The following is a 57,671-nucleotide window of genomic DNA, read 5'->3' on the forward strand; positions in this document are numbered from 1 at the left end:
GATTTAAGGCACTCCTCTGTTTGCATATCGAATTTAAGGACTTTTTCCTCATTGGGCAGCCATTTTAAAAAGTCAGGGTAATCATTAGGGGCAATAACTTTTGTATGATGTTGAAAAATGTCTAAGAATTGATAAAGTCCCAGCGACGATCCCATGGCGTCACCATCGGGATTTTTATGCGGAATAATAACGATATTCTTTGGTGATGAGAGAAGTCTTTTTATTTCTGGAATCTGTGCTTTAATCATAGGTGACGAAGATACAATTTTTTAATATTTAGCAAACTTGATAAATTAAAGAAATACATTACTTTTGCACCACATTAAAAAAAAATACATGGCAACTAACAGAACGTTTACAATGTTAAAGCCAGATGCTGTTGAAAAAGGACACATTGGCGCAATTTTAGAAAAAATCACATCATCGGGCTTTAGAATAGTGGCGATGAAGCTTACTCAAATGACCAAGGCAGACGCTGAAGAATTCTACGCAATTCATAAGGAGCGTCCTTTCTTTCCGGAATTGGTGGAATATATGACACGTGGTCCTATAGTTGCGGCTATTTTAGAAAAGGATAATGCTGTTGAAGATTTTAGAACCTTGATTGGTGCCACCAATCCTGCTGATGCTGCCGAAGGTACCATTAGGAAATTATATGCTGCTTCCATAGGTGAAAATGCAGTTCACGGTAGTGATAGCGATGTTAATGCCGCCATTGAAGGTGCATTCCACTTCTCAGGAAGAGAGATGTTCTAAGTTAACACATCTCAAAACACATAAACAAAAAGACCGTCAGATATGATGGTCTTTTTTTGTAAGGAAGTTATCTCTAACCTTTATAATCTAACAAGTTTATTTTATATTTTCTTTTGTTTTTTGAGGCAATGTTTGTGCATAATTAGCAGTAATGGCTTTATTGTTTTAATGAAAATTTCATATAACTTACAGTTCATCCATAAAAAAACACAATTCGGTAAACCATCTTTTAAATATCTTTATAAACATTGAATATTTGTGCAAAACAAAATGAACGACGTATGAACGTATTAACAAGGATTATAGTAATACTAGTTATTAGCTTATTACCGATACTTAGTAATAGTCAAAGTGGCTATTCCATTACGGTTAAAGTTGAAGATGTAGATAATAACGAAGGTAAAATGTTTATTGCTTTGTATAAATCTGAAGCAGATTTTTTAGAGACCACTTATAAAGGAGCAAAAACTAATATTGAGAACAATACTAGCGAGTTCACATTTAAGGATATACCTGAGGGCATTTATGCGGTGTCTATCTTTCACGATGAAAATGACAATGGTAAAATGGATACCAACTTTGTAGGTATCCCAAAAGAGGCTTATGGTTGCTCTAATAATGCTTCTGGATTTATGGGCCCACCAAAATGGAAGGACGCAAAATTTGAACTAAACGAGAATAAATCAATTACAATAACCCTTAAATAAATTTTTAAAATGAAGAATGTATTTATCACCGTCTTGATTTTAGTGTCAGGCTTTGGTTGGTCGCAGACCAATTATGAAAAAGGAATGACCAAAGCCTTTGATCTTTGGGAAAATGGAAAAACGGATGAAGCCGAAAACTTATTTGAGCGAATTGCAAAGGCAGAAAAGGATAATTGGCTGCCGCATTATTACATTGCTCAAATAAACAGTTTAAAAAGTTGGGGCGTTACCGACGAAGCCGTAATCAAATCTCAACTGGATAAAGCACAAGAGCATATAGATATTGCTATGGGTTTAAGTGAAAACAATCCAGAACTTATGGTAATTCAGGCGCAGGTACTTACTAACTGGATAGCCTATGATGGTATGACCTATGGCATGAAATATTCTACACGAATTACTGAATTATACAAAAAGGCACAAGCGATTGCACCAGATAATCCGAGAGTAGCATTTGGTAAAGTAGAATGGGAAATGGGCAGCGCCAAATATTTTGGCCAGGATACGGCTCCGTTTTGTAAAAAAATGGAGGGTACGTTAGCCCTTTTTGAAGATTTTAAAACCGATAGTGAATTTCATCCAAATTGGGGAGAGAAGCGTGCCAAGCAGGCTGTTGCTGAATGTAAATGATACAGATAATAAGAGTATAATTATAATGAAACGATTTTTTAAAACCATTTTCTCAGGTATTATTGTAGGTATTGCCATTATGATTGTAGATCAAGCTATACGCTATTTTACAGGAGTTAAAATTGCACTTGATGAAGACTTCGTTTTAGCCTTATTGTATTACATTATTTTTTCAATCCCCTTAACACTTGTAAACAGTTACTTTTTTTCATACGTCTACGATAAGATTCGATGGAATCGATATAAGAAATATAAGCTCATAATAGGATTTCTAGGTTCGGTTGTTGTTACAATTATTACTATCTTTTTTGTTAGGGCCTTCATAGGAATTATTATAGAAGGAAATAGCATTAAAGGTTTTATAAATTCAGAACGTACAGAATACTATTTGTTGGCTCTCGGAATGACTATAATTGTCTCGATAGTTTTCCACCTTATTTACTACTTTAAAGAACGTGAGAAAACCAAAGTTAAAGAGCAGAAGGTTATTGCTGGTACGGCAAGTGCAAAATTTGATGCTTTAAAAAACCAACTAGATCCACACTTTTTATTCAATAGCCTTAATGTATTAACCAGTCTAATTGAGGAAAATCCAGGCAGCGCACAGAAGTTTACCACTTCATTATCCAAGGTTTATCGCTATGTATTAGAACAGAAGAATAAGGAACTGGTAACGGTCGATGAGGAGTTAAATTTTGCTAGGACTTATATGTCTTTGTTAAAAATGCGATTTGAGGACAGTATCATTTTTGAAATACCAGAAAAATCCTCTAATCCGGAAAGTAAGGTGGTGCCATTATCATTGCAGTTATTGTTAGAAAATGCGGTTAAACACAATATGGTTACCTCAACCAAACCTTTGCATATTAAAATATATGAAGATGGGAATTACCTCGTAGTAATGAATAATCTTCAGCCCAAGCAAATCGTGAAAAAGAGTAGTGGTGTAGGTTTAGAAAATATAAAACAGCGTTACAATTTACTCTCAGATAAAAAGGTAGTCATCAATCAACGAGATAAGGATTTTGCCGTTGGCATACCAATGCTCACAAAACAAGTATCAATAATGAGAAGAACATCACCAACCCCAGAACGATTAAATGACGATTACGTACGTGCACGCAAAAAGGTCGAAGAACTCAAAGGGTTTTATTACAGTTTACTGTCTTATGTTGTGGTTATACCATTTCTCATTTTTATATGGTATAAATTTTCTCAGCATACTATTCAGTGGTTTTGGTTTCCAATGATTGGCTGGGGACTCAGCCTAGTATTCCAGGCCTACCGTGTTTTTGTAGATAACGGAGCCTTTGGAGCACGATGGGAACAGCGTAAAATTGAAGAGTATATGCGAGAAGAGGATGAAAATCGTTGGAATTAAAGTTATGAATTATGAGAACAAAAAGAGATTTAAAATATATCAAAGCAAAAAACCGTGTACAGCGAGAAAAAGGATTTTATAATCATGTTATCGTCTATTTTGTTGTAAACATAATTATTACCGGGTTTAAGGTTCACAATCATTTCGAGAGCTGGGATGCCTTTACCGCCAAATTTTTTGGATTAGATAACTTGAGTACTTGGTTAGTTTGGGGTGCTATTTTGTTGTTTCATTTTCTCGTGTTTAAATATGCAGGACCATGGGAAGACCGCAAAATAGAGGAGTATATGGAAAAAGAATTAAACAAGAAAAGTTAAGAATTATGGAAAAGTATAGCATAGAACCTTATAAAGAAAACGATGAAACCTCCGATTTTAGAACAGAGGAGGCTTATATGAGAGCCAAAAAGAAAGTAGATTCCCTCATTGGATTTTATTGGCACCTAGCAGTTTATATAGTAGTGAATACCTTTTTAATCCTGTTAATAGGCTTGAATTCTGATGGAGGTTTCGGAGGATTTGGGCCTTACGCCACAGCTTTATTTTGGGGTATTGGATTGCTCTTTCATTTTCTAGGTGTTTTTGGGCCAGACTTTATTTTTGGTAAGGACTGGGAGCAGCGAAAAATTAAAGAGTTCATGGATAAAGAACAGCAAGATAACTGGAAGTAAAATCAAAAAATCTCGTTTCATGAAGAAAATAACCCTTCTTTTCCTTACATGTTTGGTATTACAGCTTTATGCACAAGACCATTTCATTATCGCTAACGTCAAAGTTTTTGACGGAGAAGCTATAATTGAGAAGACTTCAGTTCGTATTGATAGCGGTGTAATTTCAGAAATAGGAGCTTCAATCGATACAATTGGAACTGATAGCATTATAGATGGTTCAGGTAAAACCTTGATGCCTGCGTTATCTAATGCCCATGTCCATGCTTGGACGCCACAATCCTTGCAGCAAGCAGCGACGGCAGGCGTGTTAAATGTTATGGATATGCACGGTGTAGAACCTTTTCAGTTAGGCATGCGCCAGTTAAAGGATTCTACCAATTATGCCAGATTTTATGTGGCAGGGTATGCGGCTACTGCACCAGAAGGTCATGGTACGCAATTTGGGTTTCCAGTACCTACATTGTCTGGACCAGAAGATGCTAAGACTTTTATAGAAGCACGTGTGAAGGCTAATGTTGACCATATTAAGATTATTGTAGAACCTTGGAAAAAGACCCTGAGTTCAGAAACTGTTGCAGCTGTTATAAAAGAAGCTCATAAAGTAAAAAAAATAGCCGTAGTCCACGTGAGCCGTTTAGAAGACGCCATCGACGTTCTTACTAATAATGCTGATGGCTTGGTACATATATGGTGGGACAACCCTATTGAAGAAGAACAGCTTAAAAGCTTGAGCAAGGAAAAGACCTTTTTTGTAATTCCAACCCTATTGACAACACTCAAGGCTTTTGAAAGCATGGGAGAAGCAGCTCAAAAATTTATGAAAAAAGAGCAGTTATTGGCTGAAGTTAAAAAGCTTCATCAAGCAGGCGTTCCCATACTAGCGGGTACAGACCCACCAAATTTGAGTATCAATTATGGTACGGATTTGTATAAGGAATTACAACTTCTGCGAGATGCTGGTTTATCACCAATTGAGGTGCTAAAGGCTGGAACAAGTAATATTACAAGAGCATTTAGCTTAGAAAATACAGGCTATGTTAAAGTTGGTTATAATGCAGATCTCTTACTAATAGAAGGTGATGTTACAGAAGAAATTTCTGCTATAGAAAATGTAAATACCGTCTGGAAAAAGGGCGCCAAAGTTAACTAAAAATCAATCAGAATATGAGTACAACAATGAAAGATCAAGAACGTCAAAATGCTGCAATAACGCACCTAAGACGGTTAAAACTCTTTTATATTCACTTATTTGGATATATTATTTTGGTCTGCCTAATCCTTTACAATCTTTATATTGTTCAAGGTGAGTATAAAAATAACATTATAGCCCTTAATATTATCACCTTGGTGCTTTGGTCACTATTTGTAGGTATTCACGGTTGGCGTGCTTTTAAGGGCAGAATATTGTTTAGTAAACGTTGGGAAGAGCAAAAGTTAAAGGAGTATTTAAACCATGAAAAAGGTATTTAATTAGCCATAAAAATTAATCTTAAAAGCATGAACGTAATAATCATTGAAGACGAAAAACCTTCAGCACGCCGCCTTCAGCGCATGCTGAAAGCTATAGATATAACTGCTGAAACTATGCTGCATTCTGTTGAGGAATCTCTAGAATGGTTTCAGAAAAACCCACACCCCGATGTCATATTTTTAGATATTCAGCTTAGTGACGGATTGTCCTTTGAGATTTTTGAAGCTATAGATATTAAATCGGCTGTAATTTTTACAACGGCTTACGATGAATACGCCTTACAAGCGTTTAAGCTTAATAGTATTGATTATTTATTGAAGCCAATAGATGAAGATGATTTAAAAAAGGCGGTAAATCAATATACCACTCAGAAGAGCTATAATCAAGCGGTTACTCTAGATTTTAATGACATTAAAAAGCTATTGGTCAATCCTATTGAAAGGGAGTACAAGAAGCGCTTTTCAGTTAAAGTAGGACAACATATAAAGCTTATCAATGTGGAAGATATTGAATGTATTTACAGTGAAAATAAAGGTACCTATGCGCATACTGTTGAGGGGCGAGATTACCTTTTAGATATGACCTTAGACCAACTGGAAGATGAGTTAGAACCACATCTATTTTTTAGAGTCAGTCGTAAATTTTACGTCAATATCAATGCTATTAAGGATATTATAAGTTACACCAATTCACGGCTTCAGATTAAGCTAAACCATTATAAGGAGCAAGAGGTTATTGTGGCTAGAGAGCGTGTTAAGGATTTTAAAGGCTGGCTAGAATAATTTAGATAGAGGATGCAGTATATATAGCTTTATCTTTTTCAATGTGATTGAAGAGTTGCCAATCAATCGGGGTCAATCCTATTTTCATCAAATGCCGACGGTAATAACTTTGGAATAAACTTAACAAATAAGGGGAGTAGAAGCATACCTCCCGGCAACATAAAAATTGCTAAACTCGGAATCGACTTAAAAATATCCATGAGTTGGGACTGTATTTTTTTTTGCTCTTCTTCCGTGAGGTTTCTTTGGGTAGATTTCGCCAACAAACCCATAGCTTCCTTACTTTCCGTTAATTCCTTAATGAGGCGTTTGCTATTGCGCTTTATCAATTTTATAACAACTTTACTACTGTTGTCATATAAACTCTGGGCCAAGTTTTTAGAACTTAGAAAGGCCACATCTTCCTTGTGAGTATCGTAAAATTGATTAATGTTATCAACCGATTGGGTAATAACGGCCTCGTCTAAATTTAAATCGATTTTTAAACGATTTAGGAACTCACGCTCATCTTGGTCAATAACTTTATCGCTCCACGATGCCATGCAGACCAAATCAATTACGTATAATTTTTCCAGCGGCACCTTTATAAAGTCAATAGCATCGGCATAGCAAGAAAGTGAGGATTCCTTATGTCGTATCGAGCTTTGAAAAAGTCGAATTAAATTAGTGTCATACTCAGATTTCACTGCCTTTGCATCAATCACGGAAAATACAATGGTTTCAAGGCCAGATTCCAGATTGTTGACATAATCTTTAATGTTTTCCTTTTGATTTAAATAACGCTTATAACCAAGTACATCAACAAATAAAAGGGCATTAATTAAAAAGTAATTGAAGCTTTTTGCCAAAAAATTGTCATCAATATGAATGCGCTTATGAATCATTTTTTCCAATAGACTATAGGATGATTTGTCACCAAATAGCTCATCGAAAAATGATCGTTTTTGCTCGCCAATTACTTTATAATATCCTATAAGACTTTCTACGAAGCTTTCTTTGCTGCCCTCCTTGGTGTAAATGAAAAATAAGGAAATGAGAAAATTTATTTTGCAGCGCTCCTCCTCTGTAAATTCAAGGGGTTCAACAATATCAAAAACAACCTTGATGTTAGTACCATAGATGAACCCTGTTTGTTTCAATCTATGATAAAACTCAGCAGGCTCAGTTTTAACATACTGTGCTTTAGAAACTTCGTTAAGTAATTTTTTTATCCAACCGCTAGCTGATGGATTCATAATGAATTTATTAAAACCATAAAGATAAATTTTTCTACTAAATGGCTTGGGATTTTGAATTTTAGTTATTGATTAATCGAACTCTAGGTAACGTCACGATTAGAATGTAGCAAGGCTAAATACATTAGTTAGCGCCAGGTGGTCAGCCCGATAAGGCCGTTGTACGTGAGATAAGCACCTGTTATAAAAAAAGCCAAACCTAACACAACCATATATATTTTAAGCAATTTTGAATTTACCGTTTTACGTTCTACGAGACTAAAAATAAAGGTAATTAAAGCGGCAAAACCAAACAAAATGCTTAAGCTAAAAATCAAAAGTGAGACTGTGGTTAATCTAAATAATTTGAATACACTATCCCAAAACTCATCCAAAGTCATAGTTTCTTCAGGCACGAATAGCATAAATAGTACAACAGCACCGGCTAAACATAAAACGCTGAAAACTGCTGAACGAAACGAAACGAACCTTCTGTAAGACTTATTCTTTATAGAATAATATATAGATCTGATAACTGAAATGATGGGAAATGTAATAATTAAAAATACACAGACTAAAAAAAGAACAATTTGTGACCAAAGTTTTAGGGCTGATACTTTTTGATATTTACCACTGTAACTAGAAATTTGGACAGCTTCGTTATTTTCAATATCGCGATGTAGTGCCAAATACCTTGGTAAACCGTAAGCATCTTTGAAATAGGGTAGACCATTTTTATTTTTATACAAGGCATACTTACTTCCTAACAAGCCATCCTCAAAATAAACTTCACCATTTATATCCTTTTTTAAGGCAGATATATCAAAGATAGACGTGACGAAATCAAAAAAGGGATAGTTCGCATTAATTCTATTGTAATACCCAATATACCGGTCATTTATAGTTACTGAGGTATTTGAAACTTGATTTTCACTTAAAGTGTTAAGAAGCGCGTCAAGTATCAAGTTTGAAATTTCCCGAATGGCAGATTTATCTACACTGTTAAGAGCGAAAAAGAACCCTATTTTTTTATCTGGAAGTATGGCTAAAAAGGATGAAAAACTGGGCGTAGTTCCTTCATTAAACAAATAATATATCCCTTTTCGTTTAGATTGAAAAAAACCTTTCGCATATCCAATATCAGTGTGGTTTTTGGATATGTTACTACTAACGCTGGTATACAAAGGTTTAAGTTTTTGTTGGGAAATAAGTCGTAATGAGTCTTTTTTTCCATTATTTAGATGAAGCCTAATATACTTGGCCATGTCTGCAGCATTAGAAATAAGGCCTCCCGCAGGGTCAGTTGTTAGGGCATAGTATTTTGGATAGGAAGAAATTTGAGCTGCAAGGTCATTTTTAAGAGTTCTGTCGAAAGTATTATACGTGCTCGATGACATTTCAAGAGGCTCTAAAACCCTCGAATACATAAAGTCTTCAAAGGACATGCCCGATATTTTTTCTATCACATAGCCAGCCGTGGTATAATCTATGTTGGAATTAGCAAAATATTGTCCCGGTGGATAGCGACAAATCTTATTAGACTTGACTTTCTCTAAAAAGTTGAGGGGCGATTCTATATCAATTGTTAATCCAAATTCGTGTAAATATTCTTGAGTCCAGCCTGTGGTGTGTTCTAAGAGATGAATAATTTTTAACGGGTGCGCTTTTTCCCATGGATTTTTAAAATTAATTTCTGGTGCAACGGACATGAGGTGGTCGTCCAAAGAAATTTTACCTTCCTCAACGAGTAGCATTAAACCAAGCGCTGTAAGACTTTGACTAAGTGAACCTACAGGAAATAGCGATTGTTCCGTTATCAATGTATCATCTCCACGTCTCTTACCAAAATTTTTAAGGATTAGAACGGAATCTGCATTAACAATGCTCATTTGCATACCATCAATTTTCTTAGCCTTTAGGATGTCATCTATTCTATTGGCTAATACATTTAAGTCGTTTGGTTGACTAAAGCAGAGACAAAAGGAGAAAACAAAAACCGAGAGGGATAGACGTCTCATAATTATATAGTTGCGGGGCTAAAATACAATAAATAATAAAAGTTTAAGAAGCGTTATGGTGAAATAAATTAGTTTAAATTATAGGGATTTGTACACCTCTAATAGAAACTAGATTTGGCCATTTCAATTTCTTTTGATTAAACTAAATTGATTTAATCTTTCTGTTTAAAAACAACTTTGCCATCAAAGATGGTCATGGCTATTCTAGTGTTTAAAATATCATTCTCTGGAACGGTCATTAAATCTTGATCATAAATTGTAAAGTCTGCCAGTTTACCTTTTTCAATAGAGCCTTTTATGTCTTCTTCAAAAGCACCAAACGCTGCATCTAAGGTGTAAGACTTTAAGGCTTGTTCTCGTGTCATTTTTTGTTCAGGCTCATAACCGCCTTCTGGGGTACCTTTTAAGGTTTTACGACTCACACTGGCAAAAAAACTGGCAATAGGATTAATGGGTTCTACGGGGACATCGGTGCCATTAACAATAGGTACACCACTCTGTAGTAAGGATTGCCACATGTAAGCACCTTCCTTAATTCGTTTTTCACCCAAGCGGTCAATAGCCCATGGTCTATCTGACGACATGTGCACGGCTTGCATAGCTGGTATCACTTTTAATTCAGCGAAACGTGGAATATCTTCAGGATGTAAGTGCTGTGCATGCTCAATTCTGAATCTATGATCCGAAGCTTTTTCAGGAAGTTGGTTAATAGCCAACTCATAGCGGTCTAATATTTCTCTATTAGCTCTATCCCCAATGGCGTGCGAACATACTTGAAATCCATGTTCCAATCCTTTAATGGAAGTTTCCTTTACAAACGCCATGGGCAAGGTCTCATGACCAAAATGATCTTGTCTATCCGTGTAGGGTTCTAACAACCACGCCCCACGAGAACCTAAAGCACCATCGCAATTCAACTTAATGGAGCGAATGGTAAAACGATGGTCTTGATCAACCATAATACCTTTGTCATACCATGCATTTAACAGGTCTTTATCCCATCCTGTGAGCATGGCATATATCCTTACATCCAACTTATTTTGGGTTTTCATTTGCTCATAAAGTGCAATAGTCTCTTTCGGGATTCCAGCATCATGAAAACTTGTTATCCCATTCTTGTGACAGGCTTTAACAGCAAGTTCAAAAGCTTGTAAATCCGTCTCTGGTGTACGTTCTGGAATATGTTTTGTTATTAAGGTTTGTGCTCTTTCGTTGAAAACGCCTGTAGGACGACCAGAGGCATCCACGATAACTTCACCACCGCCTACTTCAAACTTTTTAATTCCGTCGTCGGCTAATTTAACGAGACCTGCAATTTCCATAGCCTTTTCATTGGCAAATCCTGCATGGCCACTAGCATGACTCAGGTATACAGGGTTATCTGGAGATACTTCACTTAGTCTGTAATGGGTTTGAAACCCATTCACCATATCCTTTGGTAAAGAATCCCATTTACTTTGGTGCCAACCTCGGCCTGTTATCCACTCTCCAGGTTTTGCTGTTTTTACGCGTTCGGCAACAGCATCAATAATGTCTTGATAGCTGGTTGTCCCCAAAAGGTCTAGTCTTAGTTCGTTGTAGCCAAGTCCCATAAAGTGACCATGGCCTTCAATTAGACCAGGTGTCATGGTTTTACCTTCTAAATCGATAAGTTGGGTATTTTCATTTTTAAACATTTCGGCCTCAGCTAAGCTTCCGGTAAATAAAATTTTATTGTCTTTTACGGCCACCGCTTCTACAATTGGTTGAGCTTCTTCAACCGTATAGATAGTCCCACCAAAAATGAGCATTGTAGCATAATCCTGCTTTGGTTGAGAACAACCAAAACACAAAAGAATAAGAGATAGACTAATTATTTGAGCGGTTACATTAAATTTCATATTTGATTATTTTAAGGAGGGGAAGTTACAATAAATTCTAAAAAAGCAGAGTAAATGGGACCATAAGATTCACTACTATTGCTTTATGTTAAAATAGTTCTATTATTATGGTTGAATGTACTCGCAAAGACTATTGGACCATGTTTGAGACCTACCGATTTCATATCTAAAGCGCATAGGCACTGGTTATGCCCGTTCTGAGCTTTCGGTAAGCATTAAGTCGTTTTGAAGATGTCTATTTAGTCTTTTAAATCCTTAATTTTACTATCCTCCAAAGACACTCTTGTTCTTGGAAGACTTTCCGGATAATTTTTTTGGATAAATTCAATCATTTTTTCTCTTATAAATACTCTTAAATCCCATGTTGTGGGGGAATCCTTTGCACTTACCAAAAGTCTGATTTCTACATTGGACTCTTTTGAATCGGTAACTTGGAGTACGTTTACTTTTTTATCCCATAAATCAGTACTATTCAATAACCTTGTCAACTCCTTACGAAGTGCTTCAAAAGAAATGGTATAGTCCGTATAAATAAAAACTGTACCCAATATATCTGCACTGGTTCTTGTCCAATTCTGAAACGGCTTTTCTATAAAGTAGGAGGTGGGCAATACCAAACGTCTCTTGTCCCATATTCTAACAACAATATAGGTAAGGTTTATCTCCTCTATCCAGCCCCACTCATTTTCAACAACCACAGCATCATCAACTCTAAATGGTTGTGTAATAGCTATTTGAATACCGGCCAGTAGTGTTCCCACAATTTTTTGTGCTGAAAGACCAATGATAATCCCCGCAACACCAGCTGAAGCAAATATTCCTATCCCAATTTCCCTAATGCCTTCAATAGACATTAATATTAAGCCAACGGCAATAATGACAATAACAAACACAATTACTTTTTCAAGTAAATTAATCTGAGTGTGAAGTTTTCTGGATTTAAGATTGTCTTCTTTTGAAATATCATAACGTTTAAGTAATCGTTTTTTTAGGATTCGCACTATTTCAATAATTATTAACGAAATAAATACGATAACCAGGCTTTTTCGAAGTGTTGTCAAAACATCATCAGCGATATATTCAGATAAATCAAGAAAAGGGAATAAATGATTAAACAGTATTAAAACGATTAGAATAGCAATACCTATTAATAGACGTAAATATTTTTTCATGTAGTAATTATTAAATTTTATAGTGTGCGTCTAGTGAAGCACATTGAAATGTCTTTAGCTCTATTTTATCAGTTTCACTGCTGTTGACATGAACTTTAAAATCTGTGTCTTAGGGCTTTTTAAGTTGCTCCAATGGTTGTTTCGAATCCTCGTAACCTTTTTTAATCAGAGCATCAACGTGATTGGTGTCGGAACGATTGAATTCCGATAAATCAGGTTCAATTAATAAATCGGCTTCCTTAGATTGTAATTTATCAGACTTTTGAATTAAAAAGTGAAAACTATTCATAATCACATCGAGAATATTATCCGGTTTTTGATACTTGTGATTTGAATTTAAATCGACACCGATAATAAAATCAACACCCTTTTCCTTCATAGTCTTTACGGGTACGTTTTCGACAATGCCACCATCAACGAGCATTGTTCCATTGATTTCTACGGGATTGAAGATGCCTGGTATACATGTGCTTGCCATTACTGCGGTAGCTAAAGGACCTTTGTCTAAAACTATTTTCTTCCCACTGGTTATATCAGTTGCAATAATGGCTAGAGGAATATCGGAGTCTTCAATATTTTTTTCTCCGATATGCTCAATAATGAGTTCTCCCAACTTCTCATTTGAAAGTAAGCCATAACGCGTTAAGGAAATCGCGCTTATATCAACCCACTTTAATTGTGAAGCGATACGGCTTATTTCATCACAACTTTTTCCAAAGGCAAAAAATGCTCCCACAAAAGCTCCTATGCTGGTACCTGCAATATGTTGAACCTCAATATTGTATTCTTCTAACCGTCTCAAAACGCCAACATGAGCTGCACCCAATACGGCACCACCACCCAATGCTAAACCTATTTCTTTCATATCGTTTAAGATTTCTTTTTAATTATGATGTAAATGACCCACTGTGTTTAGTTATGTGCTCTTGTTTATTAATGATCATAATGTAACTATTTGTAGTGATTTTAGGTCAGCTATTTATGAAAAAATACGAATGTTAAACCTTAAAGATAGCTAATGCAAGTAAAATTCATCAATCCAATTCGGTCACCACAAAATAATACCTTGGAGAGCTGCTGGGTTAATCGCTTTCTCGATTTCCTATAATTAATACGAAGTGGGAATAACATATTAAAATTTTACGAAACACAAGGCAAATGATACTTAAAGTAATTTTTATTTTCTTTTTTATGCAATGTTGACATTAAATAAATACCCAACCAATGCTGTTAAGCCCATGGCTACAGTACCCCAAAATACAATTCTGACAACCGCTTTTCTGATACTTGAACCACCTGCTTTAGCCGCCAATGCACCTAAAAGGATTAAAAAAAACAGCGCGAAACCATAGAGCGCATATTCTATGCTGTTTAGGGGAAGAAACATTGCAACTATAAAAGGCAGTAACCCTCCGACGGTAAAGGCAGAGCCAGAAGCAAAAGCAGCTTGCATAGGTTTGGCTTGACTAATTTCATTAATACCCAATTCTTCCCTAATATGAGTTCCTAAAGCATCGTGTTCCGTTAATTCCTTTGCTACAGTTAATGCAGTTTCTTTTTTTAAGCCCCGTAGTTCAAATATCTCTGTAAGTCTCTGTAGTTCTAACTCAGGCATTTCATTAAGCTCTTGCTTTTCGCGTTCTATGTCGGCCTTTTCTACATCTGTTTGAGAACTTACCGAAACATACTCGCCTGCGGCCATGGACAAAGCACCAGCAACAAGTCCTGCTAGAGTTGCTAATATAATGGGTTCGCGCGTATCACTTGCAGCAGCGACACCAATTGCGATACTTGCGGTAGATAAAATGCCGTCATTTGCACCAAGGACAGCAGCCCTTAACCAATTACTTCTATGAATGTAATGGCTTTCCAAATAATTGTCTAACCCTTTTGTTTTATCTGTCATTGCATTAAAGCCAATCCGGTCTCAAGGAATCTTGTTTTTTGAGGTATTCTAGTTTATATAAATATAGGAAAAATGTAGTAGTTTTACTTCAAAGGTTAGCTTTTATTAATTCAAAATAGTGTTGATTTGAAGAAGGGTTTTTGACTAATAGAGGGTATGTCGTTTTATCACTGTTTGCTGCTATCTCAATAGATTTAAAGCCTAATATCTCCAGTTTTATAATAGGAAATAGTCCATAAATGGATATATTTGCGCCTTTCAAAAAACAGAAATCTTATAGCGCGATAAAATGAAAACCATTCTATATTGTTTCTTATTTTTTCCAATATGGCTTTCGGCGCAAATAAACGAAAGCGACACGCTAAGTTTCAAAGCCAATCTCTCGTTAACTGGATTTTATCAAGGAGGAAATGTAGAGACCTTAATCTTTAGGGCAAAATCGGATATGAGCTTTAAACCATTAAAGAATTGGGTTTACAAAACCAAAAACTCCTACATATACCAAGAGTTCGGCAAAGAAAAGGCCGATGAGGACATTTTGAGTCTTAACTTTTTATATCTAAATCCTGACCGAAAAATTTATCCTCTAGTATTGGGCTTTATCAGTACAAATTTTCGAAGAGAGATTGATTTGCGTTATCTAGTAGGAGGTGGGGTTACTTTTGAAATCTTTAAAAAGGATGATAACTGGCTAAAACTCGCCGTTTCAAGTGAATATGAACAAACCTACTTTGACGAGACCGATTTTAATATTTCGGAGTATGATGGACAAGAGTCCCTAAATACAATTCGCGGAACGGTATGGTTGAATGGGAAGTACCATTTGTTTAAAAAAAAGCTCATCCTAAGTCATGAAAGTTATTTTCAGCCGTCTCTTGAACAAAGTAATAATTTTCGTTGGCAGGCAGATATAGGTTTAGAATTACCCATTTGGAAGTATCTGAACTTTAAAATAAACTACATCCATACCTTTGAGAGTATCGTAATACAAAGTCAAAAGCGCGTTGATAGGTTTTTAACTTTTGGGTTTACTATAAAAAGCTACGAATAACCCAAGTTTACCCAAAAAAAGTAGTTGGCGAAAGATTTCCTGTTTGAATACAACTATAAACTGGCAGAGTAGAAGGTTAAAATGAACTTTTCTTATTATTCCTGAGACATAGTATTTGGGAGTAAGGCAGTGTCCTTTACAAAACAAATAGATGTCTTAACATAATAACTGCACCAACACACAATCCCTATCCATTTAATTCCATCTTCAATAAAATATTCCCAATCACCGAGCTGGTTTGTCAAGAATTGTTCTGCAATGGTATCTACAAAAACAGAAGATGAAAGCAATGAAAGTGCTAACAAAAAAAGGAGAATATCTGTTTGCATTATAATATGTCTAAACTGTACCATATAAATCAATACAGCAATACCCAATAGTGTGATTGTTATAGTATCACTTAATCCAATTTGAAAACTAAAGTATTCGTGAATTTGAAATAAATCGTCAATCATCAAATAAGCGGATAAAAACGCAGAAGAAAGAAGAAATAAGTATTTTTCTCTTAGTTCTAAATGTTTAAGTATATACGCTACAATAGCACATGTTGTACCAGCAATACACCATAATAAAATCCCCAAATTTGAAAGGAACCCAGATATTGGGTGAATACCTGCTACAGTTGTTGTATCGCGCGTAAATGTTGGTATAGGGATGTCAAATAAAATGCTAATTACCGCAATCGCCAAAAGAATCATTATTGCAGGGAAGAAAATTATTAATAAAAGTTTCGTAGATGCCATTTTCAAAATTGGCACCTGCCTAGGTTTTAAGTGTAACATACATGTTAATCGCTTGGTCAATTTTTTATATGTATCAGTAACCTAGGTTAATCTTAACCGGTCTTGACACTAAGGACAAAAACAACTTTCAATTCAATTGTCTTTATTTATTAATTACAAATGCCTCAACCCATTAAGGATGAGCATATAAACTGCTAATTTAAAAAATAAAAGCAAATAAAAATTCCATCCATCAAGTAATTGCAAAATATTTTAAAGAGCTAAATATTACTTGTAAAAAGAAAAATTATGTCTAAACAGATTGTAATATCCTATTTTCTGGTTGCTCTATGAAAAAATAAGGATTCATTTTTCAATAAATCTAAATCGGGTTTAAATGTCATGGATAGTTCTGCTCTATCGTAGGCCTTCTTTGAATATAGGGTAGCTAATTTTTTGATATCCTCATGACTTATCGTTTCTATTGATTTAAATACCTTTTGTAATCGTAACATAACTTCAATATTACCGCCACCATCTCTAGCAATAGGCCGAAAAGCATCATCAAAAAAATCTATCATGGAAATTTTGGGAACGGTTATGCGGTCGTAGCGGACATTATTTTCTTTGGTATCTGCAATACTTTCATTCCATAAAAAAAACAATCGTTCATGACTACCAATGATTTGAATGGCGGTACCTGGATCATTAATACCAGGGGATAAGGCTTTACTTGCAATTTCCGATAATGCAATAAATCCAAATCGAGGGTCTTCTTCAAACCATCTCGTATCTCCGACATGAATAGCATTATTAATCTTTTGTTTTATCTCATCTAAGTCTAAATCCTTATGTTTCAGAAAGGCTATTACCTCAAAATTTTCATGGATAAAATCACCTGGAAGACAATTAAGTTGAATTTTTAAATTGCTCTCTTCAGCTAATTCTTGTAGAGCTGCCATATCTATGTGTTGCACATAGCCAACAGAATTACTAAGAACTGATTGTGCGTCTGAAAGTGGGTTCACAATTGGAAGAGCATTTGAGAACGGTGACTTAATATGTGAGGCTAATGACTTAGCCGCGACCGATTCCACCTGCGATATGGTGTGTTCTAATCGTCCTAATCTTGAAACACTGTTAACCCATCTTAAGAAGGTGAGAATAACCAGTGCAAATAAGATTAACGTGAATAAAAAAAGAATAAATACGCCAGACTTACCGTAAAACCCATTGTCCAATGCTACGGTAGCCACGATACTAAATATGAAGGACCCTATAAAAACCGATAGTGCATTTTGTGACATATCATCTGTTACTACTATCTTGAAAGACCTCGGGGTAGCTGTATTGCTCGCTGAAGCAAATGCCGATAACATCGATCCAACTGCAAATATTGAGATCACCAACATACTAGAGGAGATGGTATCTAGTAAACCTTTAATCGATTCTGTTTTTATGTCAGGAACTAGTGTGTCCAATTTGGTCCCATCCGCTTGGTGGGCAAATAAGGCCGCAGCAATAGAGACCAAACAGAAAAGTAAAGGTCTAAACCACAATTGTTCACGCAACTTGTGAAAATAAATAAATAACTTTTTTTTCATGACCTCAAAATTTGGTTTTAATAAAGATTCACAACTCTAAGCTTAATTATAACGCTATTTGGACTAGTATAAGGTACTAAATTATATAGCAATAAATTAGCCTAGTTGAATCTAACATTTAAACTATGTGTTATTAATTGGATTTATATAATACAAGATCAGAACTCCTATAAATTGCACTAGGGTTCTAGGTCGTATTTCTTGTACAAATTAAAGGGCAAGTTTATGAAATGACTAAGAATAACTCAATCTTGTGTTTTCTGTTTAATTCCATTTTTTGCTTGAAACTGATTTAGTCAGGCTCGTTTATTTCTTAATTGTACTAGCTATCGATTACTTGTCTTAGGGTCTTAATTGTTGCACAAAACACCTGTATATGTTTGGTTTCATAGTTCAGCCTTTGTGCTGCCTCACGTGCTTTAAATACCTAATTTGACTGACTGTAGGTAGAACATTTAGCAGTGTTAAAAAACAGTAATTGGTAAGGATAAAGCTCGGTAAGATATTTGTAATTAAGCGATTACTAGAAATAAATTAATATCAATATTAATATTAATAGGTGTTTTATAACTCAGTTTCTCCGCTTCCTTTTTCCTTTGACAATATCATAATAATCTCTTGCATTGTTCCTTCAAATCCCGACAGTTGTTTAATCATGGGTAAATGGGCTCCTGATGTTCTACCTTTATAGATGTAACCATCTTTAACCCAAAAGATATAAGTTTCAGTAAATGAAATTTTCTTAGCCTTTGATTCTGGATTCGCCATTTTGGGTAAATCTGAGGTAATAGAAATTAAAAACATTGCTTTTTCGTTATCAGCTACGGCTTCAGTTATTTCTAATTTTAAATTCGGAAATATCGACTTTATGCTTTTAACAAGTGATTTGACCTTATCTGTTCCCGTAAAAGTATCTCCCGCCGTGGTAATATGATTGTAGTCCTCAACAAAAAGCTCATCAATTAAATCAATCTTGTCTTGATTATAAACTTCAGTAAAAAATCTCTTAGTAAATTCAATATTATCTTGAGCTTGATCTGCTGGTTCATGGCTTGAGCAGGAACTTAGAAACGTAATTAAGAAGATAGTGACTATTATTCTCATGTTTTTCGGTATTTGAACTGATGTTAAGGTTTTGCTATGGCTTATTATGTGACCTGTTTGGCGTTATTATTTTTTCCGTCAAGTACCAGGCAAAAGACGTGGGCTTTCGTAAAAATAGCAAAAAAGAAGACCATGTGTAGTATAAATCCTATTTTACTTCTTATGAACTTAGAAAGCACCTATTATTCCTTTCATTATATCCTACAATATAACCCATATTATTTCCTTAGTTATTTAAAATAAGCCCTTCGTGTTTAGGCTCTGTTCATTTTTAGAGGTTTATTAAAATAGATATTGCAGAAATACTCAGAATTAGATCTAAAGCTATTTTATTATAGTTACCTTAAGAAAAGCGCAAAATATAATACTTAGATGCGTTTGTATATATTTCCAATGGAAACATTCAATCAAATTTTAGAATCTGAAATCTTTACCTTTAGGTCTTATTCACTTAAAGTTTCTCAACTGGTTAGTATTTTAATAATCGTAGTTATAACCAAATTAATACTATGGGGACTTAAAAAAGTTTTTTTTCGTAAAAACAAGTCTAGTAAAATAGATACAGGTAGCACTTATGCGTTATTGAAAATCATTAAATATGTGGTTTGGATTATAGCCATTGCACTAGTATTGGAATCCATTGGTATTAAGGTCACCTTGTTAATAGCAGGTTCAGCCGCACTATTAGTGGGTATAGGTTTGGGGCTCCAGCAAACCTTTAACGATGTGGTCTCTGGTATAATATTGCTTTCAGAACGATCTATAGAAGTAGGGGATGTTTTGGAAATTGACAATGATGTCGTCATAATTGAAAGTATAGGTTTAAGAACGTCAAAGGCAATGAACAGGGATGATATTTCTATTATCATCCCAAATTCTTTGATTACTACGAGTAAGGTAATTAATTGGAGTCATCAGTCACATCAAACCCGTTTTAAAATCCATGTTGGTGTAGCCTATGGAAGCGATGTTGATTTTGTGATTACAACTTTAGAAAAAAGTGCTTTTGAACATCCTGACATTCACAATAAGAGATTGATAGAAGCACGTTTGTTAAATTTCGGTAGCTCTTCATTAGATTTTCAGCTTTTATTTTTTACTTCAAACATTTTTAGAATTGGAAAAATGAAAAGTGACATACGAAGATCTATTAATAAGAATTTTACGGATAATAACATAATAATTGCATTTCCTCAAATGGATGTGCATCTGAGGTCTAATAATAGTGCCACCTGAAATATATGTACACCGAACGTTATTTTAGAGAGGTAATGTTAAAAGTTAGACTATTTGTGCAATGAACAATGTCTCAATAGCAAATATCAGATAATAGTGATAAGTAGCTTTGGAGAGAATGCATAATTACAACGCAAAGCACCTACTAGTAAAGCAACTCTGTTTAAATTTGGGTAACTTGTTTAATAAATTTATCATATTTCTAGTTTTATAACAAACGCGGCAAGTTGGCCCTATCACTAAAACAGTCCACTGAACTCTTTCTAAACGTTCGTTCCTCTGTTAGCAACAAAGCTCTGTAAGAGCGATGATTTAACAAAGGCAAAATTGAGTTCGAATGGTCTAAAAAATTTAATCATTATTTTTAATCCCTAACCTTTTCAAGTTTATCTAAAAGCTCATAGATGACCTCTAGTATATCATTATATCTATCAGTGCTTCTTTTGTGTGCTATGAGAAAATAATTATAGGCCTTGTGTATACCTTATAATTTTGAAATAATTGATTTAAATCTCTTTTAAAAGGTATCTTTTCAATTCTATTTGGTACAGGAAGATAGTCGTCGGTTCGTGTTGTCTCGGAGGTTGCAAAATCGTCGAATTCTAAACGCTTTTTAACATCTTCATCCGACAGTAGATTCCCAAATTCTTCAATTTCAGATAATAATAGTTGTGCGTTTCTGTAATATGTTTCTTCATAACGACTTAAATCCTTCAGCAAATCGTCAACGTCTTTAACATAAGCGATTATGTTGTTTTTAATATGTTCGACTTTAGTAAGGTAATATTTCCTGAATTCACAAGAGATCTTGAGGTTCCAAATGTAGGGCTAGCCACAGTGTTACCGCGTGGTCTACGTAAATATTTGTATATGCTGTCATGTGGTGTCCCTTCTTTCCAGAATGCATGGCATACGATGGCGCTTGCTCTGGCACTTTCATTAGAGAACACCTTAACCTCTTCTAATTCAGTTATTGATTTTTTAAGATCAGCTTTAAGTTGCTCTATTATAATTTTTTCAGTTTTTTTTCTATTGCGTTCATTGTTCCATTCATTGATTTGTAAGGCAATTAAAATCCCAATAACAACTAGTACAATTTCGCCAATGGCATATTTCAATTACCTTCCTGTCTGGTAGGCAGGCTTTCCAGTTATGTTTTTTTTTCCATAAGTTCGTATCTAAACTTTCTAAAGAACTTTGTCATTCCTTCTATAGATGGTTCGGTTATGCCCGAAAGAGGCTATATCAACTAAATATCCTCGAGATATTTGACTTTATTTCAAAAAATTAAGTCTCGATATTCTTAAGATTTTAATCATTCTCTAATTTAAATATTTAGTTGGTTCGGAAGCGGGTATCCCGTCTAAATGTCTATCCGCTGTCGCAGTTTATTCTTGGTCTGACAAGTAGGACAATTGATTTACTTTGAAAATTTTAGCTCACATAATATTGGCATTGGTTAGCTGTTGGTAATTATAAAGCAAAGCAACGATCGTGATAAACCGTCGTTTTAGTGTTGTTTATCTTATCTTTGATAATTTGCTATACACAAGTTCAGGAAAATCAGTTCTCCAAAGGCGATTTTTAGGTCTTATATTGGCGCATGCTATAATAACGATGCCTTTCTCTGGATACAAACAAAATAGTGCCTCAAATCCTGGTGCGCCACCAGTATGAAATATCATATTAATTGAGTCATTTTTAACAATATCCAAACCATAGCCGTACTTAACGTGATTACCTATATCTAAATCCGTCGTGTAAGGCGTAATCATTTTATTTAATGTTTTCTCTGTTAATAGAACATTAGTAGAAAACGCTTTCTCAAATTTTAGAAGATCTCCTACTGTTGAAATCATATCACCAGCACCTCTTTTAGCTGGCATGTAATTAAAATCTGCATTCTCAACTACTCCTTCAGAATTTATCTTATAGCCATCTGCTCTGTTAAGTACTAATTTATTTGGGTCATCTCCCTCAGAATTAATCATTTGCAATTTTTTAAAAATCTCTTCCTGTACAAAAATGTCATAGGGCGTGTTACTTACTTTTTCTATAAGAATTGTAAGCACAACATAACCAATGCCACTATAGTGGAAGTTGTTTCCAGAACTATTTACTAAAGGCAATTTCTTAAATATCTTAAATGCATCTTCCATTGAAGTCGGCATCAATAAAAGTTCTTTAGTCTCATTAAAATCAGTGAGATGCCCTAAGCCCGATGTATGGGTTAGTAATTGGTGAACCGTAATAGTTTCCCAAGCTGAAGGCAATCCTGAAATATAAGCGGAAAGTTTGTCTTCAGTTTTGAGCAAACCCTGCTCTTCAAGAATCATAACAGCAAGTGCTGTAATGGGCTTAGAAATGGACCCTATTCTAAACTTTGTGTCTAAGGTGTTTTTTACTGATAATTCTCTATTGGCATACCCAATGCTTTTAGAATAAATAGTTTCTCCTTCAACAGCAACTAAAATATTGCCACTAAAATTTTCGATATTTTGGAAAAACTGATCGAATTCTTGGTGCTCTGTATTTATAGTTTCCTGCTTATCAGTATCCTTAACATTACAAGACCAAGCTAATGTGACAACTAGAGCAAAGCAAAAGAGTTTAAATAATTTCATAAATTGATTATATGGTGGTTTTAGTTATCGGATAATAAATTCTTGTAATATTTCTTTAAACCTTTTGGCATCTTCGAGCGTTTCTTTATACTTTAAATTACGACCAACAGCGCTATTTGTTTCCAAGGCATTAATAAACCGTCTATTAGTTGTAAATTGAGCTATAAGTTTATCAGGATCTCTAATATTACCAGAACCTATTTTTGATAAAGATGCAGTTTCAAAGTCCTCAATCCTAATTAATTGCAGTACTTCTCTTGAATCTTTATATACGTCATCAATATCTTCAAGGCCCTTGTAATTGTTATATAGCTTCGCAATCTCGCGTCTTAGCATACTACTTCGTATTACTTTAAAACCATCAGAATTTTTCATCTCGTCATAGGTAATGGTTGTGGGAATAAAATTATCAGAAGGGTTTATAAGTGATGTATAATAAAAAACACTATCTCTAGCTATTTCTTCCCCATTAATAAAACTCATAAGCCTAAGTTTTGACAGAGCAGCCAACGACGTAATACTGTCGAGTTTTTCTAAATTATAGATATCAATGTTAACATCACTGAGTAGGTTGTTAAGCAATTCTTGTTCTAGCCTGGCATTTGATCGATTTTGATTCCATGTATTAATGCTTAAAGCAATGAGAATTCCAATGACAACGAGCACTATTTCTCCAATTGCATATTTGAGGTAATGTCCTATTTTATTTTTCTCCATAAGGTCATATCTTATTTTTCTAAAGATTTTAATCATGGTTTAATTTAGTCATTTGGTTGTTCTACAGTTGGCTATCTCGCCTAAATGCCCACTGACATTTAATTAACTGTGTGAGTTTTGGCTCGATAATAGCTTTGATTATAAGTTGGTTGTAATAAAGGCTGACTGTCCTGAGGCGAAACTGGTGCAGTAATTTTCCTGAGCCTTTTTAAAGTTTGTCGTAGGGTTGGTAGTGATCAAACCATTTATTATCCCCGTTACAGTTAACAATGCTTTATTCTTCATAAGTTCTTTCCAAAATCAAGGATGAAAAAGTTTTTACGGCAATTCTAATACATTCTTCGTCAATTCTAAAGTTAGGTGCATGATTCATGGCAACTATTCCTTTTTCTGGATTTGACCCACCTAAAAAAAAATATACACCAGGAATTTTTTGTTGAAAGTAGCAAAAGTCATCATTAAAATATGGAACTTGACCATATCCCATAGTAACTGTTTCATCACCACAACTATTGTTAAGTAATTGTATCGCTTTATCCGTTAATTTTTCATTGTTCAATACAGTTGGATTTTCTTGGATGTATGCTGTTGAGATGTATTTATCTTTATAGTCTGAATTACTAATTATTTGCTCAATCTTGGGTAAAATATAGGGTAAGTTAGACTTATTTGTTTCATAAAGATAGGCTTTCAGATGAATTTGATTATTTTCTTCCTCCATAATGAAACTTTCCTCCATAAACAGATAATCTTTGAAAACAGTATTTGGATTGGATATACCAATCATGGAGTCAAAAGATTTTGGAATTTCCCAAGGATTTACACCTTCCTTTTTTCGCAGAACTGCACTCCTTATTTTATCATAGAGCGTTTTTGCATCATCTTTTAGTAAATCATTACTGAATGTAATCTTAATTCGTTTTTGATAGGCATACAGTTCGTTAGGTTTGACCATTATTTGACCAACTGGTAGGGGAGTAACGTGCAAAGAATAAATTTCATCTAGATGCATTTTCGAAAATAAACTACTGTTCACTATATTTTTTGCACCAACGAACGTTTCTTCTTCCGATTGAAATATGAAATATATCGAGCCTTCAATTGAATCTTTGATTTTAGCTAATACCTCAGCTATTCCAAGTCCAATTGCCATATGGACATCGTGACCGCAACCGTGTTGAACTCCGTTAATTTTAGATTTAAATCTTACATCGTCCGTAAAATTATTCGGTAGGGCATCCATATCAGCGCGCCAAGCTATATTTTTTCCCTTTTTACCACCTTTTAAAATTCCAACGACGCTGTAACCTGCGAAGCCTGTTTTAACCTCTAATCCTAAATTTGATAAATATTCTGTGATTATTTTGGAAGTTCTTTTTTCATTTCCGGCCAGTTCGGGATATTCGTGAAAGTCCCTTCTAATTTCAACTAAACTATCAAATATTTTATCACTGTTCTTTTCTATGTTTTGGTTAATGGTTTTTTTGTCTAAAGGTTCGCAACCGATTAACAATAATGAAAGTAAAAGGTATTTTGTTAATTTCATTTATGTAGTCTTTGTGGTATAGTACGGCACTTATTTTTAGTTACTGTCGCATTTATGGATTTTAATTCTTTATTTTTTTAAGGTTTTAATCAAGTTTACACCGGTTACAGCACCAAAACCGGTAACAAGCCCACCAACTAAGGCACTAGAAATCACTAATAATGAGGTATTGGGTAAACCAAAAAGTTGTGCCAAGCGCTCAGGCAGATCACTGTTGCTAGCATTGGTCATTAACCACACCTGTACTACCCAAAGGAAAAACCCTGCTAAAAAACCAATTAAAAAACCAATCCATTGGTTTTTTAACGCCAAACCGCCCAAAAAGCCAGCAAGGGCAATTAAATACCATGGTCCTAGGATTGTCAAAAAGTAACCTAAAGTGATGATTAAAACAAAGGTTAAGAACTTTTTCATTTTTTAGCGGGTTTAAAATGACTTACAGATAGGCAATTGGGTTTATCCTTAGTATATTCTAGGTCGAGATTAAAGTACTCACCTTTAGCCCAAAATTCGGTAAAATTAGTATACCACATACTACCAGGATTTCCACTTTGCCCCCCGGGAAGCATTCCCCAAGCTTTTGCTCCATTGGGGTCAAGCTCAACAACAATACGGAAAGCCGGACCAAAATCTCTTCCAATGGCATTCACAATACCTGCATCTCCACCTACGAAAACATTTGCCTGGCTAAGCGCTGGTATTTGTGTTAAATGAGTAAATTGGGTGCCTTTTACATTTGCCCAATTCAATTCCAAATCTTGGTTCTCAGATTGCCATTGGTTTATTTCTTGAGTCATTTGCTTGAAAGCTGCCCGAATGAGAAGTGGAGCATTTTCGGTTATGGCAGTACTGTCTATATCCCACCATTTTAAATCTGGGTATTCCTTTAACAGTTTATGGGTTCGGTAAAGACTAGGCTTAGTCATTATGGTGGAGTCTCTGTTTAACTCATCCCATGCTAAATCCTGAATGGCGTCTCGCCACACGTGATAATAAGCAGGAGCTTTAAGCTCGGGGTTTGACATATAATTCCATATACTTAAATCATCGTATGCTGATTGCTCTTCACTGTTTAGATCATTGTAATTCAATGCTTTTAAAAAATATTCTAAATTCTCAGAAGCTTCTGTATTATAATTATCGAGTTGAAGTTGCATCATATCCTTTACTGTAATTGAAGAATCCGCACCTAAAATTTGGTTAATCCGCCTGTTTCGTTTACTCTCAAATCCAAAGGCTCTTACGATATAGGGATAAGTGGAATCTGCAGGGTATTGGTTGGCACTGCTCACAAAACCACGTTTGGGATTAATTTGCTGAATGGTATGTTCCAGCGGAATGTATTTTTTCCACACATTTGCACTTTTTGTGCCGTCTCTTAAGAACAATCCCTCATTTTCTTGGCGCGCTAAGTAGGTTCCCGCCACGCGCATACCAATGTTTCCCTGAGCATCGGCGTAGGCCCAGTTAAGGTGTGGGTTATTGAATTTATCATTGGCTGATACAAAATCTCGCCAATTTTTGGCCTGGGCCATCTCAAGAATAGCAACTGCAACCCTACTAGTATCTTGCCCTATCCACCTGTAGGCCCAGTGTTCATTATTGTGTGCACTTATTTTACTATGGTTTGCAATTACACCAAAAGGAGAGTAGTAGATGGTGTCAAAAATGGATTTTCTTCCCTTAATTTTAATCTCTTCTATTTTTTCGGTCACAGCTATAGCCTTGCCATCAACCAAGATTTTGGTTTTGGTATTATCCGTGAACTTAACCTTGTACCAGTCCACTAGATCACGCATTGAATTCGTTCCACCATAAGCAATACTATCATTAAAACCACCAATTGGTCCTGGTACGCCAGGTATGAAGGAACCAATAAAATTCAATTTCGGAGATTTTAAATGCGTAATAAAATATAAAGGAGGAAGACTTAGACTTAAATGTGGATCACTCGCTAGAATTGCATGTCTTGTAGCTGACCTCCCTGGAGCCACCGCCCAGTTGTTCGATCCATTTTTGGGGTGTTCTTTATAAACCTCTTCAAGATCAGATGGTGCACTCATGATATCCGAGTCGACACTTTGAGGTACTACAGGTTTGAAATCCCAGCTTCCTGGAGCGTTAACGATTGGATCTTCACCAGTATCATAACCCCCAAATAGCAATTTCCAATCATTATAGCTGAAAACGTTTACAAAATTGCTATATTCAATATCATAATTGCGAGAATTCAGCCGATTTGCCATAAAATTGGCAATACGCAACGTACGAAATACCGACCAAGGCTCTGGTTGCATGCCCAGAAGACGATACTCCAAGGGCCAGTCTTTTTCTTTCAGGGTATTCAAATAGCTATTTACTCCTTTGGCGTATTGTTCGTAGGAGATTTTGGCCTGTGGTACTTGCATGGTAGCAGCCATTATTTTTTTCGTACCTAATTCCATACCCTTACGTCTCATTTGTAGGTCATATTCAAGAGCAGCTTCACCGACTAACTCAGATAACCTCCCCTCTGCAGCACGAGTTTGAAAGTCCATTTGCCAAAGTCTTAAACTGGCCGTTATGTAGCCCTGTACAAAATAGAGGTCTTCATCGTTTTGGGCATAGATATGCGGTATCAGGTGTTCATCCCACACCACGGTAACTTCATCTTTTAAATGTTCATTTATGACCTCATCAGGCAATTGAGGAAGGTCACCTTCCAATAGCCTCCAGAAACCATGCGATGGACTGATAATTTTCCCAATAGCTGGCAGTTTTCCTATGGGTTTATTCAAGATGTAGCAAAAGCCTATCGTGAATAAGGACCAAATGATAAGGTATATATAGCGCATTATTCAATGAATATTGGTTTACTAATAATTTCTAGCAAACAACACCTTTTCAATCTTAATACTTGACCATTCAATGAGTACATAAGATTAATAATTTAAAGACAAAGGTTTTGTGTATGGTTTCGCTTAACTGATTATTTTCATTCCTTCGTTTTTTGTTGACCGTATTTTTTTAAAATACCTAACAAAAATCTACTGATTTAAATGGTTGTCTTGGACAGTTCAACGCCTTCGGCGTCACATATCTTCTTTGTTTAAATCTCTAATTTAGCAAATAAATCACAGATAAAAAATTCAAGCACGATACGAATGCAGTAATTTTAGTAAGCCTGTCCCGAGCTTATTGTAGGGTAGATGAGGCTAAATGATTACATATAACCATTGTTGGCATTTTGTTTATTTTATTTTAATACACTTACTAATCGTCAACATTAAGTGACATTAAATACGTCATCATAATTTCATCACCTTTTTTAAATTTCTCCATAAAATTCGCACCCTCAATATCATCAATATTTTGTAAGGTTAAATTTGTTCCAAACGCGCGTTTTAAAGCATCTATCACATTTTGCGTTGGATCGTTTGTTATATAATAGTCTATAATCCTCTTTTGTAGGTCTTTGTCCCCATAAAGGTTATTGAAATATTTCTTAGCCTTATCATTAGGAATAAACGAATTGTCAGGTTGTAAGTAATTCAATAACTGCAAATTCATCTTTATGATATTCATTTGTTCAGAGTAGGGCCAGTAAAGTGGAATATCAATTTTTTTTGTTTTATCTGTGTAAAACTCTGGTTCGTAATCGTAGCTAGGCATGACAATATCGGGAGCGCGATCACCTAAATCTAGTGCAGCATATGAGCAATAGTACATGAAATCTCTTATCTCTTCATTGGCTATAGGCATAGCCTTGTACATACTATTGTCACTCACAACCATGGCATCAACTCTATTTGGATAATTTTCAGCAATATGAAACATCACTTGTGGAGAATTGGTTCTACCAATAAAAACAGCACTTTCAATATTCAATTTATCCATAAATGCCAATATATCCTGGGCAATATTCTCTACTTTGTAAATATCATCACCATCCATATCAGAGTTACCATAGCCTCTGTAAATAGGAGCATAGACACGATAATATTTTGATGCCTCAGTAAGAATCTCCCGCCATGCCAAAAAATTCTGGTGGTACATTGGGTTATTTTCCATACCAGAGGCATTATGAATCCCTTGTATATGGATTAGCGCATTTCCTTTTCCTCCAAAATCCATGTATTCCATGTTCATTCTTGAGGTTTGGACCATTTTAGCTTGATAGGCAGCCTCAACTTTATTCTTTACTGAATCGGTTTGTTTAAGATTTTGTCCATACATTATTATGAGACATAAGTACAAAACTGTAGTTGCTAATAATTTCATATTCAATAATTTAATTAAATAATTGCAATGATTAGTTTAAATCTTTATATTGTGCTATATAGTGTTTGTATTAGTATATTTTTGGTTCTTGCATCGTTACGCAATGAATTCCACCACCACCATAAACGCTATTTAATGGCAAGACATCAATCATTACGATTTTTCTATTAGGAAAAACCTTCTGAAAGATTGTTTTTGCCTCCTCATCTTTATCCATCGAGCCGTATTCACCATAGGTTGCAGTGAGTACCAATCCATTAGTGACTAAAAAATTAAGATATCCCGCAGCAGCAATCCCTTGTATGGTATCTCCAACGGATAAGGCATGACCTTCCGGCAAATCCCCAATATCAAATTTGTTATTCATTTTATTAGATCTGTCCGATTGTTCAATAATTGAAATCGGAGTCTCTACAGGTCTTGGTATGGGCATTTTTATAATATTGAATGATTTACCATTTATATCTGTTGCATTTTTAAGGATTTCATAATTTATGGACATTCGGTCATAATTTAATTGGTTCAAGGGATGTTCATCAATTTCATCCTCATCAACCCAGGCCAATAGAATGGTATTTTCATCAGTAAACCGCACAAACTCGTCTGTATGTCCACCCGTACCACCGACCATATATTTATTATCTATTAGCATTTCAAAATGCTCATCTTCAATAACTCCCTGAGGTAGCCAAATCACTTTCTTAATTCCAAATCGGCTGAACTCCTTTTCTAGTTCTTCTTTTGTCTTATCGGGATTTCTTTGAAGGGTTACCGCTTCAGATTGAATCAACACCCCATTTCCATTATACTCAAAAGAGCCACCCTCAAGAAAAACGTCTATCTTATTGTGTTTTGCTTGTGTTGTTATCCCCATAAGACTATCAATTCTTGCTCTGTCCGATTTCTCAACCGCCGTTTTGATAGAATCATACTTATCTCCAAACCATTCTGGCCAGCGCGCATAACTCCAATCTACTCGGCCATATTGGTTCCACCCAAAATCAACCATTGCCAGATGATTGGTACCGTCAAGTGCAAATACCGCCCCGTAATCCCGAATCCATGAATTAGCCTCTGGGTAAATATGCGCTTCAAAGGATAAGGTATCTACATTTAAACTATCTAAAATTTGAAACGAGGCTTTCCTGGTAGAATCACTTGGAAAAGCGACCTTTACCTTTACATTGCCGTGTAATTGATTAATTATATTAGCAATAACGCGGTTGTTGTCTTGCCTGTAGTCATCCCAACTCAACCAAATGGCTTCGTGTTCTTCCCACTCAGCTGGAATTCTGAATTTCTGTACAGATTTATTCTTACACCCTATAAGGGATACTATAATCAAAACCAAAAAGAGAATTCTCATAGTCGATGTCTTTGTTACGTGTTCTCACTATGTAGGTCTGTGGTTTAGTTGTCAATACAACACGTACGGGCTAAACTAAAAAGAGAAAAGGGGACTGGAGGTAGGACTTTACCTTAGACTTTAAAAATATTGGCTTTTAATTTTGTTCAAAATTTTTCATATTGGGATTGTAAGAGTATAATTATGAGGATATTTCCATCAAAAATAATTTTCAAATCATCTCCAATTTTAAATTCCTTTCGTTCCTGGTAGATGGCTTTTGCTAGTTCAAATTCTAGGGATACATGTCCCATCCCTCGGCCTAGGATGGCTTCTGGGGTGCTTTCTACAAACTTCGTATTAATAAGGGTTCCATTGGTGTCAGTCGCTATAAATGAATCTGGATATTCTTCAATTCTTATTCTGAAAAAGCTATAATCATCTTTTATGGACGTTTTTGTTTTGGGGGTCAACGTGCGCGTTTCTTTAAGCCGTACGACTTCTACAGAGTCATTAGGATTTGACATTCCTATTTGACCATATGAAACAAAGAAATTTCCTCCATAGGGGTGACCAGAAGCGAATTCGGTACCAACAGTCAGTAATTCACCGTATGCTGTGCCTTTATGGCCGTAGTAACGTTGAGCCTTAGGAATGGCTTCTTTTTCTTTACTTCCCAAAGCAATTTGGCTACCTGTGTAAAGGCTCGTTGAGGAGTTCCAAAATTCCACGTAGGGAATTGATTTGGATGGAATAAGAAATGCCTTAGAATTATCTGGCATAATTGCCAAAGAACGTGGAATATTAGACTTTAATGTTTTCATTAAAGAGTCAAAATGAACTCCGGGAATAGTCACTACAATGTGGTCACAATATCCATCGATCCTTTCTTCAGAAGAATTAGATTGTGAATGGCCTAAATAAGTTGTCATAAGTAGACCAATCCAAATGACTGCACTATAAAATTTTTGTGTCATAATTTATCGTTGTTTTGATCAATTTCTACTAATGGTTTTGGCTTTGATTTAGCGTTTCTGATTTTGTTTATTAGATTGTTTTTGTTAATGCCATTTTTTAAAAACCTGAGTCATAAACTCCTAATTTTAATGGTTGTCTTTGTAAGTTCAACGCATAATGCGACTCTTGGTGTTGGATTTAAAGACTAAATTTAACAAATACAAACTAAATAGGCACTAACAAAGCGGACTTTGCGCAGTAAACATCCGCGAATATTTTCGTAAGTAGATAAGAAGGGCTCCATAAATTATATGCGGCTTGGTACTTTTGTTATTTATTTTGAGGCTTCAGCCTTGTATCAATTAATTGAAGTAGTTTTTCTTCTTCTTCTATTGTAACATTTAAAACTAATAAGTAATACTTATAGATATAGGTGTAGTATTGCGCCACTCGATTTTTATAAATTGGATCATTCAATACATAATCATAAAAATCATCATCATATTTACCTTTATACCAATTCTTAAACCAAGGCTTTGATTCTCTAAATAATTGCGTATATTCTTGTAGTAGGGCTGTCGTAGATGTCACAGCATTATCCAAGCTTGGTACAACTTGTGAATAAAATGTTTGTATTTTAAAATTGAGGGAATCCTTTTCGCTTTCATCTTTGTTATTATATACTTGAATTCTGTTAATCCCATTTGTTTGTAGGAATACCGGCGAAAAACTTGATAAAATCATAGGACATTTTTTACATTCCAAATATTCCTCTTTAGTAATTGTATCTTTCATACTTAATAGAAAACTACTTTCATTTTGCTTGTAACGACGAATAATCAAGCCCATATTCATTGTATCTATCATCATATCGTTTTTAACGGTCTTTAGGATACTTTGATACTCGTTGTTTTGTTTTCTTTGCTCGTTCAAATTATTAATCCATAGAGCAATTAAAATTCCAATAACTACAAGGATAATTTCTCCAATTACATATTTTAAATACTTACCGGTTTTATTTTTTTCCATAAGATTGTAGCGTATTTTTCGAAAGAATTTTATCATATGTTTAGTTTTAATAGCTAACGCGTAAAGCTGACCCTGTCATTAAAACAGTTCACTGGAATGTTTCTAGACGTTCTGTCCTGTATCCTCATCAAAGTCTTCAAGACCTCGGGTTTTTCTGTAGAATACGAGCACTGAGTACGCAATAACTCAAGCAATTTAAGCTGTAATGAACCGACGCCGTTGCTGATAATTGTATTTAATATTTATTTACTTAATTTCAATATTCTGAATGCACCTTGAATTACCAAAGCAAAAACAATTGTTCCGATAATCAAATCAGGTTTGCTTGAACTCAACCAATTTACCAAAAGTCCAGCGACTATAACACCTAAATTGATAATCACATCATTTGAGGTAAAAATCATACTTGCTTTCATATGAGCCTCTTCTTTGCTCTTTGATTTTTGTAAAATGTAAAGACAAATTCCGTTTGCGATAAGCGCAAGAATCGAAACGACAATCATCGTTGAAAAATCGGGCAGTTTTTCATCTCCAAAAAATCGTCTTAAAACCTCTACAAATCCAATAATAGCTAGTGTTATTTGAAAATATCCAGCAAGTTTTGCAATCTGCTTTTTCTTTGTTATCGTACCGCCAACAGCAAGCAAGCTAATCCCGTAAACAAACGAGTCGGCAAGCATATCCAAACTGTCAGCAACTAATCCCATAGATTTTGAAATTATTCCAGTTGCCATTTCTATTAGAAAAAAGGCGAAATTTATGCCGAGAACAGTCCAAAGTAGTTTTTTCTGGTTTGCTGTTTCTTTAAATTCTGCTTGGTCGGTTTGTTCAGTCGAGATTTTCTTTGCGCCTAAATTCAGTTCAAGAACGGACTTTTCTATCTGGTCAATTTCTCCGCTGTGAAAAACGGTCAATGTTCGGTTGGGTATGTCAAAGTCTAAATTGGCAATACTTGAAATTCTATCCAATTTTATTCGGATTAGGTTTTCCTCCGACGGACAATCCATTTTAGAAATTTCAAATAGTGTTTTGTTCATTCAATTTCGTGTGTTTTGGCATTAACCATGTGTTGTTTGATGTATGGTTTAGCTAAGCTGATTATTTTCCTTAGTTCGTTTTTGTTACCGTCATTTTTTCAAAATAACGAACAAAAATCTCCTAGTTTTAATAGTCGGCTCAATCAGTTCAACGTTTAATGCGTCTTGTGTCGTTGCGTGTTTCAGCAAACAATTTAGAAAATAAAAGCCAGATATAGACGAACGTAGCGAATTTGCGCCAGCAACTTTCTTAAGACTGTTCTGTGATTTTAACGAAGGGTAGGCTAGAACTTGCCATAAATTAGATACAATGCTGAACTCTAGTTATTCTTTATTATTTATTTCAGCCTCTATTTCTTTCAACAATCGGTCTATTTCAACAGCCGTATTTTTAGAAATAGCCTCATAATCTCCAGAAGCATATGCCAATTGGGATATTAGATTAGTAAACTCTGAAGTGTTTAATAATTTGTCATAATCATTGGGCACGAGTCCTTTTGATAAAGTTGTTCTAAAATATTTAATTGTTAAGGGAACACTAGTCGTTGTAAATATATTAGACATTTTAATCTCCTGATCTTTAATTAGTCCAAATTTTTCATCATATAAGCGAATTATGCTTAATCTTAGTTTATCATTGGTAATGTTATCAAACCCTTGACTTTTGAGATTTTCGTATGCGGAATATGCTAGAAGAAAAGAAAAATTATCTAAGGGTATTGAAAAATACCTCTGTAAAGAGTCATTATAGGCAAGTCTATTAGTGAGATGATTTTCAACTAGCTTGCCGTTACGCTTTGTCTTATTAAAAAATTCTGCTTTATCATATAATCTGTATTTATTTGAAATCAATTCACTTTTTAATTCCTTTAAAATTTTTAATTCTTTTGATTTATTTTTTTGATTTTCATTCCAATTATTAATCGATAACGCAATTAAAATTCCAATAACCACAAGTACAATTTCACCAATAGCATATTTCAAATATTTGCCGGTTTTGTTTTTTTCCATAAGTTCAAGTCGAATGTGTCTAAAAAATTTTATCATAGTTTCAATTGGTGGGTTGGATATGCCCGCAAGCGACTATCTCAACCAAAAGCCTAATAGAGCTTTGATTTTGAAAAGGCATAATTGAGTTTCGATTATATAAGAATTGAATCATTAATTTTCGGTGGATTATAATAAAGCACAACACTTTTGTTTATAATGTCGTGGGGTATTTCAGCACCTAATTTAGCACATAAACAGTAAAGAGACACGAAGGACTCATAGGCATCAAAAATTTCGGGTCACGAGTGAGGAGAACTACCATACCCAATGAGGTTATACGTTGCTGATAATAATCATTTCTTATACACAGTTCTACCTTCTTTAATGGTTTCCAAGACCTGTATATTTTTGATGGCAGACTCTTCAACTTTTAAGGGATTCTTATCCAAGATTACCAAATCTGCAAATTTTCCATCTTCCAAAGAACCCTTTATATCTTCTTCAAAATGCTGAAAAGCAGACCATATGGTAATGGCCTGTAGTGCTTCATAAGGCGATAATTTTTCCTCTGCCCCTATAACCTTTCCTGAGCGTGACTTTCGTTCAACAGTAATACCAACCATTCTCATCAAATTTGGTAGTGCAACCGGGGCATCTGTATGGATTGTAATTTTCACACCTTTATTTAGTGCTGTTCTAACCGGACTGATTTTATTGCCTAATTCCTCACCGATAATTTGAGTGTGCCAATCACCCCAATAAAATGTGTGTAATGGGAACAATGAGGCAATGACATCTAAAGTTTTTAATGAATCCAATTGATCTTCCCTAATATATTGCCCGTGAATTAATACCGTCCGTCGGTCATCATTTCCAAATTCGTCTGCAGCAGCTCTGGTCGCTTTTATAAATTGATCTATAGCTGCGTCACCATTTCCATGTGTCAGGACTTGCCAGTTGTTTTTAAATCCTTTCTTGAACAGATCGATGACATCATTCTCATTTGGGAATGCTGGATAACCTTTATAACCTTCTTCTGTCCCCTCAGGTCTTAACAAATAAGGTTCCGTTCTCCAGGCCGTTCTCCCTTGTGGAGAGCCATCCAAGGTGATTTTCATTCCCCCAATCCTATAATGATTGTTATAACTTTTGCTATTCCACTTCGTTGCCATTAAATCATCCACTACCATATAATCGATGTAGGAAACAACATCCAATTTTAGTGCATTTGCCTCGGCGGCCTTAACGTACATGGTTTGATCGACCAATCTTCCATCCTGAGCGGTTGTATAACCATAAGACAAGGCCATTTCCTGACCTGATTCGAAAAACTTGTTTGCCGCTTCTTCAGATACTGGGGTCAAAGCCTTGGCGAAATAGGGTATTGCCGCCAGCTCTTCTAAAACGCCATTAGGCTCATTGTTTTCAGTTCTTCGAATAATGCCACCTTCTGGATCTTTAGTTTCGGAGGTGATATTTAAGAGTTCTAGTCCTTTAGAGTTAACCACTGCGAAATGACCAGAGATATGGACAATCATTACTGGGTGTTCAGTGGAGACTCGATCCAAATCGAATTTTGTGGGGAAACGCTTTTCTTCTAGAACTGAATCATCAAAACCTAGCCCAAAGATCCAACCCGTAAGGGCTCTGTTTTCTGGTGTATTCCAGGCCTTTAATATTTCGATTATTTTTGGAATATTACGGGCTCCGGCATCAGGGGGTGGTAATATCTGTGCTCCGATGGCCTGAGAGGAAAACGCCCCAAAATGCGCATGACCGTCTATAAACCCTGGTAATAAGGTTTTACCCTCTAAGTCGATCATTTTATGGCCAGGACCTGCTAGGCCCATAGCTTTATCAGATTTACCTGCGAATGTTATTTTTCCATCTTTAACAACTAAGGCTTCTACATATTCTGGTGAGTCTCCTTCCATTGTTAGGATATCACCACCGTAGTAAACTAAAGCATTATTTTCACCCTCAATATCGGATTTTGACTCTGTCTTACAAGAGGAAATTAATACTAGTAGAGCAAAAAAGTAGAGTAATTTAGTTTTCATTTTAGTGGTGTTATATAACCAATGGTACCGGACAAGATGTCGGCACGATTGGCAGTTAATTGTACTTATCAATTTCTCATTTACATCGTCAGTTCAACGCTTGAAGCATCTCTTGTCATCGCCATTGGCAGTTGCGAAGCATTGCTCGTTGTTCAACACCTGAAAGGCAAATTACGTAACATAATAATTCCGAAGATGTTCTTTGAATAAATGTAAGAAAAATTGTTTTCTTAACTAGTAGTAGCAATTAATTATAGTCTTTGAAGACTGAAGTTTATTTTTCAACGATGAAGTTTTCCAAATACCTAAGTGCAGTAGCTACTAGATTCTTTCGATGCTTTCCATTTTCATTAAAAGAATCTAACGTCTCTCTATTTAATTTCCGGCCCTTAACAAAAACGTAGGTTGGATTTTCAAGTGTCTCTAAGGTTAAAAGAGGGTTTTCCTTAACTAATAGTAAATTTGCAATTTTACCTGGCTCAATAGTTCCCATAGAATTCATAATAGAATGCGTTTTGGAAGCATTTACAGTAGCCGTTTTCAATACGTCATAATTAGAAAGACCTGCTTCTTTGTAAAACTTAAGCTCTTTATGTATTGAAAATCCTGGCAGGGTAACACCAATGCCTGCATCAGTTCCACAAATTATAGGTACTCCCGCTTCATGTAGCTTTCTAACAATGGTAATATGAAAATCATGTTGGTTTTTTATTCTATTAACTGTAGTTGAATCTTCTTGTTTGGCATTGAACCAACGGTTAAATTGATTTTCACTATCTACTTTTTTGATGAGCGGGTTCATAAACTCCAACGCTTCCGAATCTAAAATTGAATCGTGCATCATCATTTGATAGATATTATTAAATACCGTAAGTGTGGGGCAATAGCTGGTGTGGTTGGATTGCGAAATTGTATTGATAATAGGTTGTAGTTTAATGGTGTCTAAATCAAACTCTAAAGGTTGTTGCACAATTTCTTCGGCATGTTCGATAGATTTGATTTGGGGATTTAAATGGTATGAAAATGGCACTTTTTGAGAAGGATGAGCCACGATATCAATTTCAGAGATTTTGGCTTGTTCGATGACGGCATCAAAAATTTCTCCATCCAATCCGTAATATGTTTTGATAAAATCGTAACCTCTGTCTTTATATGAAATCACCTTTTCTTTAGCCTCACTAGGATTAGTTAGGTTCAAATTGTCGTCACCAATGAATTCTCTACCAGTAAGCTTTGGCCCTGTCGTAAAAAAGGCTGGTGAAAAAATATTCTCCTCATTTACCTCTTCCTTAATTTTTAAATGCATAGGCATGCCCCAAAGATTTCTAATAGCCGTAACGCCATTAGACAGGTATAAACCGAGTTCATATCTATCCCATACATGCACGTGCATATCTATAAGTCCTGGTGTTAGATACTTATCCTCTCCGTCAAAAATTTGAATTCCATCGACCTCAATAGTATCAGCAATCGTTTCAATAATCCCCTCTTTTACAAACACCATTTTATCTAACAAAACAGTGTCTTGATTCATTGGTACTACATTGACATTTGTAATTATATAAGAATTATTAAAATGAGATTCATTTTTATTAATCTTGAGATAATTTGTTCCTAATGAATCAACCCAAAGTGTAATAATTACAGTTAGGACCAATAATCCCATAAGTGCGATTACAATTTTTAAAAGTCGCTTTAGAATTTTCATTTATCTATTTACTGCTAAAGTGTATATGAAAGATTTAGCTTCGCTGATTATTTTCCCTAGTTCGTTTTTGTGAACGTCCTTTTTTTAAAATGCCGAACAAAAATCTCAAATTTTAATAGTTGACTTTACCAATTATACGCTTTCAGCGTTTTGCGTGGCACGTTCAAGCACCTAATTTAACAATTACAAATCAAATAGCCCAGAACGAAGTGAACTGTGCGTAGCAAAAACCCACAAATCACGAGCGAAGCTAACTGGCGTTAGTAATTTTCATAAGCAGGCGAGTATTAGCAATGAATTATGGACGGTGTTAGCCTTTCGTTATTTTCCCTCTGCTTTACCACCTTTAATTAGAAGCCATAGTGCAAATGACATTTCTCCAAAAATACTTGGAATAGCAACTAAAATTAGAAATATTGAGGCAAAGTCAGAATAATTTGAAAGTAAAAAATGAGCTATAGTATCTACAATGTACATCACACCTGCAAGAGCAAGCAAAACCTTAATAAACCTTGGAACAATGGCTATTTTACTCAATAGTAAAATGTGTATTCCAAAGAAGAAAAGCCCGATTAACCATATGTAATTGAACGTGTCAACTTGTAAAAGGATATCTTCTGTTGTTGTTTTTTTGAGCGCAAGGGGTAGAGCAAAAATAGCAACTCCCATTAGTGCAGCGTGCATCATTCTAAAATAGGTGCTCAAAACAGTCAAAGGATGATTTCTGTATAATTCCTTTAGTGCCCAAGCAACAACAACATCAAATACTACTATAATAAGGAAAGCTATTATCCCTAACCTTACAATTATATCATTATTCTCTACTGTTTCAATGGGGTCTATAATAATAGATTCAAGCGCAAAGAAATTTGCAAAAATTGCTGCCACGAAAATAATCAAATAGCCTGTGCCAACAATTATTGATAAAGTTCTACTGTTCATATTTGTAATAACCTTAATGAAGGTTAACATTGTTTTGATTGATTAGTGGCTTGTTTCAGCACTTAATTTAGAAAATTCAAACCATATAGACACGAAAGAAGAGAGCTATGCTAATAAAAAAATCCTTGCGATGTTGATAAGTAGGCGAGTCGTAGCAATGGCACGAGCAAAGCGAACTGGCGTTAGCAATTATTCACATTGTTGTACTTACATTATTTATTTGTGTTCTATAATATTTTGACCTAATATTTTTTAATTATTGTACTTATTTAACGCAAAACTCAGAATCTGTTGGTACACTTTTTTAAGAAGTTAACTTCTGTAAATAGTCCGTTCATAATTCTTTATATTTGAATTAATTACTTTTAAAAAATTCTTGTATTCATAAAAAACAAACCCATGAGAAACATCTTCTTTACATTTCTGCTATCCTTATTCTCGTCAACCTTTTTCTTCGCTCAAGATAAAAACGTCGAACCTTGGTCGGACAAGAATTTTGAGGGTCTAGAATTCCGAAGCATTGGGCCCGCTTTTATGTCAGGTCGAATTGCAGATATTGTCATTCATCCCGAAGATGATAATACCTGGTACATAGCAGTTGCTTCTGGAGGGGTTTGGAAAACTCATAATGCTGGAGTTACTTGGAAGCCGATATTTGATAAAGAAGGTTCTTTTGCCACGGGTTGTGTGACTGTTGACCCAAATAACCCTCATGTGGTTTGGGTAGGTACAGGTGAGAATGTCGGTGGCCGTCATTTGTCGTTTGGAGATGGGGTATATAGAAGTGATGATGCGGGAACAACTTGGAAAAATATGGGACTGAAAAATTCTAACCATATTTCTAAAATTGTGATTCACCCCGAAAACTCGGATGTGATTTGGGTCGCCTCACAAGGTCCGCTCTGGACAAAAGGAGGTGAACGAGGATTATACAAATCTATCGATGGTGGAAAAAACTGGAAAAAGACTTTAGGGAATTCGGAATGGACAGGTGTAACAGACATCGCTATTGACCCTAGAAATCCAGACCAAATGTATGCTGCTACTTGGGATAGACATCGAACCGTTGCCGCATACATGGGTGGAGGCCCTGGAACAGGATTATATCGAAGTTCGGATGGGGGAGAGACATGGGAAAAACTCAAAACGGGTTTGCCTGAATCTAATATGGGTAAAATAGGGTTAGCAATTTCTCCTCATAAACCCGACGTGCTATACGCGGCCATTGAATTAGACCGGCGAAAGGGTGGCGTTTATCGCTCTATAGACCGTGGTTCAACTTGGGAAAAGATGTCTGATGCTGTGTCAGGTGCCACAGGACCACATTATTATCAGGAATTGTATGCTTCCCCACATGAATTTGACAGATTGTATTTGATGGATGTGAGGGTGCAGATTTCAGAAGATGGTGGAAAAACGTTTCGACGTATGAAGGAACAGCATAAACACTCCGATAATCATGCTTTGGCTTTCAGAAAAGATGACCCTGATTATTTGTTGATGGGCACAGATGGCGGTGTTTATGAAACTTTTGACTTGGCAGAACATTGGCGGTTTATGGGAAATCTTCCCTTGACTCAATTTTACAAGGTTGCAGTAGATGATGCAGAGCCCTTTTACAATATCTTTGGAGGTACCCAAGACAATTCCACAGAAGGCGGCCCTTCTCGAACCGATAATATACACGGTATTCAAAATTCAGATTGGAAAGTGGTCTTGGATTGGGACGGACATCAACCAGCCACCGAACCAGGCAACCCCAATATCATGTACGGACAACGTCAGGAAGGCACTTTATCAAGAATCGATATGATTACTGGGGAGGTAATGGATATTCAGCCACAACCAGCGGCAGACGAAGATTACGAGCGTTTTAATTGGGACGCACCTATTTTGGTAAGTCCGCATTCACCAAAGCGAATTTTTCATGCTTCACAAAGACTTTGGGTTTCTGATAATCGAGGGGATGACTGGCGAACCCTTTCAGGCGATTTAACACGTGACCAAAATCGTTTCGAATTACCAATTATGGGAAAACAACAAAGTTGGGATAATGCTTGGGACCTAAATGCTATGTCCAATTATAACACGATTACTTCTATAGCTCAATCACCGCTGAACGAAAATTTGATATATATCGGTACCGATGATGGTTTGATACAAGTAACGGAAGATTATGGGAAAACTTGGAGAAAAATAGAAGTGAGCACCATAAAGGGAATGCCAAAAACGCCTTATATCAATGATATTAAAGCCGATTTACACGATGCCAACACGGTATACGTGGCAATGGATAATCACAAGTATGGTGACTACCAACCTTATATTTTAAGAAGTACAGATCGAGGAAAAACTTGGAAACCCATTCAAAATAATTTACCCGAACGAACTTTGGTTTGGCGACTGGTGCAAGACCATGTGAAAAAAGATTTATGGTTTGCTGGAACGGAATTTGGAATTTACTTTTCTCCTAATGCCGGTCAAAAATGGATAAAACTCCAAGGTAATGTTCCTACCATATCGTTTAGGGACTTGGCGATTCAGCGACGGGAAAATGATTTGGTTGGCGCCTCTTTTGGACGAAGTTTTTATGTTTTTGATGATATCAGCGTACTGCGAGAAGTAAATGACGAAGTTTTTAAAAATGATGCTACTTTGTTTTCTACCCGAAAAGCGTGGTGGTATATTCCGCGTGGACATCTCGGTTTTGACGGAAAAAAAGGTGATCAAGGTGCAGACCATTTTGTGGCGGATAATCCTCCTTTTGGAGCAGTGTTCACCTACTATTTGAAAAATGATTTAAAAACAAAAACAGAAACTCGAACCACACAAGAAAAGAAAAACGCAGACAATATTGCATTCCCAGGTTGGGAAGCCTTGGAAGAAGAGCGAATGGAAAGTAAACCCAAAATTTGGCTGGAAGTCAAGGATTCCAATGGTAGCGTTGTTCGTCGTGTAAATGGTTCATCAAAGAAGGGCTTTCATCGTGTAGCTTGGGATTTGAGGTATCCTTCACCAAATGCCATTTCCATGGAAGAACCTCCAACACCCATGTGGGACGATAGGCCAAAAGCCTTGATGGCAGCGCCTGGGAAATATTCTGCTGAGCTTTTTCAGCAAGTAGATGGAGCAGTGAAAGCCTTATCGCAGCCAATTGAATTTGATGTCGTGCCTTTACGCGAAGGTGCTTTGGATGGAGCTACACCGGCAGAAGTTGCAGGATTTTGGAGACAATATGAAAATGCAGTGCGTTCACATTCTGCGATTCAAATGAGTTTAGCAAATTCTTTGACACGTGTAGAACGCATGAAAAAAGTATTGAATGATTCGCCTACGCCAGCGGGCAGTTTTGATAATCGCTTGAAAGAAGTTCGAATGGAATTACTGAAAATAGATCAACAACTCAATGGTGAGAAATCGAAATTAGAACCAGGAGAAAAAACCAATCCAACCGTTGGTGGACGATTATTTTCTTTACAAATTGGGATAGACCATTCTACTTATGGCCCAACGACGAATCATAAAAATGCTTTGCAGTTGATAAATGAGCAGTTAAATTCAACACAGTCGCAATTGGAAATGAGTCAAGAGAAATTGTCTCTGTTGGCAATAGATTTGGTGAAGGCGGGTGCACCGTGGATGGAAGGAGAAGCATTGCCAAAGAATTGATGGTTTGGGCGTTTTTTGAAATCTAAACGTCTTGTAGGTCCGCGGTTTGTAAATAGTACAGGTCTAGGCGCAATTAACATTATGTGGCTCACATTATTAGGTAATTCTGAAGCAAAATTCATAGCCAACATGCCGCCAGTAAAAATAACTATTGGCGGTAGGTCTTTGAATCCGTATTCGTGATAGTGAAAAAGACCATGGTCAAATTTTCTAGAATCTGCTATTTAGGCATTTCAATGTGAAGTAATCAACAATGAAAAAGTTATAAAAAGGTAATGTTAAAATGTAGTTTTGTTCGTCATTGTCTGCTTTTTCAACTGTTGTAAAACGGTTTTGAGTATGTGTATTTGCGAAAAAAGGCGTAATTCATTTCTGCTGTTAACCAAGATAATTAATGCGTGGGAACTTCCGATGGGGAGATTCCACAACAATTAATTTTACACGGCGTTGTGCTTCTGTTATTTTTTCAGCAATTTCTCAATCAGTACTAATATTTCTTCAGATTTCTCCTTCACTTTTAAATGACCCCTAATTGTATTGTCAAACATAAATTTCCGTTGTGTAAGAGAATTGGTAAGACTACTTACTAAAACTTTTTCACTAACGTTGTTCCATAGAGTTTCATCAACAATATTACCTGTTGGCCCCTTTGAATAGGTAAAATGCTGTGCATAATAAATACTTGCATTTTTATAAGTATCTAGATTACTGTCAAATCGTTTTAATTGGTCTTCTTGCATGCTATTTAAGTCCATTAACTTATCTATTAAATTCTTATTCAGAAGATTAATATTTCCTGATGATATGATGGTGTTAAAGGTGTTATTTGAATAGTCTCTTTTAACTTTAAAAGCATCATCTAATTCGTTTCTAGCGATTTTTATAATCGTATCAATATTACTAGACGGATTATAGATTCTTTTTAATAATTTTTCTGTAGTCTTATTATCTTCAAGTTGTATTTCAGTAATGCGATTTATATCCAATGTGTCTTTTTTTAGGTCATTCGCAAGTGAATTCATGTAAACTATTGCCAGCTTTTTATTTTCATTTTCTTGATTCCAATTATTTATGCTCAGTGCAATGAGAATACCAATAACAACAAGAATAATCTCACCAATGGCATATTTAAGATATTTACCTGTTTTATTTTTTTCCACTAGGTCGTATCTAATTTTTCGGAAGAACTTAATCATTGGTTAGTGGTTTCTGTTAATGAAGTACTACGTTTTTGAGTGTGATTTCGTTGCGCGTCGTAAGCACCTAATTTAGCAATTTCAAACCGAATAGACACCAACGAAGTGAACTGTGCTAAGCAAAAATCCTTGCAGATGTTGATAAGTAGGCTAGAACTAGCAATGAACTATAAAAAGTGTTAGCCTTTCGTTATTTTACTCAAATTGAGAAAGCATTATTTTAGCATTTGTATTGTTTGGATTTAACTCCAAAGACTTTTGATAAGATTTTATTGCATTTCCGGTATCACCCAATTTTAAAAGACATTCACCATAACTATCATAAGTGTTAAATCCATTTGGGTATAATTCTATATTTAGTTTAAATAGTTTTAAGGCATCTTCATTTTTGTCTTGTTCCATAAGCAAATATCCTAATCTATTGATTTGATTTTGTGAAATATCATAATTGGGTTTATTAGTATCCTGCTTTTTAATTATTTCAATAATCTCGTCGGTAGTTTTACTAGATGATACTAATCCCGATAAATTTTTTGGTAAAGTTTCATTATTATTTAATGCATTTTCTTTGGATAAGCTTGCGTCATTAACCAAGATTAGAGTACCATCAAGTTCTTTGTTAATTAATAATTGAAGTTCTTGAGCTTTTTCATACAAATTAACTACAGATGCTTTCGTAGTTCTAGTTAAAGCATGACTGTATTCTGTTAGCACCTTCATCGTTTTATATATTTCAGTATTTTGATTATTTGCGAAATTATAGGCTAGTTCTTTATTATTATTGTCGTAAAGCGTTAACCAGAATTCTTTCATATCACTTACATCAAAAAAATTTGCCCTAAATTCAATTCTATCTTGTCTTGATTGATATATATGATTATCTATGAGTTCATAATAATCAATAATCTTGTTTACTAAGTTTTGATTTGATAAATAATAGAGCTTGCCAGTACTTATCATTTCATCATAAGTGATTCGATTTGGGTTTACATCATGGTTAACAAAGCCGAAAAATTTTTTTAGATCTAATGCATCTTCCATACTAAGCCGCTCTTTCCAATAGAGTTTTCTATAATAAGATATATCAAGTAAGTCTTTTTTATATCTGTAATCAATTTGCTTGAGTGCAGTTTTGTCTTTTTCAATTTCTTGAAATAGGCTTTTTAAAACCTGTTTTTCAATTTGTTTTTGTTTCCTAGATTCATTCCAGGTATTAATCTGCAAAGCAATCAGAATACCAATCACAACAAGCAAAATTTCACCAATAGCATATTTAAAGTACTTTCCAGTTTTACCTTCTGAAAGTAGTCGCTGTCGAATGTGTCTAAAGAACTTAATCATGTTTGTTGCTTTTAATGGTTCCGCAAGAGGCTATCTCAATCAAAGGTCTACCAGACCATTGATTTGACGTTGCATAATTAAGTTTCGATAATCTGAAGAATTTTATCATATTCTATTTCCCGAGAAAGCCGGAATCTTATTGGTTGGTTATAATGAAGGCTAAAGGTTCAGTATATAGTTGTTTGCGTGGTCAAGCAACTAATGTAGTAAACAAATATTTGGCAAAGTAATTTATTATACTTGATGTTATTTAGCGTTTTTTTAATCCTTTGATTTATTTCCCAAATGTTTATCAAACCATGCCAGCGCTTCATCAACCCCTCTCCTTGCTTGTTCAACTGTGGGAGAATGGGTTGTGTTCTCGAAAACAATAAAATGAGATTCCACTCCCGCTTGCTGCAGTGCGGAGTACATTAGTTGACCTTGAATCAATGGCACAACTTTGTCTGCATTTCCATGCATTATTAGGGTAGGAGGGTCATCCTTTGAAGCATAGGTCACCGGTGCATATTCTTGAAACTGCTCATCCTTCATTCTAAGAACAGGTCTATTCTCTAGTTCCTTAGGATTGTCACTAACGAATTTTCCAAGATCTGCTGGAGCAGCAAAAACTGCAATTGCAGATATAGAACTGCGGGTTTGTTCCCATTCCTCTTTAGCATCAATTAGAGCTATCTCAGGAGTAAGGCCAATTAGCAAAGACAGATGACCGCTGGCACTACCTCCCCATAGCCCAATTCGATTCGTGTCTAGATTATAATCTACGGCATGATGTATTATAAATTTAACTGCTCTCCTAATGTGTAAGGCAATTTCAGACATTAGGAATTTCGGTTGGCTACCATGTCTCACTTCGAACACCGTATATCCATTTGAAACCAAGGCTTTTGGACTAAGCACATGCCAAGTATTCATCTGAGACATTTCTTTATCAGTGGTATATCTATATTTACCGTTTTCCTCTATTTTGAATGTATCATAGGGTGATGTCCAGCCACCGCTGTTTGTTAATATTACCCCAGCTCCATTAGGATTCTGTGGTACATAAACATCAAAGGTCATAGCCATGCCATAGTCGTGACCGTATATTACATCTTTAATCAATCCAAAATCAGAAGGCAAAGAAATACCCTTTGGTGTTTGTTTTGATGTTTCTGTATTACAACTAGTAATAATGATTAGTATTAAAATTTGTAAAATTGAATAGTGTCTCATTTAGTTTTTTATTTATGCCAGATAACGGTACGGTGTTGTACTTTAGTTATTTATTTATTATTTCCGTTTCAAATATTTTCAAAACAGATAACATTTTTTCTTTAAGCCTAAAAAGGTTTCCAGCGTAGAAATATTTCTGTTCAGTGAAGTTTGAAAGATCCAAAAATATTTTATCATCTTTTGATTTTTTTAAATCTGAATAAGTCCAATACTTTTTTTGGTATGGATACATCAATATCATTTTACTTTCAATTTCTTTAATAGCCTCATACGAACTCGCGACTCTCAAGTTTTCTTCGTCGTAGATCTCTTGGATAAGTTGAAAGGCATTGCGGTTTTTAATAAAGCCTGACTTTCCATCCGAAATTAACGAATTATAAGTACCTCTTCTGGGTCTGTAAGATTTACCTCTTGAAAAAAGATATTTGACTTTTGATGTGTCTACCGCATTAAAGAAACTCTCATGTTTTTCTGGTTCATGAAACACCTCTACAAAAACATTATCAATATTGGATATTAGGCTAATAGAAATAATTTGTTCTTTGAGGATTTCGTCGATTTGTTCGAGATCTTTTATCATATCGTTATTTATTCCAGTGAGATATTCTTGCGATATTTTATCTTCCTTTCTGTTCTCATTCCAATTATTAATGCTCAATGCAATCAATATTCCAATAACCACCAGCACAATTTCACCGACAGCATATTTTAGGTATTTACCTGTTTTATTTTTTCCCATTAGGTCGTATCTAATTTTTCGAAAGAACTTAATCATTGGTTAGAAGTTTCTGGTAATGAAGCACTACGTTCAGTATATGGCGCGTTTTAATGTGCTATATTCATTGTTGGCATTTCGTTAATTATTTTTTAATGTTTTCTAATTTGATTTTGAAGCCATAATACGCATTAATTAGAAAAAGTAAAATTGTGAGAGGCCCTATTATTAATGCTTGTTTCCAGCTGATAAAACCCATGAATGATATGGAAAACGCAATTAGTGCAATACTTGCAAAGCCAACAGCAGAAAATCGAATCCATTTATTTAATAACGAGTCATAGAGATATAGATGTAACAGACCTCCAAGGAAAACTATATTTCCAAATACAAAAACGACGATAGCCATTTGATCAGCCATTTCTGCAATTTCAAAAGGCGTATTTTGATAACCGCCAAGCATAATTGGATATAAACTGAGTAAAATTAATTGGCCAACAGAAACTAACGTCCAACTAATCTTTTTAAAGTTAATAGCGAAATAAATTGCTCCAATTGCAATCATAGTCATAAAAACAAACTCAGCTTTCCAATGGCTTGCATAAATATCCCAATTCTCGTTTATATAATTATGTCTTTCAACGGGATCTAATGGCGCTTTACTCGAAAGATAAATATAAATTCCAATGGTAATGTTTACCAACAAATTTCCGAATATCCAAAGTGCTTTTGCTAATTTCATATCTTCTTATTCATAATGAATACCAACGTGTTTGAGTATGATTTCGTTGCGCGTTGTAGCAACTAATTTAGCAAATACAAACCGAATAGACACGAACGAAGTGAACTGTGCTTTAGCAAATTTTCAGAAGTAGGGGAAACGGCGCCGTTTCTTATAGCCATTGTTGGTGGTTCGTGCTTTTATTACCTATATTATTTTACTTTTTTGTGTACTGCTGAAATTTTGAAGTTATTCGAGTGATATTAAAGACCAATGAATTTAAATGGTTTAGTATTTACAAAATCACCAGAAGTTTCTCCACAATATGTTTTGTTGTTTGACAATTCTAATTTTCTAACACTTGCCTCTTTATTGAAATCTATTTTTTTTAAATCAACCCAAAATGCGTTCGGGGTAAGTGCTGTTTCAAAATAATAAACTAAATTCTTTTGGTCGGCTACGGCTCTCCATCTGGTTGTCGATAGATTAGGATATCCTTCAATTTCAAATCCGTAGGGAACTGACACATTTCGTATCACACTAAAAACACTCGCTACCGCTACACGAGTATTGTCGGTTTGTGGTATTGCGTTGATAAAAAAATTAGCTCTTACAAAACGGTCTGAAGCAGTTACAGAACCTGGAAGAAAGGTTTTTCCCGGAATATTTTCCCAGTACTTGGCGATGGCCAATTGTTGCTCGTAAGGCGGGTCATTGGTCATTACCGTATAAGAAGAATCGTGATGAATAACCAATTTTCCTTTAATGTATTCGAGAATGGCATTATCTCCTTTTGCATCGGAAATAGATAAATGAACAGTTGTAAATTTGTTAGTACCAGGTATAAAATCAGACACTACTGCAAATGTTTCTTTTTCTAAAGCGGAAACAGCTTCTGCAACAGTAGCGAAGTTGTCCAAAACATATTGTGCCCAAAGAGAAATTGCCATTCCTTTTTTACTGCCTTCTTTTTCGAAAGTTGGATACTCGGATTCAACCAACCAAAGCATATTTGCCACCAAACCCTTTTCATTCATCCCGTCTGTAGTAGATATATCCCAAGAACTAACTGCTAAACTTCCATATTTGGAAATCCATTCAATTGAATTTTTGCCGACTTCTCCATTTCGTTTTATTCCCCTTGGAAAAATCCATTGGTTTGCTGGAATCTCCAACGAAAAATCCATTGTTCTTCCAGTAAGTACAGTATTGTTTGGTCCTTTGTACACCACTCTTGTACAGGCTCTTGATTCAGGGATATAACCAATAGTCATAATCAGTATTGACAAAGTAAGACTAATTGCTTTTCTTATAAAATTGTCTTTTTTAATTTTTGGTTTTTTACTTTTCATATTTCTCTTGTTTTTTTGGTTTACGTATTCTTTAGGCATGACCACCAACGAGAATGTGTATGATGTGTTGCGTTGTGCTAGCAACTAAGTTAGTAAAAAGTCACGAACCTGAGGAAAATCCGTAGGATTTTCCAAGTAGGCTAGAAGCAGCAATGCATGATACACGTTGTTAGCTTTAGTTTTTTATTTGTCATTTATAAGAAAGGTGTTACAAATATGGAAATCAAGAAGTTCATATATGCTTCTCCAAAGATTGACAACCAGAAATAGTCAGCAAAGAAAAAAATGCCAAATACCGCAATTACAGATAACAGATCAATAAGAACAACTTTTTTGTAACGAACTAAATCAAAAACAAATAGTGTAATAGCAGGCAATACTTGAAGCCCCTTATTGAATAGTTGACTAGTCTGCATATTTAAATCAAACGACATTCGAAAAATAGCTGCACTCATCAGCATAACCATGCCACCTAACATTAATCGTTTATGAAGAAACGCTTTTTTTTCTATAGATAAATGCGAAAGAAAATAATATATAACCTGAAAATAATCTAAAAACATTGTGTCCGGCACCATCAATTGTTGTAGTACCTGCATACACTTTATAAATTGAAGGGAAAATTCCAGTTGGAATCATTAGAATAAAAATAAAAAGCCCGAAAATTCCGAGCGATTGATGGATTCGAAAATTTTTGTATCGAATTAGAAAAACCTGAACAACATATAAGAGTGTCCAAATTGTGAAAACAATTCCGTGAATTACAAGGTGATTAGGTAATGGGTCAGGGTTTTCAAAATATTTTGAAAGGTAAAATGAAGGAGCAAAACCCCAAAATACAGTTAGCAAATACCATATTCCACTTGCTGTAAAAAATTTGTGTTCTGCTTTTGATTTCATTTAAATTAAAGCTAACGGTTAGTATAAGAATAGTAGCGGATTTTACGCATTAACTTATCAATTAAACACAGATTTTATTCGTAATTACCTACTTTTATGTTAGCGTTTAACGCGCTTTTATACAATGTTACCAATCGTATTTATTCGTCATTGTCTAAGCTTTCTATCTTTAATCTGGCGTGTTCGTTATGAGGATAGAGCTCAAGTGATTTTTTATAATTTTCGATTGCTTTTTCATTATCGCCCATTGCTTCATAAGCCTCTCCCAAGCTATCATAAGCATTAAACGAATCAGGAAAATTTTTTGTATTCAAGATGAAAAATGCTAAAGCCTTGGACTTGTCCATTTCATCTCGACTTTGAAGCATTCTATAACCTATTCGATTCACTAGATGCTCCGGTGGCCTAAAATCCCATGAAAGCCGGTGAGAAAGTGACTGAAAATGTTGAATTAGTTCCTCTATGCTTTCCACATTGCGATAGGAAATTCCGTAGCCTTCAAAAATGGTTGAAATGCCATTATAAAAAGCTATAGGTGGAACAGACCCATGGTTTTCATTTTCAAAGTACTCCAATTTTGCAGGAAATCCACCTTCACATTTACTGTTCAATGCCTCGTATAACCTTATATGACGATCACGATTTCTGAAATTTATTTTGCCCCAATTTGCAGTTGCTATGTAAATGAATCTTTCAAATGATCGACTAGTCACGGCATCTAATTTTTTGTCCATTGTTTTTTCGTCCCATGTGCCAAAGCTTGGGTCAACGGCAATGAATGCATTGAAAGGAGTCTCTTCTTTCATATAGGCATGAGTAGCCAGTAAACCACCTAAAGAATGTCCAAAAAGGATTCGATAAGGGCCTGTTCTATACTTTTGATCCATTTCGGGAATAAGTTCATCTTTCAAAAAACTTAGAAAGCTTTCTCCACCACCTGAATTATTCTCTCTTACGGTAACAATTTTGTCCGGTGTATAGTCTCTTCTTCTATCAACATTTTGAATACCAACTACAATCATCTCTGGAATTTTCCAACTTCGGTATATATCGGAACTCATATAGTTGACCATACCTGATATTGGTTTAAAGTGTATATTCCCATCAAGTAGGATGAGCAACGGGTATTTCTTATAGGATGATCCTTCTTTGCTGTAAGATTCAGGTAGGCTAACCCAATATTCTCTATCTTCATTCAAAATATTGGAGTGGAGTATATGTTTAGTGCCGATTACAATTTGGCCTTCATCTTGTGATTTTACCTGATTAACCCCAATTAGTAAGAATAGTACTATAATAATTTTTTTAATCATTCTGTTGGTTCTATATGATTGGTAATGAATGGGCTATGATTTCTTTGGAGGTAGAAAATTATTAGATTTTCAACTGCAGCAAATCAGTCGTTTTAAAGTTACAATTATTTATTGATGTTCATTCCTAGCAATGGATTATAGCCGTTGTTCTACGCTGTTTTATTTTAATATCCTTGTCTTTTTACCTTTACATTTTAAGCTCATTAATTCTATTTTCTTATTCTGAGATTTTCTGAACCATTAGTTGGATTGATTAGCCTAAAAGGCCTTTCATGAAGCGGTAATTCTCTTTTGTTCTTTTTTAGGATGAATTGTGCGGTATCATTTCCCATCTTACCATTCCAAACAAGAGAATCTCCTGAAATATTATTAACCCCTTTAAACACCACCAAACTGTCTCTAATAAATGTTACTGTTAATTGGTTTAAGCTGTCAATTTCAAAATGGGCTAATTGCCGTATAGTGGTGCCAAGTGATACATGACCGTCACTAGACTTGCCGTCTAGGCTTTTGTTTACCACAATTTGGTTCCATCGTTCAGTGTCAAAGTAATTGGTGTTTTCTGTACCATTGACTTTAAAAGAATAGACATCATAAGCACCTTCAATAGCAATGGGTGAGTAGCTGTTCAAACGATTGTACAAATCGTAATTACGTTGCACTATAAAAATAAGAGCAAAGACAATAAAGCCATACTTTAAGAGTAATCGTGCCTTCTTTTTCCAAGGTGTTTTGATAGTTAATTCAGACACTTCAATTGTAGAAGATTTGCCGAGAAGAAGAAAGTCGATGAGTTTAGGGATATATTTTACTAGCAGAAACAATCCCATGATCATTAATAGTGTAGAAAAAGTTTTTACCCCAACACCATAAAAGTAATTATACATCAAAATTTGACTCATTACCCCAACAAACAGGAGTAAACCAAGCACTAAAGTTCTTCGGAACATGATCAATATTCCTGCTATAAACTCAAGAAGACCACCGATAAATTGATATGTCGCCGAGTAACCCACAAATGTCCATACCAGATCCATAGGATAGAAATCTCCTAACGGGGTGTAGAAGTAACTCAGCTTAGGATAAACCATTTGATTTAAAAAAAGTTTATTAACTCCATATAGAAACATAACTGGGCCTAAAAAATACCTGATTCCGATTTTTGTCCATAGCAGTAACTGCGAATAGTTTTTTCTTTTATCGACAACTAGGAAAATTAAGGCTACTATAATGGCTATTATGATATATGCTAAGTGCTGAATCCAATCATCTAAGGTATCTCCGCCTCTTGATACTTGGTGAGTCCATTTTGGAATGTCATGAAGCCGAAGGATATAATTTTGAACAAAAAATGACGGATAATAGTAACCATCAGTACTTCTTATAAAAAAATTTATAAAAGAAGGGATGATTTCCAAGGCAAAAAAAGCCGAAAAGAAAAGTATTGTAAACTTTTTTAATCGATTCCATTCTTTGACTGCATTGGTAGTCATAATTTGAGAATTTTAAGTTTTAAGATCTATTTAAAAATGGCACACAACACAAGGGTTAAACCTCTCCTTACGTCGAGACAGGCTTTGTTCTGGTACGAGAATGAAAAGATAATAAATTCTAAAACAATAATTAGAGAAGAGGACTTCCTTATACTCTCTAATTATTGGTCGTCAAATAGCCTCGCGAGGCGAGGTGTATATTGTAGAATTTATTAGATTGGGAATTCGAGGGCCAGGGCCACATGCGCAGCATTGGCTATGCCGAATCTTGATTTAGCTAGCAAATCTTCGATTTCATGAATATATATTTATTAAAACAGAAGTTCCATGAACTAAATTACTTTTAACCGACGATGTCGCACGTTTTATTCGCCATGATTTTATTTTTTGAGCTCATGAATCTCGCGGGCTCGATTTGGCTCGAAGCCCGCTAAAGGCGATAGTCTATTGATTTGCTGTTAGTGTAATTTGGTTTACTCACGTCAGTTAAATTAAGGAACAATGAGTTCGTGAATACAAGGTATTTAACCCTTGTGATGATAACACATTTACTTTAAGATGCTTTGTCTGCGAAGCAGCGCAGATTAAAGTTCGCCTTTGGCGACCCGAGCGGAGCGAATAGATGAATACCTATTTAATGCAATAAAAGTGACATGAATAATGTGTTATCATAGGCTCGGCTATACATAGTGTGGGATTTCAAGGCACTTCACTGTCCGCCCACCGAAAAGCTTGTTTAATGTAATTAATTTCATATCAGCACTATAGCCCGCATTACGTATAGCCATTGTTATGCGTTCGTTATTTATTTTTCTGTTCATCTTCTTTTCGTTTCTTACTCATACCAATTATAAAAAATAATCCACCAACTGCGACTAATACAGTTCCTAATGAACCAACAGTATCTTTTAGTGTTGTTGTAAAAGTAATACCAAGTGCTATAATAATTATTCCGATAAAAATAAATCTCCTATAATTTCCAGTGTCTTTACCCATTTGAATTCTCTTTTTTATATTAATTATTCCAATTCTTTGTCAATTCGTTTTTTGCCTAAAAATGATAGTAAAATCCAAAATCCCATTAGAAGTCCAATAATGGCTGCAATAATTTTAAGTTTGTCAAACACCTGTTCTAATGTTAATACCTGACTTTGAAAAATATTATACTTCGCAAATGTGAAGACACTTCCAAGAATGACAAATCCCAAATAAATCAGTATCATATTCTTAACTTTTAATTTTCTGATTGGTAAAGCACCAAAATATAAAAGAGCACTTATTAAAAATATTGAGTTTATTGTCATGATGATTGCAATATCTTCAAAATTTCCAATGTTTTGTCCAAGAGAAAATTGCCTGTATATTACAATACCCTGCATAGCAATTATTGTTAAAAAATACATTACTGCAATCACTTTAAAAGCGATTTGCTTATTTCTTTCGTCCATATTAAGAAATGGCTTTTTATTTTTCCTCTTCATACCAGAATAAATCGTTTAATGTCCTATCTAACGCTTTTGCAATATTTATGCATAAATTAAGAGAAGGATTATATTTGCCCTTCTCAATCAATCCTATTGTTTGTCGGGTAGCATCAACCAAATCAGCAAGGTCTTGTTGCGAAAGTCCTTTTTCTACTCGTGCTAATTTGATTTTTATATTTACCATGTCACAAATGTAATATAAATATTTCAAAATGTAATATATATATTGCATTTATTTCAAATATATTTCAGAGTAACTTATTTTTTGTTTAGGATTTCATTTGATTAATTGGATTTTGTCTTAATGACGCACAACAGTTTTGGCTATGGTTTCGTTACGGAATGGTACGCGAGTATCATTCCGCCGACACGAGCATGTAGTGCGAACTGTGCGTAGCAAATTTTCGTAAGTAGGCGAGAAGCCAGCAATAAAATATAAACGTTGTTGTGCTTTCGTTATTTTTTACGGTTTTCCAATTCGTTGTTAACCATTTTTAATGTCTTTTCAGTTTTTTCTTTGAATATCATTAAATTTCGTTCGTATGCCAAATTCAAAAGTTCTAAATGGTAAAATGGTCCTAAAACTTTTGGGTCATTCAATAGATGCTTGTAATCATAAGCTATCATCAATCCTCCAAAACCCTCTGAAATTTTAGTAATTTTAAAGTTATCGTATATATTTTCGGCTTGTATCAAACCTAATTGTTCAATTCTAGAAAGAATTCCATTTATATCTGCCAATTCTGTTGTGTAGTGTTTCGTGATTCGTTTTCTTAATTCAGTGTTTTGAACAATATCAAAACCTCTTTCTTTTAATAACTCAAATCCAGAGTTGTTAAAAGTTTTGTAACCCCTATGATAGTATACATCCATAAATAAGCTGTCCAGTTTTTTATCATAAGGCAACTTGTTTTCAATATGCAATATTACCTCTCTACTATGAAGTATTTTATTTTCTAAACTTTTTAAGTTAATAGATAAAACAGATATATCCTGATTAAGCGCCACTTGTATTTCAGAAAGCGTTTCTAACTCAGCTAATCTTAATTTTCTGTTCTCATTCCAATTGTTTATTCCTAACGCAATCAAAATTCCAACAACTACAAGAACAATCTCTCCAATTGCATATTTAAAATACTTTCCGGTTTTGTTTTCACTCATAAGCTTATATCTTATACGTCTGAAAAATTTAATCATAAATCTAATTTAAGCATTAAGTTTGTCCGCAAGCGCCGCCTGCCCGCTAAAGTTTTTTCATCGGGACAGATAGTGATGCAGGGCTATCTTATGCCTGCCCCTCAGCGCTGGCTCCTCTCTAAAAATGTCTACTAGACATTTTATTAACGTTCGGTCCCCACCGGACATTTAATTTACTATGTAAATCTTGGCTCGATAGTATCATTGGTTAGCAGTTTGTCATAATTGTTGCCAACGGTTTCGGATTTGAGTAGTTGCGTGGTTTTGCACTTAACTTTACAAGTACACACAAAGCTGAAAATCCGCGAGACACGAGCACTTAGTGCGAACTGTGCGTTAGCAAATTTTCAGAGATAAGCGAGGACAAGCAATTACTTATAGCCATTGTTGTGCTTTCGTTATTCTTTCAGTTTTACTTCTTCTTCTAATAATTGATTGATTAATTTGTAAGTCTTCAAGATATGTTCCCCGTTTCTAACATTTTCTTGTAAAAAATAAACATTTCTTAAAAGTAAATTTTGATATTCTAAACTGCTATAGGCTTCTAAAAACAATTTATTTGTTTCAATTTCACTTTTGAAATCATTTTTAAGTGTATCAATGGAATCCACATTATAATAGCGATAAGGTATTAACTTCCTTTCTAAAACGGTTATTTCTTTATCCCAGAAATCAAGATGTCTTGCTTCATCTTCCATATAATCTAAGAGTATGTCATTCCAATCTGTAAGAAAATATTTTAAGGAATCATTTTCTACTTTGTCAATTTTCCCTGTTGATAAAATGGAATTCAAAATGCTTTTTGATGGGTTATAAGTCCTAACTCCAATTGCAGTGGGTCTAAATGTTAGGTTTGATTCTGTCAAATTAGGATCTGAGATTTTGGATATAAAGGCAACCCATTTTAAGGTCGTATTTATTTTGAATTGATGATGCTCTTTAAATACTTTGGTGTTTTTCGAGAACTCTTGTCTTAAATCCTTTAAAGCAGTTAATTCGCTTATCGAGTCTTTTCTTGACTCATTCCAATTATTAATCTGTAGCGCAATCAAAATTCCAAGAACCACAAGAACAATTTCTCCAATTGCATATTTAAAATACTTTCCAGTTTTTCTTTCTGAAAGTAAATTTTGTCTAATTTTTCTAAAGAATTTTATCATTGGTTAACGGTTGGTCATAATGAAGCACAACGAGTTTTTATAAGATTTGTGCGACGTAAAAATCGGAGATTTTTCCGCCGTAGCAATATTTTTGTTGAATGTTTGTCGGTTTGTACTAGTTCCGATTTGAGCATAAATTTTATGAGGTGTTGGCAACTGGCTTTTATTTTTCCAATTTCAATTCGTTAATATTTACTTTCAGCCTTACTGTCTTTCTATTATTATAAATTCCAAATTCGACTTCAAATTCTCTTTCATATTCTTTTATTTCAGTCCATTTAATAAACTTTGGATTATAAAAAGGTCCAATTTCGAAAAGATTCTGATTCGGTTCTTCGTCAAATTCAGAAACCGCAATTAACAAGTTATGTGAAACTTCACAACTTTCTAATCCTG

General features: G+C 35.0%; 53 protein-coding genes (2 of these 53 running past the window's edge). 12 read left to right on the plus strand and 41 right to left on the minus strand.

Annotated features, from left to right (window positions below):
* Positions 1 to 248: the start of a DHH family phosphoesterase gene (locus tag CA834_RS05470; RefSeq protein WP_094967658.1), read on the minus strand. The gene continues 775 nt to the left of window position 1, outside the view; 248 of the gene's 1,023 nt are visible here — the first part of the coding sequence; it begins with the start codon at positions 246 to 248; the stop codon falls past the left edge of the window.
* Positions 249 to 336: 88 nt separating this feature from the next.
* Between CA834_RS05470 and CA834_RS05475 the strand changes: the two genes are divergently transcribed.
* From CA834_RS05475 to CA834_RS05515, 9 genes are all read left to right on the plus strand, one after another.
* Positions 337 to 756 (plus strand): nucleoside-diphosphate kinase, encoded by a 420-nt coding sequence (locus tag CA834_RS05475; protein ID WP_094967659.1) that lies wholly within the window; start codon positions 337 to 339, stop codon positions 754 to 756.
* 281 nt (positions 757 to 1,037) lie between these two features.
* Entirely contained in the window at positions 1,038 to 1,463 is a 426-nt protein-coding gene (locus tag CA834_RS05480) for a DUF2141 domain-containing protein (protein WP_094967660.1), read from the plus strand.
* A gap of 9 nt (positions 1,464 to 1,472) precedes the next feature.
* Positions 1,473 to 2,093 carry a tetratricopeptide repeat protein gene (locus CA834_RS05485; RefSeq protein ID WP_094967661.1) on the plus strand — a complete coding sequence of 207 codons (621 nt, stop codon included), beginning with the start codon at positions 1,473 to 1,475 and terminating at the stop codon, positions 2,091 to 2,093.
* A gap of 25 nt (positions 2,094 to 2,118) precedes the next feature.
* A complete protein-coding gene (locus tag CA834_RS05490; RefSeq protein ID WP_094967747.1) occupies positions 2,119 to 3,474 on the plus strand; it encodes a histidine kinase in 1,356 nt (451 codons plus the stop codon).
* Positions 3,475 to 3,485: 11 nt separating this feature from the next.
* Positions 3,486 to 3,791 (plus strand): 2TM domain-containing protein, encoded by a 306-nt coding sequence (locus tag CA834_RS05495; protein WP_094967662.1) that lies wholly within the window; start codon positions 3,486 to 3,488, stop codon positions 3,789 to 3,791.
* A gap of 5 nt (positions 3,792 to 3,796) precedes the next feature.
* Positions 3,797 to 4,144, plus strand: coding sequence for a 2TM domain-containing protein (locus CA834_RS05500; RefSeq protein ID WP_094967663.1), 348 nt, complete (start codon positions 3,797 to 3,799; stop codon positions 4,142 to 4,144).
* A gap of 19 nt (positions 4,145 to 4,163) precedes the next feature.
* On the plus strand, positions 4,164 to 5,294 hold the full coding sequence (locus tag CA834_RS05505) for an amidohydrolase family protein (protein WP_094967664.1): 1,131 nt from the start codon (positions 4,164 to 4,166) through the stop codon (positions 5,292 to 5,294).
* 14 nt (positions 5,295 to 5,308) lie between these two features.
* Positions 5,309 to 5,614 carry a 2TM domain-containing protein gene (locus CA834_RS05510; RefSeq protein WP_094967665.1) on the plus strand — a complete coding sequence of 102 codons (306 nt, stop codon included), beginning with the start codon at positions 5,309 to 5,311 and terminating at the stop codon, positions 5,612 to 5,614.
* A 27-nt stretch (positions 5,615 to 5,641) separates the two neighbouring features.
* Complete coding sequence (locus CA834_RS05515) at positions 5,642 to 6,397, plus strand: LytR/AlgR family response regulator transcription factor (RefSeq protein ID WP_094967666.1); 756 nt, start codon at positions 5,642 to 5,644, stop codon at positions 6,395 to 6,397.
* 62 nt (positions 6,398 to 6,459) lie between these two features.
* On the opposite strand, the gene CA834_RS05520 is transcribed toward CA834_RS05515, so the two are convergent.
* The 6 genes from CA834_RS05520 to CA834_RS05545 form a co-directional block, all read right to left on the minus strand.
* Positions 6,460 to 7,632 carry an LETM1-related biofilm-associated protein gene (locus CA834_RS05520; protein ID WP_094967667.1) on the minus strand — a complete coding sequence of 391 codons (1,173 nt, stop codon included), beginning with the start codon at positions 7,630 to 7,632 and terminating at the stop codon, positions 6,460 to 6,462.
* A 128-nt stretch (positions 7,633 to 7,760) separates the two neighbouring features.
* On the minus strand, positions 7,761 to 9,629 hold the full coding sequence (locus CA834_RS05525; protein WP_094967668.1) for a serine hydrolase domain-containing protein: 1,869 nt from the start codon (positions 9,627 to 9,629) through the stop codon (positions 7,761 to 7,763).
* A 152-nt stretch (positions 9,630 to 9,781) separates the two neighbouring features.
* Positions 9,782 to 11,509: an amidohydrolase gene (locus CA834_RS05530; RefSeq protein WP_094967669.1), complete on the minus strand. Its 1,728-nt coding sequence runs from the start codon at positions 11,507 to 11,509 to the stop codon at positions 9,782 to 9,784.
* A 239-nt stretch (positions 11,510 to 11,748) separates the two neighbouring features.
* A complete protein-coding gene (locus CA834_RS05535) occupies positions 11,749 to 12,681 on the minus strand; it encodes a mechanosensitive ion channel family protein (RefSeq protein ID WP_094967670.1) in 933 nt (310 codons plus the stop codon).
* A 109-nt stretch (positions 12,682 to 12,790) separates the two neighbouring features.
* Positions 12,791 to 13,546: a patatin-like phospholipase family protein gene (locus CA834_RS05540; protein ID WP_094967671.1), complete on the minus strand. Its 756-nt coding sequence runs from the start codon at positions 13,544 to 13,546 to the stop codon at positions 12,791 to 12,793.
* Positions 13,547 to 13,870: 324 nt separating this feature from the next.
* A complete protein-coding gene (locus tag CA834_RS05545) occupies positions 13,871 to 14,587 on the minus strand; it encodes a VIT1/CCC1 transporter family protein (protein ID WP_094967672.1) in 717 nt (238 codons plus the stop codon).
* Between the two features lie 289 nt (positions 14,588 to 14,876).
* On the opposite strand from CA834_RS05545, the gene CA834_RS05550 reads away from it, so the two are divergent.
* Positions 14,877 to 15,638 (plus strand): DUF481 domain-containing protein, encoded by a 762-nt coding sequence (locus CA834_RS05550; RefSeq protein WP_094967673.1) that lies wholly within the window; start codon positions 14,877 to 14,879, stop codon positions 15,636 to 15,638.
* Positions 15,639 to 15,733: 95 nt separating this feature from the next.
* Here CA834_RS05550 and CA834_RS05555 read toward each other — a convergent pair whose 3' ends face one another.
* The 3 genes from CA834_RS05555 to CA834_RS05565 all read right to left on the minus strand — a co-directional run bounded on the left by CA834_RS05555 (position 15,734) and on the right by CA834_RS05565 (position 19,068).
* Positions 15,734 to 16,381, minus strand: a complete 648-nt coding sequence (locus CA834_RS05555) for a hypothetical protein (protein ID WP_133085454.1) — start codon at positions 16,379 to 16,381, stop codon at positions 15,734 to 15,736.
* Between the two features lie 311 nt (positions 16,382 to 16,692).
* Complete coding sequence (locus CA834_RS05560; protein WP_094967675.1) at positions 16,693 to 17,964, minus strand: DUF2254 domain-containing protein; 1,272 nt, start codon at positions 17,962 to 17,964, stop codon at positions 16,693 to 16,695.
* 564 nt (positions 17,965 to 18,528) lie between these two features.
* Positions 18,529 to 19,068 carry an ester cyclase gene (locus tag CA834_RS05565; RefSeq protein WP_094967676.1) on the minus strand — a complete coding sequence of 180 codons (540 nt, stop codon included), beginning with the start codon at positions 19,066 to 19,068 and terminating at the stop codon, positions 18,529 to 18,531.
* 393 nt (positions 19,069 to 19,461) lie between these two features.
* Between CA834_RS05565 and CA834_RS05570 the strand changes: the two genes are divergently transcribed.
* The gene (locus CA834_RS05570; RefSeq protein ID WP_094967677.1) at positions 19,462 to 20,304 is read left to right on the plus strand and encodes a mechanosensitive ion channel family protein; all 843 of its coding nucleotides are present in this window, start codon (positions 19,462 to 19,464) and stop codon (positions 20,302 to 20,304) included.
* A 450-nt stretch (positions 20,305 to 20,754) separates the two neighbouring features.
* Here CA834_RS05570 and CA834_RS05575 read toward each other — a convergent pair whose 3' ends face one another.
* The 16 genes from CA834_RS05575 to CA834_RS05650 all read right to left on the minus strand — a co-directional run bounded on the left by CA834_RS05575 (position 20,755) and on the right by CA834_RS05650 (position 39,549).
* The gene (locus CA834_RS05575; protein ID WP_094967678.1) at positions 20,755 to 21,024 is read right to left on the minus strand and encodes a hypothetical protein; all 270 of its coding nucleotides are present in this window, start codon (positions 21,022 to 21,024) and stop codon (positions 20,755 to 20,757) included.
* 26 nt (positions 21,025 to 21,050) lie between these two features.
* Positions 21,051 to 21,422: a DUF6090 family protein gene (locus tag CA834_RS05580; RefSeq protein WP_094967679.1), complete on the minus strand. Its 372-nt coding sequence runs from the start codon at positions 21,420 to 21,422 to the stop codon at positions 21,051 to 21,053.
* Between the two features lie 402 nt (positions 21,423 to 21,824).
* Entirely contained in the window at positions 21,825 to 22,928 is a 1,104-nt protein-coding gene (locus CA834_RS05585) for a serine hydrolase domain-containing protein (RefSeq protein WP_094967680.1), read from the minus strand.
* Between the two features lie 24 nt (positions 22,929 to 22,952).
* Positions 22,953 to 23,681, minus strand: a complete 729-nt coding sequence (locus tag CA834_RS05590; RefSeq protein ID WP_133085455.1) for a DUF6090 family protein — start codon at positions 23,679 to 23,681, stop codon at positions 22,953 to 22,955.
* Positions 23,682 to 23,919: 238 nt separating this feature from the next.
* Complete coding sequence (locus CA834_RS05595; RefSeq protein WP_094967682.1) at positions 23,920 to 25,191, minus strand: amidohydrolase; 1,272 nt, start codon at positions 25,189 to 25,191, stop codon at positions 23,920 to 23,922.
* Between the two features lie 69 nt (positions 25,192 to 25,260).
* Positions 25,261 to 25,605 (minus strand): hypothetical protein, encoded by a 345-nt coding sequence (locus CA834_RS05600; RefSeq protein WP_094967683.1) that lies wholly within the window; start codon positions 25,603 to 25,605, stop codon positions 25,261 to 25,263.
* On the minus strand, positions 25,602 to 28,025 hold the full coding sequence (locus CA834_RS05605) for a penicillin acylase family protein (RefSeq protein WP_094967684.1): 2,424 nt from the start codon (positions 28,023 to 28,025) through the stop codon (positions 25,602 to 25,604). The genes CA834_RS05600 and CA834_RS05605 overlap by 4 nt, the downstream gene beginning before the upstream one ends.
* A gap of 418 nt (positions 28,026 to 28,443) precedes the next feature.
* Positions 28,444 to 29,451 (minus strand): alpha/beta fold hydrolase, encoded by a 1,008-nt coding sequence (locus tag CA834_RS05610; RefSeq protein ID WP_094967685.1) that lies wholly within the window; start codon positions 29,449 to 29,451, stop codon positions 28,444 to 28,446.
* Between the two features lie 70 nt (positions 29,452 to 29,521).
* A complete protein-coding gene (locus tag CA834_RS05615; RefSeq protein ID WP_094967686.1) occupies positions 29,522 to 30,817 on the minus strand; it encodes an agmatine deiminase family protein in 1,296 nt (431 codons plus the stop codon).
* A 146-nt stretch (positions 30,818 to 30,963) separates the two neighbouring features.
* Positions 30,964 to 31,773, minus strand: coding sequence for a hypothetical protein (locus CA834_RS05620; protein WP_094967687.1), 810 nt, complete (start codon positions 31,771 to 31,773; stop codon positions 30,964 to 30,966).
* 310 nt (positions 31,774 to 32,083) lie between these two features.
* Positions 32,084 to 32,782, minus strand: a complete 699-nt coding sequence (locus tag CA834_RS05625; protein ID WP_206186852.1) for a DUF6090 family protein — start codon at positions 32,780 to 32,782, stop codon at positions 32,084 to 32,086.
* Positions 32,783 to 33,024: 242 nt separating this feature from the next.
* Positions 33,025 to 33,819 (minus strand): cation transporter, encoded by a 795-nt coding sequence (locus CA834_RS05630; RefSeq protein ID WP_094967689.1) that lies wholly within the window; start codon positions 33,817 to 33,819, stop codon positions 33,025 to 33,027.
* Between the two features lie 324 nt (positions 33,820 to 34,143).
* Complete coding sequence (locus CA834_RS05635) at positions 34,144 to 34,830, minus strand: DUF6090 family protein (protein ID WP_165764747.1); 687 nt, start codon at positions 34,828 to 34,830, stop codon at positions 34,144 to 34,146.
* 332 nt (positions 34,831 to 35,162) lie between these two features.
* Positions 35,163 to 36,869, minus strand: a complete 1,707-nt coding sequence (locus tag CA834_RS05640) for an amidohydrolase (protein WP_094967691.1) — start codon at positions 36,867 to 36,869, stop codon at positions 35,163 to 35,165.
* A gap of 274 nt (positions 36,870 to 37,143) precedes the next feature.
* Positions 37,144 to 38,577 carry an amidohydrolase family protein gene (locus tag CA834_RS05645; RefSeq protein WP_094967692.1) on the minus strand — a complete coding sequence of 478 codons (1,434 nt, stop codon included), beginning with the start codon at positions 38,575 to 38,577 and terminating at the stop codon, positions 37,144 to 37,146.
* 321 nt (positions 38,578 to 38,898) lie between these two features.
* The gene (locus tag CA834_RS05650) at positions 38,899 to 39,549 is read right to left on the minus strand and encodes a DUF4386 domain-containing protein (RefSeq protein ID WP_206186847.1); all 651 of its coding nucleotides are present in this window, start codon (positions 39,547 to 39,549) and stop codon (positions 38,899 to 38,901) included.
* A 369-nt stretch (positions 39,550 to 39,918) separates the two neighbouring features.
* Between CA834_RS05650 and CA834_RS05655 the strand changes: the two genes are divergently transcribed.
* The gene (locus tag CA834_RS05655) at positions 39,919 to 43,188 is read left to right on the plus strand and encodes a VPS10 domain-containing protein (protein ID WP_094967693.1); all 3,270 of its coding nucleotides are present in this window, start codon (positions 39,919 to 39,921) and stop codon (positions 43,186 to 43,188) included.
* 458 nt (positions 43,189 to 43,646) lie between these two features.
* Here CA834_RS05655 and CA834_RS05660 read toward each other — a convergent pair whose 3' ends face one another.
* The 15 genes from CA834_RS05660 to CA834_RS05735 form a co-directional block, all read right to left on the minus strand.
* Complete coding sequence (locus tag CA834_RS05660) at positions 43,647 to 44,384, minus strand: DUF6090 family protein (RefSeq protein ID WP_094967694.1); 738 nt, start codon at positions 44,382 to 44,384, stop codon at positions 43,647 to 43,649.
* 195 nt (positions 44,385 to 44,579) lie between these two features.
* On the minus strand, positions 44,580 to 45,725 hold the full coding sequence (locus CA834_RS05665; RefSeq protein WP_094967695.1) for a DUF6090 family protein: 1,146 nt from the start codon (positions 45,723 to 45,725) through the stop codon (positions 44,580 to 44,582).
* 261 nt (positions 45,726 to 45,986) lie between these two features.
* The gene (locus tag CA834_RS05670) at positions 45,987 to 46,940 is read right to left on the minus strand and encodes an alpha/beta hydrolase (protein WP_094967696.1); all 954 of its coding nucleotides are present in this window, start codon (positions 46,938 to 46,940) and stop codon (positions 45,987 to 45,989) included.
* A gap of 46 nt (positions 46,941 to 46,986) precedes the next feature.
* Positions 46,987 to 47,715 (minus strand): DUF6090 family protein, encoded by a 729-nt coding sequence (locus CA834_RS05675; RefSeq protein ID WP_165764748.1) that lies wholly within the window; start codon positions 47,713 to 47,715, stop codon positions 46,987 to 46,989.
* A gap of 85 nt (positions 47,716 to 47,800) precedes the next feature.
* On the minus strand, positions 47,801 to 48,397 hold the full coding sequence (locus tag CA834_RS05680) for a hypothetical protein (protein WP_094967698.1): 597 nt from the start codon (positions 48,395 to 48,397) through the stop codon (positions 47,801 to 47,803).
* Positions 48,398 to 48,639: 242 nt separating this feature from the next.
* A complete protein-coding gene (locus CA834_RS05685; protein ID WP_094967749.1) occupies positions 48,640 to 49,650 on the minus strand; it encodes a linear amide C-N hydrolase in 1,011 nt (336 codons plus the stop codon).
* Between the two features lie 272 nt (positions 49,651 to 49,922).
* A complete protein-coding gene (locus CA834_RS05690; protein ID WP_133085456.1) occupies positions 49,923 to 50,327 on the minus strand; it encodes a hypothetical protein in 405 nt (134 codons plus the stop codon).
* Between the two features lie 441 nt (positions 50,328 to 50,768).
* A complete protein-coding gene (locus CA834_RS05700; protein ID WP_094967701.1) occupies positions 50,769 to 51,941 on the minus strand; it encodes an alpha/beta hydrolase-fold protein in 1,173 nt (390 codons plus the stop codon).
* A gap of 209 nt (positions 51,942 to 52,150) precedes the next feature.
* On the minus strand, positions 52,151 to 53,434 hold the full coding sequence (locus CA834_RS05705; RefSeq protein ID WP_094967702.1) for a hypothetical protein: 1,284 nt from the start codon (positions 53,432 to 53,434) through the stop codon (positions 52,151 to 52,153).
* Positions 53,435 to 54,235: 801 nt separating this feature from the next.
* Complete coding sequence (locus CA834_RS05710) at positions 54,236 to 54,430, minus strand: hypothetical protein (protein WP_094967703.1); 195 nt, start codon at positions 54,428 to 54,430, stop codon at positions 54,236 to 54,238.
* Positions 54,431 to 54,453: 23 nt separating this feature from the next.
* Positions 54,454 to 54,915: a hypothetical protein gene (locus CA834_RS05715; RefSeq protein WP_094967704.1), complete on the minus strand. Its 462-nt coding sequence runs from the start codon at positions 54,913 to 54,915 to the stop codon at positions 54,454 to 54,456.
* Entirely contained in the window at positions 54,899 to 55,102 is a 204-nt protein-coding gene (locus CA834_RS05720; protein WP_094967705.1) for a helix-turn-helix transcriptional regulator, read from the minus strand. The genes CA834_RS05715 and CA834_RS05720 overlap by 17 nt, the downstream gene beginning before the upstream one ends.
* 272 nt (positions 55,103 to 55,374) lie before the next feature.
* The gene (locus CA834_RS05725; protein WP_165764749.1) at positions 55,375 to 56,079 is read right to left on the minus strand and encodes a DUF6090 family protein; all 705 of its coding nucleotides are present in this window, start codon (positions 56,077 to 56,079) and stop codon (positions 55,375 to 55,377) included.
* A gap of 434 nt (positions 56,080 to 56,513) precedes the next feature.
* A complete protein-coding gene (locus tag CA834_RS14700) occupies positions 56,514 to 57,275 on the minus strand; it encodes a DUF6090 family protein (protein ID WP_206186853.1) in 762 nt (253 codons plus the stop codon).
* 163 nt (positions 57,276 to 57,438) lie between these two features.
* Positions 57,439 to 57,671, minus strand: the 3' portion of a protein-coding gene (locus CA834_RS05735; RefSeq protein WP_094967707.1) for a hypothetical protein. Its footprint extends 199 nt past the window's final position; 233 of the gene's 432 nt are visible here — the last part of the coding sequence; the start codon falls outside the window, past its right edge; it ends in the stop codon at positions 57,439 to 57,441.

Origin of the sequence: Winogradskyella aurantia, assembly GCF_002266855.1 — a bacterium.
Taxonomy (GTDB): domain Bacteria; phylum Bacteroidota; class Bacteroidia; order Flavobacteriales; family Flavobacteriaceae; genus Winogradskyella; species Winogradskyella aurantia.

Excerpts from the sequence above, each read along its gene's own strand:
- CA834_RS05475 (WP_094967659.1), top strand. The coding sequence starts at position 337 with ATGGCAACTAACAGAACGTTTACAATGTTAAAGCCAGATGCTGTTGAA.
- CA834_RS05480 (WP_094967660.1), top strand. The coding sequence starts at position 1,038 with ATGAACGTATTAACAAGGATTATAGTAATACTAGTTATTAGCTTATTA.
- CA834_RS05485 (WP_094967661.1), top strand. The coding sequence starts at position 1,473 with ATGAAGAATGTATTTATCACCGTCTTGATTTTAGTGTCAGGCTTTGGT.
- CA834_RS05490 (WP_094967747.1), top strand. The coding sequence starts at position 2,119 with ATGAAACGATTTTTTAAAACCATTTTCTCAGGTATTATTGTAGGTATT.
- CA834_RS05495 (WP_094967662.1), top strand. The coding sequence starts at position 3,486 with ATGAGAACAAAAAGAGATTTAAAATATATCAAAGCAAAAAACCGTGTA.
- CA834_RS05500 (WP_094967663.1), top strand. The coding sequence starts at position 3,797 with ATGGAAAAGTATAGCATAGAACCTTATAAAGAAAACGATGAAACCTCC.
- CA834_RS05505 (WP_094967664.1), top strand. The coding sequence starts at position 4,164 with ATGAAGAAAATAACCCTTCTTTTCCTTACATGTTTGGTATTACAGCTT.
- CA834_RS05510 (WP_094967665.1), top strand. The coding sequence starts at position 5,309 with ATGAGTACAACAATGAAAGATCAAGAACGTCAAAATGCTGCAATAACG.
- CA834_RS05515 (WP_094967666.1), top strand. The coding sequence starts at position 5,642 with ATGAACGTAATAATCATTGAAGACGAAAAACCTTCAGCACGCCGCCTT.
- CA834_RS05520 (WP_094967667.1), bottom strand. The coding sequence starts at position 7,632 with ATGAATCCATCAGCTAGCGGTTGGATAAAAAAATTACTTAACGAAGTT.
- CA834_RS05525 (WP_094967668.1), bottom strand. The coding sequence starts at position 9,629 with ATGAGACGTCTATCCCTCTCGGTTTTTGTTTTCTCCTTTTGTCTCTGC.
- CA834_RS05530 (WP_094967669.1), bottom strand. The coding sequence starts at position 11,509 with ATGAAATTTAATGTAACCGCTCAAATAATTAGTCTATCTCTTATTCTT.
- CA834_RS05535 (WP_094967670.1), bottom strand. The coding sequence starts at position 12,681 with ATGAAAAAATATTTACGTCTATTAATAGGTATTGCTATTCTAATCGTT.
- CA834_RS05540 (WP_094967671.1), bottom strand. The coding sequence starts at position 13,546 with ATGAAAGAAATAGGTTTAGCATTGGGTGGTGGTGCCGTATTGGGTGCA.
- CA834_RS05545 (WP_094967672.1), bottom strand. The coding sequence starts at position 14,587 with ATGACAGATAAAACAAAAGGGTTAGACAATTATTTGGAAAGCCATTAC.
- CA834_RS05550 (WP_094967673.1), top strand. The coding sequence starts at position 14,877 with ATGAAAACCATTCTATATTGTTTCTTATTTTTTCCAATATGGCTTTCG.
- CA834_RS05555 (WP_133085454.1), bottom strand. The coding sequence starts at position 16,381 with ATGGCATCTACGAAACTTTTATTAATAATTTTCTTCCCTGCAATAATG.
- CA834_RS05560 (WP_094967675.1), bottom strand. The coding sequence starts at position 17,964 with ATGAAAAAAAAGTTATTTATTTATTTTCACAAGTTGCGTGAACAATTG.
- CA834_RS05565 (WP_094967676.1), bottom strand. The coding sequence starts at position 19,068 with ATGAGAATAATAGTCACTATCTTCTTAATTACGTTTCTAAGTTCCTGC.
- CA834_RS05570 (WP_094967677.1), top strand. The coding sequence starts at position 19,462 with ATGGAAACATTCAATCAAATTTTAGAATCTGAAATCTTTACCTTTAGG.
- CA834_RS05585 (WP_094967680.1), bottom strand. The coding sequence starts at position 22,928 with ATGAAATTATTTAAACTCTTTTGCTTTGCTCTAGTTGTCACATTAGCT.
- CA834_RS05590 (WP_133085455.1), bottom strand. The coding sequence starts at position 23,681 with ATGATTAAAATCTTTAGAAAAATAAGATATGACCTTATGGAGAAAAAT.
- CA834_RS05595 (WP_094967682.1), bottom strand. The coding sequence starts at position 25,191 with ATGAAATTAACAAAATACCTTTTACTTTCATTATTGTTAATCGGTTGC.
- CA834_RS05600 (WP_094967683.1), bottom strand. The coding sequence starts at position 25,605 with ATGAAAAAGTTCTTAACCTTTGTTTTAATCATCACTTTAGGTTACTTT.
- CA834_RS05605 (WP_094967684.1), bottom strand. The coding sequence starts at position 28,025 with ATGCGCTATATATACCTTATCATTTGGTCCTTATTCACGATAGGCTTT.
- CA834_RS05610 (WP_094967685.1), bottom strand. The coding sequence starts at position 29,451 with ATGAAATTATTAGCAACTACAGTTTTGTACTTATGTCTCATAATAATG.
- CA834_RS05615 (WP_094967686.1), bottom strand. The coding sequence starts at position 30,817 with ATGAGAATTCTCTTTTTGGTTTTGATTATAGTATCCCTTATAGGGTGT.
- CA834_RS05620 (WP_094967687.1), bottom strand. The coding sequence starts at position 31,773 with ATGACACAAAAATTTTATAGTGCAGTCATTTGGATTGGTCTACTTATG.
- CA834_RS05625 (WP_206186852.1), bottom strand. The coding sequence starts at position 32,782 with ATGGAAAAAAATAAAACCGGTAAGTATTTAAAATATGTAATTGGAGAA.
- CA834_RS05630 (WP_094967689.1), bottom strand. The coding sequence starts at position 33,819 with ATGAACAAAACACTATTTGAAATTTCTAAAATGGATTGTCCGTCGGAG.
- CA834_RS05635 (WP_165764747.1), bottom strand. The coding sequence starts at position 34,830 with ATGGAAAAAAACAAAACCGGCAAATATTTGAAATATGCTATTGGTGAA.
- CA834_RS05640 (WP_094967691.1), bottom strand. The coding sequence starts at position 36,869 with ATGAAAACTAAATTACTCTACTTTTTTGCTCTACTAGTATTAATTTCC.
- CA834_RS05645 (WP_094967692.1), bottom strand. The coding sequence starts at position 38,577 with ATGAAAATTCTAAAGCGACTTTTAAAAATTGTAATCGCACTTATGGGA.
- CA834_RS05650 (WP_206186847.1), bottom strand. The coding sequence starts at position 39,549 with ATGTTAACCTTCATTAAGGTTATTACAAATATGAACAGTAGAACTTTA.
- CA834_RS05655 (WP_094967693.1), top strand. The coding sequence starts at position 39,919 with ATGAGAAACATCTTCTTTACATTTCTGCTATCCTTATTCTCGTCAACC.
- CA834_RS05660 (WP_094967694.1), bottom strand. The coding sequence starts at position 44,384 with ATGATTAAGTTCTTCCGAAAAATTAGATACGACCTAGTGGAAAAAAAT.
- CA834_RS05665 (WP_094967695.1), bottom strand. The coding sequence starts at position 45,725 with ATGATTAAGTTCTTTAGACACATTCGACAGCGACTACTTTCAGAAGGT.
- CA834_RS05670 (WP_094967696.1), bottom strand. The coding sequence starts at position 46,940 with ATGAGACACTATTCAATTTTACAAATTTTAATACTAATCATTATTACT.
- CA834_RS05675 (WP_165764748.1), bottom strand. The coding sequence starts at position 47,715 with ATGATTAAGTTCTTTCGAAAAATTAGATACGACCTAATGGGAAAAAAT.
- CA834_RS05680 (WP_094967698.1), bottom strand. The coding sequence starts at position 48,397 with ATGAAATTAGCAAAAGCACTTTGGATATTCGGAAATTTGTTGGTAAAC.
- CA834_RS05685 (WP_094967749.1), bottom strand. The coding sequence starts at position 49,650 with ATGACTATTGGTTATATCCCTGAATCAAGAGCCTGTACAAGAGTGGTG.
- CA834_RS05690 (WP_133085456.1), bottom strand. The coding sequence starts at position 50,327 with ATGCAGGTACTACAACAATTGATGGTGCCGGACACAATGTTTTTAGAT.
- CA834_RS05700 (WP_094967701.1), bottom strand. The coding sequence starts at position 51,941 with ATGATTAAAAAAATTATTATAGTACTATTCTTACTAATTGGGGTTAAT.
- CA834_RS05705 (WP_094967702.1), bottom strand. The coding sequence starts at position 53,434 with ATGACTACCAATGCAGTCAAAGAATGGAATCGATTAAAAAAGTTTACA.
- CA834_RS05710 (WP_094967703.1), bottom strand. The coding sequence starts at position 54,430 with ATGGGTAAAGACACTGGAAATTATAGGAGATTTATTTTTATCGGAATA.
- CA834_RS05715 (WP_094967704.1), bottom strand. The coding sequence starts at position 54,915 with ATGAAGAGGAAAAATAAAAAGCCATTTCTTAATATGGACGAAAGAAAT.
- CA834_RS05720 (WP_094967705.1), bottom strand. The coding sequence starts at position 55,102 with ATGGTAAATATAAAAATCAAATTAGCACGAGTAGAAAAAGGACTTTCG.
- CA834_RS05725 (WP_165764749.1), bottom strand. The coding sequence starts at position 56,079 with ATGAGTGAAAACAAAACCGGAAAGTATTTTAAATATGCAATTGGAGAG.
- CA834_RS14700 (WP_206186853.1), bottom strand. The coding sequence starts at position 57,275 with ATGATAAAATTCTTTAGAAAAATTAGACAAAATTTACTTTCAGAAAGA.